General features: G+C 52.5%; 48 protein-coding genes and 2 tRNA genes (1 of these 50 running past the window's edge). 25 read left to right on the top strand and 25 right to left on the bottom strand.

What is annotated here, in order from left to right:
* The 6 genes from pstB to L0M99_RS09945 form a co-directional block, all read left to right on the top strand.
* A protein-coding gene (gene pstB / locus L0M99_RS07530) for a phosphate ABC transporter ATP-binding protein PstB (RefSeq protein ID WP_024059573.1) crosses the window boundary here: on the top strand, nt 1-147 show its 3' portion. The gene continues 633 nt to the left of window position 1, outside the view; the window shows 147 of its 780 coding nt (coding positions 634-780); its start codon lies beyond the left edge, outside the window; it ends in the stop codon at nt 145-147.
* Between the two features lie 184 nt (nt 148-331).
* Nucleotides 332-1,414: a sensor histidine kinase gene (locus tag L0M99_RS07525; protein ID WP_024059571.1), complete on the top strand. Its 1,083-nt coding sequence runs from the start codon at nt 332-334 to the stop codon at nt 1,412-1,414.
* A 2-nt stretch (nt 1,415-1,416) separates the two neighbouring features.
* Entirely contained in the window at nt 1,417-2,100 is a 684-nt protein-coding gene (locus L0M99_RS07520; protein WP_238128260.1) for a response regulator transcription factor, read from the top strand.
* Nucleotides 2,101-2,466: 366 nt separating this feature from the next.
* On the top strand, nt 2,467-4,491 hold the full coding sequence (gene gyrB, locus L0M99_RS07515; protein WP_024059569.1) for a DNA topoisomerase (ATP-hydrolyzing) subunit B: 2,025 nt from the start codon (nt 2,467-2,469) through the stop codon (nt 4,489-4,491).
* A gap of 14 nt (nt 4,492-4,505) precedes the next feature.
* A complete protein-coding gene (gyrA, locus tag L0M99_RS07510) occupies nt 4,506-7,175 on the top strand; it encodes a DNA gyrase subunit A (protein WP_238128259.1) in 2,670 nt (889 codons plus the stop codon).
* A gap of 14 nt (nt 7,176-7,189) precedes the next feature.
* Nucleotides 7,190-7,900 carry a DUF3566 domain-containing protein gene (locus tag L0M99_RS09945; RefSeq protein ID WP_024059567.1) on the top strand — a complete coding sequence of 237 codons (711 nt, stop codon included), beginning with the start codon at nt 7,190-7,192 and terminating at the stop codon, nt 7,898-7,900.
* On the opposite strand, the gene L0M99_RS07500 is transcribed toward L0M99_RS09945, so the two are convergent.
* Entirely contained in the window at nt 7,859-8,020 is a 162-nt protein-coding gene (locus tag L0M99_RS07500; protein ID WP_238128258.1) for a hypothetical protein, read from the bottom strand. The genes L0M99_RS09945 and L0M99_RS07500 overlap by 42 nt on opposite strands.
* A gap of 3 nt (nt 8,021-8,023) precedes the next feature.
* Between L0M99_RS07500 and L0M99_RS07495 the strand changes: the two genes are divergently transcribed.
* The 4 genes from L0M99_RS07495 to L0M99_RS07480 all read left to right on the top strand — a co-directional run bounded on the left by L0M99_RS07495 (nt 8,024) and on the right by L0M99_RS07480 (nt 10,638).
* Nucleotides 8,024-8,097: transfer RNA gene (locus tag L0M99_RS07495), tRNA-Ile, on the top strand.
* 166 nt (nt 8,098-8,263) lie between these two features.
* A tRNA-Ala gene (locus tag L0M99_RS07490) sits at nt 8,264-8,336 on the top strand.
* A 255-nt stretch (nt 8,337-8,591) separates the two neighbouring features.
* Entirely contained in the window at nt 8,592-9,893 is a 1,302-nt protein-coding gene (locus L0M99_RS07485; RefSeq protein ID WP_238128257.1) for an RNA-binding domain-containing protein, read from the top strand.
* A 79-nt stretch (nt 9,894-9,972) separates the two neighbouring features.
* On the top strand, nt 9,973-10,638 hold the full coding sequence (locus L0M99_RS07480; protein ID WP_238128256.1) for a phosphoribulokinase: 666 nt from the start codon (nt 9,973-9,975) through the stop codon (nt 10,636-10,638).
* A gap of 150 nt (nt 10,639-10,788) precedes the next feature.
* On the opposite strand, the gene L0M99_RS07475 is transcribed toward L0M99_RS07480, so the two are convergent.
* The 4 genes from L0M99_RS07475 to L0M99_RS07460 are packed head-to-tail and all read right to left on the bottom strand — an operon-like array spanning nt 10,789 to nt 14,774.
* On the bottom strand, nt 10,789-11,568 hold the full coding sequence (locus L0M99_RS07475; RefSeq protein WP_071129087.1) for an ABC transporter ATP-binding protein: 780 nt from the start codon (nt 11,566-11,568) through the stop codon (nt 10,789-10,791).
* Nucleotides 11,569-11,572: 4 nt separating this feature from the next.
* Nucleotides 11,573-12,562, bottom strand: a complete 990-nt coding sequence (locus L0M99_RS07470) for an ABC transporter substrate-binding protein (protein ID WP_024059983.1) — start codon at nt 12,560-12,562, stop codon at nt 11,573-11,575.
* Nucleotides 12,563-12,576: 14 nt separating this feature from the next.
* Complete coding sequence (locus L0M99_RS07465) at nt 12,577-13,599, bottom strand: FecCD family ABC transporter permease (protein WP_238128255.1); 1,023 nt, start codon at nt 13,597-13,599, stop codon at nt 12,577-12,579.
* Entirely contained in the window at nt 13,593-14,774 is a 1,182-nt protein-coding gene (locus L0M99_RS07460; RefSeq protein WP_238128254.1) for a prolyl oligopeptidase family serine peptidase, read from the bottom strand. The genes L0M99_RS07465 and L0M99_RS07460 overlap by 7 nt, the downstream gene beginning before the upstream one ends.
* A gap of 565 nt (nt 14,775-15,339) precedes the next feature.
* On the opposite strand from L0M99_RS07460, the gene L0M99_RS07455 reads away from it, so the two are divergent.
* The 3 genes from L0M99_RS07455 to L0M99_RS07445 are packed head-to-tail and all read left to right on the top strand — an operon-like array spanning nt 15,340 to nt 20,812.
* Nucleotides 15,340-17,310 carry a YcaO-like family protein gene (locus tag L0M99_RS07455; protein WP_238128253.1) on the top strand — a complete coding sequence of 657 codons (1,971 nt, stop codon included), beginning with the start codon at nt 15,340-15,342 and terminating at the stop codon, nt 17,308-17,310.
* A gap of 34 nt (nt 17,311-17,344) precedes the next feature.
* Nucleotides 17,345-19,078: an ABC transporter ATP-binding protein/permease gene (locus L0M99_RS07450; RefSeq protein WP_238128252.1), complete on the top strand. Its 1,734-nt coding sequence runs from the start codon at nt 17,345-17,347 to the stop codon at nt 19,076-19,078.
* 39 nt (nt 19,079-19,117) lie between these two features.
* Nucleotides 19,118-20,812 carry an ABC transporter ATP-binding protein gene (locus L0M99_RS07445; protein ID WP_238128251.1) on the top strand — a complete coding sequence of 565 codons (1,695 nt, stop codon included), beginning with the start codon at nt 19,118-19,120 and terminating at the stop codon, nt 20,810-20,812.
* 136 nt (nt 20,813-20,948) lie between these two features.
* On the opposite strand, the gene L0M99_RS07440 is transcribed toward L0M99_RS07445, so the two are convergent.
* The 6 genes from L0M99_RS07440 to hemB all read right to left on the bottom strand — a co-directional run bounded on the left by L0M99_RS07440 (nt 20,949) and on the right by hemB (nt 27,622).
* Complete coding sequence (locus L0M99_RS07440) at nt 20,949-21,581, bottom strand: ABC transporter ATP-binding protein (protein WP_024059976.1); 633 nt, start codon at nt 21,579-21,581, stop codon at nt 20,949-20,951.
* 8 nt (nt 21,582-21,589) lie between these two features.
* Nucleotides 21,590-22,804 (bottom strand): ABC transporter permease, encoded by a 1,215-nt coding sequence (locus L0M99_RS07435; RefSeq protein ID WP_238128250.1) that lies wholly within the window; start codon nt 22,802-22,804, stop codon nt 21,590-21,592.
* Nucleotides 22,801-24,072: an ABC transporter permease gene (locus tag L0M99_RS07430; RefSeq protein ID WP_238128249.1), complete on the bottom strand. Its 1,272-nt coding sequence runs from the start codon at nt 24,070-24,072 to the stop codon at nt 22,801-22,803. The genes L0M99_RS07435 and L0M99_RS07430 overlap by 4 nt, the downstream gene beginning before the upstream one ends.
* Before the next feature lie 303 nt (nt 24,073-24,375).
* Nucleotides 24,376-24,897, bottom strand: a complete 522-nt coding sequence (locus tag L0M99_RS07425) for a DUF4870 domain-containing protein (protein WP_024059973.1) — start codon at nt 24,895-24,897, stop codon at nt 24,376-24,378.
* 75 nt (nt 24,898-24,972) lie between these two features.
* Nucleotides 24,973-26,619 (bottom strand): ribonuclease H-like domain-containing protein, encoded by a 1,647-nt coding sequence (locus tag L0M99_RS07420; protein ID WP_024059972.1) that lies wholly within the window; start codon nt 26,617-26,619, stop codon nt 24,973-24,975.
* A gap of 7 nt (nt 26,620-26,626) precedes the next feature.
* Complete coding sequence (gene hemB, locus L0M99_RS07415; RefSeq protein ID WP_024059971.1) at nt 26,627-27,622, bottom strand: porphobilinogen synthase; 996 nt, start codon at nt 27,620-27,622, stop codon at nt 26,627-26,629.
* Between the two features lie 190 nt (nt 27,623-27,812).
* Here hemB and L0M99_RS07410 point away from each other — a divergent pair, with 190 nt between their 5' ends.
* Complete coding sequence (locus L0M99_RS07410; protein WP_238128248.1) at nt 27,813-28,952, top strand: hypothetical protein; 1,140 nt, start codon at nt 27,813-27,815, stop codon at nt 28,950-28,952.
* A 39-nt stretch (nt 28,953-28,991) separates the two neighbouring features.
* Here the strand turns inward: L0M99_RS07410 and L0M99_RS07405 are convergent, their stop codons facing one another.
* The gene (locus tag L0M99_RS07405; RefSeq protein WP_238128247.1) at nt 28,992-29,642 is read right to left on the bottom strand and encodes a response regulator transcription factor; all 651 of its coding nucleotides are present in this window, start codon (nt 29,640-29,642) and stop codon (nt 28,992-28,994) included.
* A 233-nt stretch (nt 29,643-29,875) separates the two neighbouring features.
* On the opposite strand from L0M99_RS07405, the gene L0M99_RS07400 reads away from it, so the two are divergent.
* The 3 genes from L0M99_RS07400 (at nt 29,876) to L0M99_RS07390 (ending at nt 31,785) form a co-directional block, all read left to right on the top strand.
* A complete protein-coding gene (locus L0M99_RS07400) occupies nt 29,876-30,652 on the top strand; it encodes a hypothetical protein (RefSeq protein ID WP_238128246.1) in 777 nt (258 codons plus the stop codon).
* A gap of 95 nt (nt 30,653-30,747) precedes the next feature.
* Nucleotides 30,748-31,542, top strand: coding sequence for a hypothetical protein (locus L0M99_RS07395; RefSeq protein ID WP_238128245.1), 795 nt, complete (start codon nt 30,748-30,750; stop codon nt 31,540-31,542).
* 39 nt (nt 31,543-31,581) lie between these two features.
* Nucleotides 31,582-31,785: a hypothetical protein gene (locus L0M99_RS07390; protein WP_238128244.1), complete on the top strand. Its 204-nt coding sequence runs from the start codon at nt 31,582-31,584 to the stop codon at nt 31,783-31,785.
* A 102-nt stretch (nt 31,786-31,887) separates the two neighbouring features.
* On the opposite strand, the gene glnA is transcribed toward L0M99_RS07390, so the two are convergent.
* The 5 genes from glnA to hemE all read right to left on the bottom strand — a co-directional run bounded on the left by glnA (nt 31,888) and on the right by hemE (nt 39,015).
* On the bottom strand, nt 31,888-33,309 hold the full coding sequence (glnA, locus tag L0M99_RS07385; RefSeq protein ID WP_238128243.1) for a type I glutamate--ammonia ligase: 1,422 nt from the start codon (nt 33,307-33,309) through the stop codon (nt 31,888-31,890).
* A gap of 172 nt (nt 33,310-33,481) precedes the next feature.
* On the bottom strand, nt 33,482-34,291 hold the full coding sequence (locus L0M99_RS07380; RefSeq protein ID WP_238128242.1) for a hypothetical protein: 810 nt from the start codon (nt 34,289-34,291) through the stop codon (nt 33,482-33,484).
* 163 nt (nt 34,292-34,454) lie between these two features.
* Complete coding sequence (locus tag L0M99_RS07375; RefSeq protein WP_238128241.1) at nt 34,455-35,207, bottom strand: uroporphyrinogen-III synthase; 753 nt, start codon at nt 35,205-35,207, stop codon at nt 34,455-34,457.
* A gap of 35 nt (nt 35,208-35,242) precedes the next feature.
* On the bottom strand, nt 35,243-37,798 hold the full coding sequence (gene hemC / locus L0M99_RS09940; protein ID WP_337954209.1) for a hydroxymethylbilane synthase: 2,556 nt from the start codon (nt 37,796-37,798) through the stop codon (nt 35,243-35,245).
* A gap of 71 nt (nt 37,799-37,869) precedes the next feature.
* Complete coding sequence (hemE, locus tag L0M99_RS07360; RefSeq protein WP_238128240.1) at nt 37,870-39,015, bottom strand: uroporphyrinogen decarboxylase; 1,146 nt, start codon at nt 39,013-39,015, stop codon at nt 37,870-37,872.
* Nucleotides 39,016-39,180: 165 nt separating this feature from the next.
* On the opposite strand from hemE, the gene L0M99_RS07355 reads away from it, so the two are divergent.
* The 4 genes from L0M99_RS07355 to L0M99_RS07340 all read left to right on the top strand — a co-directional run bounded on the left by L0M99_RS07355 (nt 39,181) and on the right by L0M99_RS07340 (nt 43,245).
* Nucleotides 39,181-40,497, top strand: coding sequence for a glutamyl-tRNA reductase (locus tag L0M99_RS07355; protein ID WP_238128239.1), 1,317 nt, complete (start codon nt 39,181-39,183; stop codon nt 40,495-40,497).
* A complete protein-coding gene (hemH, locus tag L0M99_RS07350) occupies nt 40,494-41,609 on the top strand; it encodes a ferrochelatase (protein ID WP_238128238.1) in 1,116 nt (371 codons plus the stop codon). Before L0M99_RS07355 ends, hemH begins: the two co-directional genes overlap by 4 nt.
* A 27-nt stretch (nt 41,610-41,636) precedes the next feature.
* Nucleotides 41,637-42,377, top strand: coding sequence for a hydrogen peroxide-dependent heme synthase (gene hemQ / locus L0M99_RS07345; RefSeq protein ID WP_024059957.1), 741 nt, complete (start codon nt 41,637-41,639; stop codon nt 42,375-42,377).
* A 250-nt stretch (nt 42,378-42,627) separates the two neighbouring features.
* Entirely contained in the window at nt 42,628-43,245 is a 618-nt protein-coding gene (locus L0M99_RS07340; RefSeq protein ID WP_399334899.1) for a Crp/Fnr family transcriptional regulator, read from the top strand.
* 225 nt (nt 43,246-43,470) lie between these two features.
* On the opposite strand, the gene L0M99_RS07335 is transcribed toward L0M99_RS07340, so the two are convergent.
* Together L0M99_RS07335 and L0M99_RS07330 are read right to left on the bottom strand one after the other, a co-directional pair.
* A complete protein-coding gene (locus L0M99_RS07335) occupies nt 43,471-44,625 on the bottom strand; it encodes a hypothetical protein (protein ID WP_238128237.1) in 1,155 nt (384 codons plus the stop codon).
* Nucleotides 44,626-44,756: 131 nt separating this feature from the next.
* Nucleotides 44,757-46,043 (bottom strand): adenylosuccinate synthase, encoded by a 1,287-nt coding sequence (locus L0M99_RS07330; protein ID WP_238128236.1) that lies wholly within the window; start codon nt 46,041-46,043, stop codon nt 44,757-44,759.
* Between the two features lie 220 nt (nt 46,044-46,263).
* Here L0M99_RS07330 and cysS point away from each other — a divergent pair, with 220 nt between their 5' ends.
* A complete protein-coding gene (gene cysS, locus L0M99_RS07325) occupies nt 46,264-47,709 on the top strand; it encodes a cysteine--tRNA ligase (protein ID WP_238128235.1) in 1,446 nt (481 codons plus the stop codon).
* Nucleotides 47,710-47,717: 8 nt separating this feature from the next.
* Nucleotides 47,718-48,719, top strand: coding sequence for a 23S rRNA (guanosine(2251)-2'-O)-methyltransferase RlmB (gene rlmB, locus L0M99_RS07320; RefSeq protein ID WP_238128234.1), 1,002 nt, complete (start codon nt 47,718-47,720; stop codon nt 48,717-48,719).
* Here the strand turns inward: rlmB and L0M99_RS07315 are convergent.
* Nucleotides 48,707-49,399 (bottom strand): hypothetical protein, encoded by a 693-nt coding sequence (locus L0M99_RS07315; protein WP_238128233.1) that lies wholly within the window; start codon nt 49,397-49,399, stop codon nt 48,707-48,709. The genes rlmB and L0M99_RS07315 overlap by 13 nt on opposite strands.
* A gap of 159 nt (nt 49,400-49,558) precedes the next feature.
* Here L0M99_RS07315 and brnQ point away from each other — a divergent pair, with 159 nt between their 5' ends.
* A complete protein-coding gene (gene brnQ, locus L0M99_RS07310; protein WP_238128232.1) occupies nt 49,559-51,001 on the top strand; it encodes a branched-chain amino acid transport system II carrier protein in 1,443 nt (480 codons plus the stop codon).
* Here the strand turns inward: brnQ and L0M99_RS07305 are convergent.
* The 5 genes from L0M99_RS07305 to L0M99_RS07285 form a co-directional block, all read right to left on the bottom strand.
* Complete coding sequence (locus tag L0M99_RS07305) at nt 50,998-51,525, bottom strand: type II secretion protein F (RefSeq protein ID WP_238128231.1); 528 nt, start codon at nt 51,523-51,525, stop codon at nt 50,998-51,000. The two genes, brnQ and L0M99_RS07305, sit on opposite strands and share 4 nt — an antisense overlap.
* 2 nt (nt 51,526-51,527) lie before the next feature.
* Complete coding sequence (locus L0M99_RS07300; RefSeq protein WP_024059948.1) at nt 51,528-52,202, bottom strand: type II secretion system F family protein; 675 nt, start codon at nt 52,200-52,202, stop codon at nt 51,528-51,530.
* Nucleotides 52,199-53,419: a TadA family conjugal transfer-associated ATPase gene (locus tag L0M99_RS07295; RefSeq protein ID WP_238128230.1), complete on the bottom strand. Its 1,221-nt coding sequence runs from the start codon at nt 53,417-53,419 to the stop codon at nt 52,199-52,201. Before L0M99_RS07295 ends, L0M99_RS07300 begins: the two co-directional genes overlap by 4 nt.
* Nucleotides 53,416-54,450, bottom strand: coding sequence for a hypothetical protein (locus tag L0M99_RS07290; protein WP_238128229.1), 1,035 nt, complete (start codon nt 54,448-54,450; stop codon nt 53,416-53,418). Before L0M99_RS07290 ends, L0M99_RS07295 begins: the two co-directional genes overlap by 4 nt.
* Before the next feature lie 258 nt (nt 54,451-54,708).
* Complete coding sequence (locus tag L0M99_RS07285; protein WP_024059946.1) at nt 54,709-55,473, bottom strand: LppM family (lipo)protein; 765 nt, start codon at nt 55,471-55,473, stop codon at nt 54,709-54,711.
* A gap of 292 nt (nt 55,474-55,765) precedes the next feature.
* Between L0M99_RS07285 and L0M99_RS07280 the strand changes: the two genes are divergently transcribed.
* Nucleotides 55,766-57,595 carry a phosphoenolpyruvate carboxykinase (GTP) gene (locus L0M99_RS07280; protein ID WP_238128228.1) on the top strand — a complete coding sequence of 610 codons (1,830 nt, stop codon included), beginning with the start codon at nt 55,766-55,768 and terminating at the stop codon, nt 57,593-57,595.
* Nucleotides 57,596-57,671 lie beyond the last annotated feature (76 nt).

Here is a 57,671-nt window from a genome sequence, read left to right as displayed (position 1 = left end):
GCCCGGATCTCGGATCAGACCGCGTTCTTTAATATCGCCGGGCCGCGCAAACCTGGAAAACTGGTCGAAATCGGACCGACCGAATCCGTTTTCCTCACCCCCCATGAAAAGGTGACCGAAAACTATATTGCGGGGCGTTTTGGTTAGGGAATAGTAGTGGGTTTTAGCGGGCGCCAGCAGACGGCTGCAAACAAGGGCGCGGGTAACGGCATAGAACAGGAAGATGTCTTTTACCTGCTGGAGGTAGAATACTTGTTACCCACGGTAAACGTTTGGTTAACGCAGTCTGCACAATTAGTCTCTCAGATATTGCCCCCTTAATATATGAATTATGGAAAGCCAAAGTGAGCAGCAGCATTGGGATGGCTCTGGCTGGAGAGTTGAAGATCTCTCTACAATCCTTGACGCCCTCCCGGAAGCCTCGGTGGTACTTAATCCCGATAATTCGTTTGCCTATAGCTCACAATTGGCGCGTCTAATTCCTCTTTTCCACAATGGGAAAATCGAATATGAGCAGCTGCTAGAGCAGATTGATAAGGCTCGTGCTACAGGACGAATCGTAGAAAAAGAATACGATCTGGTGCATCCAGATGCCGCCGTTCCCTGGTCAGTTAGAGTGCGGGTGGCTCCCATATCTTTGCGGCACACCCTGGTGTTACTAGAGGATCGCACCCGCGTCCTCCAAGCTGATGCTACCCGGCGCGAATTCGTAGTTAACGCTTCCCATGAACTAAAAACCCCGGTGGGAGCGATTTCCTTGCTGGCGGAAACGATCCACGACAATGCCGATGATGTGCAGGCAGTGGAAACTTTTTCAACTCAGCTAGTTAAAGAATCGCGTCGACTCACCAAACTGGTGTACGAAATTATTTCCTTAGCGCGCTTGCAAGATGGGCGTTTGCCCTCTAAACCGCGTTCCATGTTGGCAATCGAAGCTATTAACGATGCTCTCGACCAGGTGACTACCGCCGCGGAAGACGCAAATATTACAGTGAATACCCATTTCCCGCAGGGTGAAGATATTTTGGTCTATGCCGATTTGGAACTGCTGACTTCCGCCCTGCAAAACCTGTTGGAAAACGCGATTCGATATTCCGATTCCGGAGGTCAGGTAGATATCACCTTACGAGAAAACGACAATGTGGTTATCGAAGTTGCTGATAATGGGATCGGGATTTCTGAGGAAGACCAAAAACGAATTTTTGAACGCTTTTACCGGGTAGATCCCGCTCGTTCTCGTTCTACTGGCGGAACTGGGCTGGGGCTGTCAATCGTAAAACATGTGGTTTCGGATCTTAATGGCTCCATCCACGTGAACTCTAAACCAGGCGAGGGCGCTACTTTCACCATCACTTTGCCACGCCACTTCCCACAGACTACGCAAACTGATCAAATAGCTCTGACAAAGGAATAGAAATGACCACCATATTAGTAGTGGAGGACGAGGAAGCCTACCGCAAACCTCTAGAGTATTCCCTCAAACGGGAAGGTTATGAAGTTATTGGGGTAGAAGACGGTGATCAGGCGCTTTCAGCGGTGAAAGGCAACAGTATAGATCTAATTTTGCTAGATTTGATGCTCCCGGGAATCCCCGGTACGGAAGTTTGCCGCCAGGTACGCGAGAACTACGACACCCCCATCATTATGGTTACCGCGAAAGATGATGTGGTCGATGTGGTTATCGGTTTGGAGCTGGGCGCGGACGACTATGTAACTAAGCCCTATCGATTCCGCGAACTTTTGGCTCGAATTACTGCGGTACTGCGCCGTACCCAAGAGCTACCGGAACTAGGCAACGTTTTAGAGGTCGGCCCGGTAACCATGGATGTTGACCGCCACGAAGTGCGGGTACATGGCGAACTTAAAGAGCTACCGCTACGCGAGTTTGAACTGCTGGAATATTTCTTACGCAACCCCGAACGGGTACTTACTCGCGGACAGGTTATGGATCGGGTGTGGGGCGAAAACTGGTTCGGTGACCCCAAGACTCTAGACGTACATGTTAAACGACTGCGTTCTAAGATTGAGGACGACCCGCACTCACCGAAGATTATCGTGACGGTGCGCGGGCTCGGCTACCGGATCATGGATCCGAAATAGTACCTATTTAGTTTTGGAACTTTGCGGATTTGTTCTGCGAGTTTCACCCGCTTTTTCCAATCGTTATCCGCGTTTTTCCCAAGCGGTACCCCGGTATTTTTCTACAATGCCGGGCTAATGCCCATCCCTGTCCGTCTCCCTTGCCCGCCCTCGGAAAAAATTTGCGCCTGACGCACCGAAAGCAAAAAAGTGACTTTCCCCCGAAAAGTGGGGTGAGGCCGTAAAATGTGGGTTCTTGAGGCTTTCACGGTACAATAGAGCTAGTGAGCGCCGGATTTTCGGCGTGAATGCCCTGGGGCAGACGGTGCCCAACGGCTGGAAATATCCGGCTCGGGGCCAGCGAACTAGATCAAGGAGATCCAGCAGGTGGCTGATCTGGGTGACCAACAAGTCCAGCACGAATACGGCGCGGACGACATCACAGTTTTAGAGGGGCTAGAGGCAGTACGTAAGCGTCCCGGCATGTATATCGGTTCAACCGGGGAGCGCGGTCTGCACCACTTGGTGTACGAGGTAGTCGATAACTCGGTTGATGAAGCCTTGGCCGGCTATTGTGACCATATTGAGGTCGCCCTTCAGGCCGATGGCGGGGTGCGGGTTAGTGATAACGGCCGCGGAATCCCGGTAGATATGCATCCCACCGAAAAACGCCCCACGGTCGAAGTGGTAATGACTATTCTGCATGCGGGCGGCAAGTTCGGTTCGGGCGGTTACGCAGTCTCCGGCGGTCTGCACGGGGTTGGCGTATCAGTAGTAAACGCGCTTTCAACCCGGATGGATACCGTGGTGAAACGGCAAGGCTACGCCTGGCGGCAGTCTTTCGGTAACGGGGGGCATCCCCTCACCGAATTACAACGCGGCGAAGAAACCGAAGAAACCGGCACGCAACAAACTTTCTACCCAGACCCGGAAATCTTTGAGACCACTACTTTTAGTTTCGAGATTTTGCGGCAACGCTTCCAGCAGATGGCCTTCCTGAACAAGGGGCTACGCATCACCCTAACCGATGAACGCCCCGAGGCTACCGATGCTGGCGATCTGGTTACTGGCGATGTGCAAGGCACCGCGGATGATCCGGTTCCCGGTTTCCGCCAAGTTTCGTTTATGTACGAGAATGGTCTGCGCGACTATGTAGAGTTCATCAACCACTCCAAGAAATCTGAGGTTATCAACCCTGACATCATTGATTTTGAGTCGGTTAATGAAGACGCCTCGATCAGTCTAGAAATCGCCTTGCAATGGACCACCGCTTATTCCGAGTCCGTGCATACTTACGCGAACACTATTAACACCACCGAGGGCGGCACCCACGAGGAAGGTTTCCGCTCCGCCCTCACCAGCTTGATGAATAAATATGCCCGCGATAAAGGCATCCTCAAAGACAAAGATCAAAACCTAACCGGTGATGATATTCGCGAAGGTTTAACCGCTGTAATCTCGGTGAAACTAACCGAGCCCCAGTTCGAGGGGCAGACGAAAACCAAACTGGGAAACACCGAGGCACGTACTTTCGTCCAGCAGCAGGTTTATTCCAAACTGGGTGACTGGTTAGACGCCCATCCCATGGACGCGAAAGCGATTCTGGTTAAAGCACAGCAGGCGGCCACCGCGCGGGTAGCAGCGCGTAAAGCCCGGGAAGCAACCCGGCGCAAATCCGCCCTCGAATCCGTCTCAATGCCCGGTAAGCTGCGGGATTGTTCTTCCCGCGATGCCTCCCAATGCGAAATCTACATTGTAGAGGGCGACTCGGCAGGTGGTTCGGCCGTGCAGGGGCGCGACCCGGCTCACCAGGCCATTTTGCCGATCCGCGGCAAAATCCTCAACGTAGAAAAAGCGCGGCTAGATCGCGCCCTCTCCAGTCAAGAAATTCAGTCTTTGATTACTGCTTTCGGTACCGGCATTGGGGAAGACTTCGATATCTCCAAGCTGCGCTATAACGCCATCGTGATTATGGCAGACGCGGACGTGGACGGTCAGCATATCGCTACTTTGCTGCTGACTTTGCTGTTCCGCTATATGCGTCCCCTGATTGAAAAAGGGCACGTGTTTATCGCTTGCCCTCCGCTTTACCGCTTGAAATGGTCAAATGCTCCCCACCAGTTTGTGTTCTCCGATCGCCAACGCGACGAATATTTAGAGGACGGCAAAGCTGATGGTAAACGCCTTCCGAAAGAGGGCGGGGTGCAGCGTTATAAGGGGCTCGGAGAAATGAATCCCCAGGAACTGTGGGAAACCACTATGAACCCCGAAGACCGGATGCTTAAACAGGTGACCTTATCCGAGGCTGCCAGCGCAGATGAAGTTTTTTCGATGCTAATGGGTGAGGACGTCGAGTCGCGGCGAGCTTTCATTCAACGCAATGCCACTGACGTACGATTCTTGGATATTTAAGGGACAGGCAAAACATGAGCGATATAGACAACCAGGATCAAAACCAGCAAGCAGACTCCCCGGAAAAGAATCAGCATACCGGCGCAGCTTTCGGAGGCGGGGACAGCATTTCCTCAGACGCCCTCGAAAATAATAATTCCGGTCTTTTCCAGGCTAAAGGTCATATTAACCAGGTTGACCTAGAAACCGAGATGCAGCGCTCCTACCTGGATTATGCAATGAGCGTGATCGTAGGGCGCGCCCTGCCCGAGGTGCGGGACGGTCTCAAGCCGGTACACCGGCGGATTCTGTATGCCATGTATGACGGTGGCTACCGCCCCAACGCCGGGTTCTCCAAATGTATGCGCGTAGTCGGCGACGTGATGGGGCACTTCCACCCCCACGGTGACGCCGCGGTTTACGACGCCTTGGCACGCCTGGTGCAGCCCTGGTCAATGCGTTACCCGATGGTGGCTGGTCAAGGTAACTTTGGTTCCCCAGGGAACCTAGGGCCGGCAGCTCCGCGTTATACGGAATGTAAAATGGCGCCTTTGTCGATGGAAATGGTGCGCGACATCGATGAAGACACTGTCGATTTCATGGACAACTATGACGGACGCACCCAAGAACCCACGGTTTTGCCTTCCCGCCTGCCCTACCTGCTGCTTAACGGGTCAGAGGGAATCGCAGTGGGGATGGCTACCCGGATTCCGCCCCACAATATGCGGGAAGTCGCTGACGGGGTGCAATGGGCCTTAGCGCACCCGGAGGCTTCGCGTGAAGAACTAATGGAAGCCCTGATCGAACGGATTAAGGGGCCAGATTTCCCCACGGGCGCCACTATTTTGGGACGGAAAGGGATTGAACAGGCATACCGTACCGGTCGCGGCTCTATCGTACAGCGAGCAATCGTAAACGTAGAGGAAATCAATTCTCGGGTTTGCCTGGTAGTTACCGAACTTCCCTACCAGGTCAATCCGGACAATCTGGCTGCAAAAATCGCCGGACTGGTGAAAGATGGGCAGATCGAGGGCATCGCAGATATTCGCGATGAATCCTCGGATCGTTCCGGACAGCGCCTGGTGATTGTGCTCAAGCGGGACGCGGTTCCCAAGGTGGTTTTGAACAACCTCTATAAGCGTACCCAGTTGCAGGATTCCTTCCCCGCCAATATGTTGGCGCTGGTAGATGGGGTTCCGCGGACGCTTTCTATCGATGGGTTTATCTCTAACTGGATTAATCACCAGCTAGAAGTAATCGTGCGTCGCACCAATTTCCGCCTCAAGCGCGCGCAGGATCGCCTCCATATTTTGCAAGGCTACCTGATGGCGCTGGACGCGCTGGATGCGGTGATTGCTACTATTCGCCAATCACCAACAGTTGATGAGGCACGCACCGCCCTTATGGAACTATTGGGGGTGGACGAAGTCCAAGCGGATGCCATCTTGGCTTTGCAGCTGCGCCGCCTGGCCGCCCTCGAACGGCAAAAGATTCTGGATGAACATACCGAGTTGGAGGCACGGGTAAAGGATCTACAAGATATTTTGGCTCGTCCGGAACGGCAGCGGGGCATTATTTCCACCGAGCTGGGCGAGATTGTCGATAAATACGGCGATGAGCGGCGCACCAAGATAATGCCGTTCGCCGGGGAAATGTCGATGGAAGACCTGATTGAAGAACAAGACGTGGTGGTCACTATTACCCGTTCGGGGTATGTCAAACGCACCCGTCTGGATCAATACCGCAGCCAAAAACGTGGCGGCAAGGGCATTAAGGGAGCGCAGCTGCGTGAAGATGACGTGGTGGATCACTTCTTTACCACCACTACTCATCACTGGTTGGCGTTCTTTACTAATAAGGGCCGGGTTTATCGGGCGAAAGCTTACGAACTTCCCGAGGGAGGACGCGACTCCAAGGGGCAGCACGTAGCTAACCTTTTAGCGTTCCAGCCGGAAGAAAAAATCGCCCAGGTTCTGACGTTCAGCTCCTATGACGAGGCCGAGTATTTGGCGCTGGCTACCCGTTCAGGGCTAGTGAAAAAGACCCGGTTTACCGAATATGATTCCAATCGTACCGGGGGTTTGATTGCGATTAACCTGCGGGAAATGGAAGATGGTGCCCCTGACGAGGTGGTTTCTGCCGAACTGGTTAACGGTGACGATGAGCTATTGCTGGTTTCGCACCGCGGACAATCCCTGCGGTTCCTAGCTAGTGATGAAGCTTTGCGTCCTACTGGGCGCGCCACCTCCGGGGTGCGGGGAATGAAGTTCCGCGAAGGGGATCACCTGTTGGCGATGACAGTTATTCGCCCCGATAGTGACCTTTTGGTGGTGACCGAGGGTGGATACGCGAAACGCACTTCGGTAGAGGAATACCGGGTACAAGGTCGCGGCGGCCTCGGGATCAAGGTAGCGAACCTGGTGGCTGAGCGGGGCGGCCTAGTGGGCGCCTTGATTGTTAATGACGATGATGAAGTCATGGTGATTATGCATTCTGGTAAGGTGCAGCGCTCTCGCGTGGATGAGGTTCCTCGCACGGGACGTAACACCCAGGGAGTAATTTTCACTCGTCCGGCCCCGGGGGATGCGGTTTTGGCTGTGGCGTTAAATAATGAGAAATCAGAAGATGATGAATCGTCAGAGGCTACGGATGAGGATCTCGATCAAGAAGTGGCCGCGTTAGAAACCGAAACAACTGAGCTTTAGTGAGAGGCTGACCAATGACAACTGATGGCAAAGATCAAGATAAGGCTCGCTCAGAGCAAAGCGTTGATGATGTTTCGCGGGAGAGCGAAGCCTCTACTATTAGCGAAGATAATAGCGCCGACCAGTCTTCGCAGAATGAAATACCGCAAGCTGCTGACCCGCAAACTAATAGTGGGGACAGCCAGGTGAAAAAGGCCGGAAAATCGCCTCAGGCAGCGGGCAAAAAGACCGCTGGTAAGTCTGCTTCTAAGGGAGGTAGCAGCTCTGCGATTCCACAGGTTCCGGAAGTGTCTTCTTCTGCAGACAAGGCGGGACAGACCGAGGCCGCGGCTGCGTCCTCGGCAAAGAAGATTGGCGAATATCAGCCGCGTCAAATCTCGTTGGTGGTATCCCGGATTGATCCCTGGTCGGTGATGAAGGTGTCCTTCCTGTTATCGGTGGCGCTCGGGATCGCCATGGTGCTGGCAGGATTGTTGGTCTGGCTGCTGCTAAATTCGATGAGCGTGTTTAGTTCGGTGGAAAACTTTATTAACGATATTGATCCCACTGGTTCGATTGCGTCGATTATTGATTATTTGCGCTTGCCGCGGGTAATGGCGATGAGCACTATTATCGCAGTCTCGAACGTGATCTTAATGACCGCGTTTTCAACGGTGGGGGCGCTTATCTATAACTTGGTGACATCATTGGTTGGTGGGATCAGGCTGGCGCTGACCGACGAGTAGCAGCACCGTATTCTTCGCTGGCTGTGGGATCTCGAGGGTGGCGTGACGGAACGCACCTAGGACGGGTTTGAAAGCCGGGTTAGGAATGTTGTAATCTGCAATGGTGTTCGCGATGGACACGATGGGCCTATAGCTCAGTTGGTTAGAGCGCAGTCCTGATAAGACTGAGGTCGCTGGTTCGAGCCCAGCTAGGCCCACTGCAAGGGAAGTTTGTTCCAGCAATCGGCCAGGTAGGTAGATTTGAAAAAGACTTTCAAACTGTTGTTTATCGGGGTGTTTTTCGCCTGGCTGGCGAATGCGGCAAATGACCTTCGCAATGATCCGGGAGTATGGAAGTACCTGTAGGGGGTTTCCTGCTCTAAAGGGGCTATAGCGCAGCTGGTAGCGCATCTGCTTTGCAAGCAGAGGGTCGCGGGTTCGAGTCCCGCTAGCTCCACTAAAATGTTGAAGCCCCAGGTTTATCCTGGGGCTTCAACATTTTATGAGCTTAGGGACGAGAACCCGCGAGGGCTGGCGCGGGGAGGTAGCGAACGCGGGTTGAGCGTTCGCCCGCGCCAGTGGTTTTCGGGTTAATACCCAAAATATGGATTCGTACCCTCTTCTTGTTTTTCTAATCACTACACGAATACAAATCAACAAGAATGACTAGTATAACTATAATGGTGATTAAGAAAACTACAGGAGGTGCCTTATGGCATTTAGTGAGAGCGAAACTATCGAACTCAAGTCTTCGGTTGTTGCGGACCTTTGTAAAGAGGTGGTTGCCTTTGCTAACACCAAAGGCGGCACTCTTTACATTGGTGTTGAGGACAATGGTACGGTGATTGGTGTAGATAGTACCGACCGTGTTGCCTTGCAAATTAATAACATGGTTCGGGATTCCATCAAACCTGATATTACGATGTTTGTCCACTATGAGACACAGGTGATAGATGATAAACGAATTATTGCCGTGACCGTTCAGGAGGGTACAGACCGTCCTTATTATCTGGGCAGCAAGGGATTAAAGCCCAGTGGCGTGTATGTCCGCAATGGTACATCTACAGATCCTGCCTCTGATACCGCCATCCGAAAAATGATTAAAGAAACCGATGGTGACAGTTTTGAAACCATGCGCTCTTTGGAACAGAATTTGTCATTCCAGGCAGCTGAAGCACAGTTTGCCAAGAGGAAGGTTCCCTATGATGCTGCTAAGATGCAGACTTTGGGAATGGTTTCCTCGGACGGCGTTTACTCCAATGTAGCGTTGCTTCTGTCCGAACAATGTCCGAATACCATCAAGGCTGCAACCTTTGCCGGTGTTGATCAGAGCACATTCCAAGATAGACGTGAGTTTACTGGTTCGCTGTTTCAGCAGATGGAGGATTTGTATGCCTATCTCGATCTGCACAATCAAACCAAGGCCACATTTGAGGGACTATACCGAACTGATACCAGAGATTATCCAGAGGACGCTCTGAGAGAAACATTGATGAATTCTCTGGTGCATAGAGATTACTCTTTTAGTGCCAGCACCCTTGTCAGTATCTATGATGATCGAATCGAATTTGTATCCGTGGGCGGTTTGCCTGCCGGAATCACTTTGGATGACATTATGCTCGGACTTTCCGTTTGCAGAAATCCGAAATTAGCAGCTATCTTCTATCGCTTAAAGCTGATTGAAGCTTACGGAACCGGTATGCCCAAAATCATGAAAGCATACGCAGGCACGGGGTTAGAGCCTAAAATTGAAGTAACAAACAATGCTTTCAAAATTACACTTCCCAATAGAAATGCCGTTAAGACAATGGCTACCATGTCTAACGAACGCAAATCCAATGAAGAAAAAATTCTGGATCTGATTGACAAAAACGGCTATGTAGTACGTAGCGATGTGGATCAACTGTTGGATGTCAGCCAAACAACGGCCAGCCGTATTCTAAAACGCATGATTACAGACGGCTTGATCTATCAGGACGGAAGAGGCAGAAAAACAAAGTACAGAAAAGGTTAACCGTTTGCAACGAATGGCTCATAACTTTTTCTATGTCAGTAAAATCAATGGAGTAAAATTCCTTTTAGGAGGGTTTTGAGTGAAGTTTTATGAATTTGGATGCCTGGAATATCTTGCGCGAGATCTATGCCACCAGTTGCGTCCCGGTCGCAGTATTGTCGGTATCGCTGGCGCTCCTGGTGCTGGAAAATCCACGTTAGCGCAGAAACTTGCTGATTATTTGACGGATGTTCTAAACATTCATAGTGCATATCTGCCTATGGATGGTTTTCATTTTTCAAATGAGGTATTGCGGCAAAAGCAGCTACTAGATCGTAAAGGCGCTCCGGAAACCTTTGATGTAAATGGATACCTTAATGTATTGCAACGGTTACGGGAAATAGTAGACTACCCTCTTTTCGTCCCTACCTATTCCCGCAGGCTACACGAGCCGATTGCTGCTGCTATCGAAATAAAACCAGACACTCAGGTTATTGTTACTGAAGGGAACTATTTGGCCTTCCAAAATGGCGATTGGGCAAATGTTAAGAAAATGCTAGATATCCTATGGTATTTGGATACTGATGTTTCATTACTTAAAGATAGGCTCATTGAAAGGCAAATGGCTGCAGGATACTCCCGAAAGCGCGCGGTCAAATGGTTCAACGAAGTTGATTCACCCAATATCGATATCGTTGAAACAACCAAGCCCGAGTCCGATGCCCTCATCAGAATACTTTTCGATATTTCGGTAGAAAACAGCTAGTTTACTTCCAGCCGCTTCCTCGCGGGCAGCGCGTTTTAATCCCAGCCTATCGCCCTTAAACCAACAATGAAGTCTTGCCCTTTGTAACTCTAACAGGCGTGTTTTCCTGGTTACAGTACACCGTTAGAGCCTGCGATATTAGCTCACCTGTCAGGTAGTGGATGGCAATGGTTTGAAAATAAATTGTTTGACGTTTCCGTCTTGGACTTCTTTGGCGCTTACGCCATAAACATCGTGGATGAGTTCAGGAGTGAGAATATCGTCCGGGACACCTTGAGTGTGTACCCGACCATTTTTAAGAATAATTGCCTGGTCGCAGTAGCGGGTTACCAGGTTAAGATCATGCAAGATTATGACAGCGGTGTCGCTAACATTCTTGATGATACTAAGAATTTGATGTTGGTATTTGATATCTAGATGATTTGTGGGTTCATCTAGCAGGATACATTTACATTGTTGGGCGAGGGCGCGGGCAATAAGAACCCGTTGACGCTCCCCACCGGAAAGCGTATCCACATAGCGCTCTTGCGCATAGCTCATACCAACAGCGGCAAGAGCCTCTTGACAGATTTTACGATCAGCTGCGCTATATCCTTGAATATCCTTACGATGTGGGGATCGTCCCAGAAGAACAATATCGAGTACGCGGGTTCTTTCCATGTCGTGCTCGAATTGGGAAACCACTGCGATACGTCGGGCAACTTGACCGGGGCGCATTTGGTCTAAAGGCTGCCCACTGAGGAGGATTCTCCCCTCCGATAGTTTTTGTGCAGCGAACATAGCCCTCATGAGGGTAGTTTTCCCGGAACCATTAGGGCCGGCGATACCTAAAATTTTACCTTGAGGTACCTCGAAGGAGACCCTGTCAAGAACTTTGGTGTCACCGAAATGGACGCTAGCTTTGTCTATCGTGAGGGGAGAATCATTCATCCGTTTACTTTCCTAGTTTCTTGAGCTGATCAGCCAGTTCAAATGTTCCATAAATCGCGGTGGGGGAAGCATAGGCTACTGCGGATTCCGCGTAGATAATGTTGCCATTTTTAACCGCTTTCATGTCCTTGAAGCCAGGAATCTTTTCAAGTCGTTGCATTGAACTTTCTTTGGTGGCACCCCCCATTCCGGTGAGCAAGATGATTACATCGGGGTCTGATTTAACAAATGCTTCTGGCGCAATGGGACCTTGGTGCGGATGATAGTTCGGGTCGATAGCACTAACAAGGTTGAGGGTCTTATTTATTTCCCCCATGACCCCTTTGTTTCCGTAACTAAATAGGTCGGCATCTTCTCCGTAGTAGTAGGCGTAGGAAACTTTGCGGTCTTTACCGATTTTCTCATTACTAATCTGCTCTAGCTTCTCTTTAAGTTCCTTGACGGTGGCATCCGCTTTTTCGGAGGTGCCCATGATCTTGCCTAGCTGAGTAATCTCCGCCAAAGTAGTATCGAACGATTCATCGGATTTTTGATCCGGATAGAAGTAGTTGCACTCGGTAGCATCTACAACGGCAGGGATTCCCTTTTCTGCTACAGCTTTCGGAGCGGTAGTTTCGGAACTGAATCCGCCACCATAAGCAAGATCAGGTTTCAGCTTCATGAGTGCTTCCATAGAAATGGATTCCGTTGACAGCACTTTGATTCCGTCTGCTTTTTTACCTATCCAGGAGGGCGGTTCTTCACCCCATTCATTGGCGCGACCAACAATGGATTTTTCTGCTCCGGCAGCAAATAGGTACGCCAAACCGGTAACTCCCATCGAAACAACTTTCTTAGGATGGGTAGTAAACTTCGTTTCCACCCCACAGTTCTTTACGGTAAGGGGTTCGTCAGCAGCAGCGTTAGAAGAATCCTTTGTCCCGGAGCAGCCAGTGAGGGCGGCGACCGCAAGGCATGCGCCCAACGCGCCAGCCACAATTCGTTTCTTGATCATTCTTTTCTTCCTTTCTATTTGGAATATTTCTTGATGAGAGCCATTAGCATAGGGGCTCCTACCAGGGCTGTTAGTATTCCGATAGGTAGTTCCGCTGGTCTGATAGCCACGCGGGTACAGGTGTCGGCAATGACGACAAGCAGTCCGCCTCCCAGGGCAGAGATAGGTAACGCAGCTCGAGTGGTCGAACCTACCAGTTGTTTCGCAGCATGAGGAACGACTAGGCCCACGAATCCGATGGCACCGGTAAGGGAGACAAGCACCGCTATAGTGAGCGCCACTATGAGAAATAGGAGGTTTCGATAGAGGCGGGGACTAGTACCCAGTGAGATTGCGGCATCGTCTCCCAGGTTAAGGATGTCAACCCGTCTTCCCCAGATGGTGAAGCAAATTAATGCAATAGTTACCACGCTGCCTGCGATAATGACGTCATGCCAGGTGGCGTTAGATATTGATCCGAGCATCCAAAACATTACCGATTTGGTTCCAGCCGCGTTTTTAGCCATCAGAGTTATCAAGCTGGTTACTGCCGAGAAAAAGTAAGTTACCGCCATACCTGCAAAAATGATGCGTGTCGGAGTGATTTTTCCTCCGGCAGAAGCTAGCAGGGTAACGAGTAGGATGGAGGTTATTGCTCCCAGGAAGGCACCGAAAGTGATTCCCAATGCAGATAAGATATTGCTGGTTGTTCCGAAAACTATGACTGCTGCTGCGCCGGTGGAAGCCCCGGAGGAAATACCTAGAATATAGGGATCGCCCAACGGGTTGCGCAGTAACGACTGAGTTATCAGGCCGCATATACCCAAGCCGGCACCTACGATTGCTCCCAGAACAGCGCGGGGGAATCTGACCTCCCCAATAATCTGAGTATCAACATCAAGTGCAGCAGTTCTTCTCAGCGTGGCATTGATGCCCTCAAGTGCGGTCGATAGTGAAATATCAGTAGCTCCCACAATGACAGCCACTATCAACGAGCAAGCTAGCGTTATCGCTAAAACGATTGCCAGAATTAGGCGTTGCTTTCTATTCGTTAACATGGTGAACCTGTTGCTTCCGGTTTTGTTTCAGATGCTTTTTGGCTGAGATAGCTCCACAGTCTGCGTTCGTGGGCTATCCTCTCGCTGGGATCAAATGCCCCTTCATGTCCGCCTTTGCTGGAATAACGCCAGTACGTTACTTCCCCTCCCAAATTTTTCACCCGTTCGACTAGGGAATCTGCATGAGAAATAGTGGTGACTGCATCGTGACAGTAGCCAATAATGAGCCAAGATGTGGTGCATAAACTTCGGGGTGTGGCTTCACAGGCTAGGGGATCTTCTTCTTTCATAAAGTTATCCCAATCAGAGGTTTGAGGATCCCCGTACTCGTCTAACCATTGACGACCTAAGGTTGTTTCCGGCAGGCCTTTAGTGCTGCTGATCGGGACGCGGCATATTACTTGGGATACGAGTTCTGGGTGGGAGATAGTGGTAATCGCTGCCAGCAATGCTCCATGAGACATACCGTGTACAAATGTAGTCTCGGGGGTACAAATATCTTGACGATGCAATTCACGAATAGAGGAGGCTATATCCTCCCTGACTTTGCGTCTTCCTGCTTTAACCCCGGCTTGATGCCAAGCTTTCCCGAATTCAGCGCCTCCTCGGGAGTGAATAACGGCAACGCTGTAACCAAGGGTTAACCATTTTGAATAAATGTCTGGACTATAGAAACTGTGATTGTTCCTCCCGAATCCCCCGTAAATGAATACGATTGTCGGCTGTTTTTCCGCTAACGTTCCGAAGCAGTCTATAGGGATTCGGGTTCCGTCCTCACTATGAGCCCAAATTTGTCTGCAGGTAAATGTGTTGGCGTTTTCGGAGGTGTCATTCTTGACGAAAGTTAGTTCTCCAGTTTTCCGATCAAGGCGGTAAAGGCGGGGAGCATTAATAAAGGAGGAGCCTTGTAAATAGAGCTCCTGGTCGAGTACTTTTATCGGTTTAATGTGTTGTCCTAGAGGGAATGATTTTCCAGATTTGTGGGTGATGACATCAAAAGTTTTGGTGTCATAAACCAGAGTTTCGCAAGCATCTTGGTAACCGCCATATACCGGGTTAGATCCAGAGGTTTTCCACTGTGGATAGAAGACACTGCCTTCGGGTAACCGGATCTCACCACGCACTTTGATAATGTTTTCGCACTTAGGCGGGGATAGTTGCGATATCTGGTTCACCTAACCTCCTTCATTTGTTCCGTAGTTTTATTTCCCTCTTGTGTAAAAGACGAAACCATGTAAACTGTGTTTAGGTTAGCATAACCTAAGTAACAAGTTAAAGACTAGCCTCTGAAGTTGCTATCGCTTGAAAGGAGGGGAAATGAACACACTCGAAATCGTAGAGATTGAGGAAGTGAACACCGACAAAATCACTGTTCCTCACTGCCATCACGGTGCCACGCAGCAGAGCTTTGCATGGAGGTAAGTAGATAGGCATTGGGTAAAAGATAGTGCTAAGACGCACTTTACCCAATATTTCATATAGGTAAGAGGATCAGGGGTTATGTGGAAGATTTGTGCGCAAGTAAGGCCTTTGGATACGAATAGATGCGTTCTTACATGTGCAGATGGTCGTGATCTGGTGCTCTCAACGGATGTCAATAGTATCGTGCGCGTCTTAGATGCGGCGCAGGATGTCCAGTCCACTCACCCTTTGGGCACTCCGTTGAAAAAAGCATTAGAAAAACACAGCTGTTTTATCAACACGCAGGACCTAGTCTCCCCGACCCCTGATCCTCAATCTATGGCCGATGCAGAGGTAATTGTCTGCGGCGATCCCACAATTGCGCGTTTAATAACTTCAGAGCTCCAAAAGATTGATGTCACGGCGCGCTTGTCTTCCCAGTCAGTTCGCGAATGTGCATACCAAGTCTTCAATCGCGGCGCCCTGGTGGTGTGTCGCGGAGATGATCCTGCTCCCGTATTTGCGGAAACTATTGAAGACAATCTCGGACTAAATATTTCAGTGATCACGGTGGATCACACCCCCGACCAACTATTGGTTGGCCCAGCAGTACTTAAAGGGCAAGGTGCAACTTATAGCGACAGTCTTGCTCGTCTCGGTGGAAATGCAGTCAATAGTGAAGTATTTCAAGCAAAAATGGGTAGCCCCGTATGGGGAAGTTTCTTACCGCGCTTAGGTGCAGCCACAAATATGGGGCACAAAGCAGCGGAATTAATTAAAGCTATTACTCGCAATGAAATCGATAACCAGAAATCAACCCCCCTTGACACTATTTGGGCAATTTCCATGGACGGGGAGCTCGAAGTTCACGCGGTGCTTCCCACGAATTTTATGATGGGCCCTCAGCCTAAATCCCCGATTCACCCTCCCACCTTTGTGGTTGATAAATGCTATGGAATCGTAAAAGAGCTCACTCGGGTACATCACAGTGCCTATATGCCGCCTACGTTGCATACTACCCAGGCGCGAACGTGTGATTTACGCAGAACATCAACTTATATCAACACTGTATTTTGCCAAGGGTCAACGTTAATCTCCAATGAGGTTGGAGAAGAAGAAAAAGAAGCGCAGATCCACGACACTGAACTAGCGGCTATTGGTGAATCGGTCGAGCGTTATTGCTCTAACCTAATCGATCTCAAACCGGTATTACATGGTTCTTATCGGGAATTAACGAGAAAAGGATACCCGCTTCTTCATCCGGAAGAACTGGTGCTATTCTCTGCAAACCAATACCAGCACCCCGGATTTCCTTTTGTACCTTTGACGCCTGAACTGCCCGTAGGGTGGGTGGAAGGTACCTATTATGAGGATGAAGAGCCAGTTTTCGTTCCTGCCTCCTTGGTGTATGTCAACTGGTATACCAACCAGTATCGGCAAGAACCGAAAGTTAACTTTCCTGCGTTTGCTGGAGTAGCTGCAGGAACCAGCAGTGACCAGGCGATATTGTCGGGTATCAGTGAAATTATTGAGCGGCATGCCACCATGGTGTGGTGGTTGAATGCCCAGCCGCTTCCGCACCTGGAATTACCGCAGAAATATTTAGATCTTTTTAGCGGGACGAAAGAGCCACTCCGCCCCGCTTTGATCAATCTAGACAACACTTTCAATATTCCGGTTCTAGCCGGGGTAGTTCACAATGATGTCTCTAAACTGGTACACGTTGGTTTTTCTTGTCGTTCGAGCGTTGAACAAGGCGCTTTAAAAGCTTGGAGTGAAGCGCTCACCTTACAAGAGGGAGCTCACGACCTCGCAAACCCCGAAGGGGCACATTGGACAGCAATCCGTAAAGGTCTACTTCCTGGACGTTCATATAAGAAATGGCGCCGTGACCGCCGCTATCTGGATGACTTCCGTGAGGATCTCAAAGATGTAGATGACCTACTAATTCAGCAAGAGGTCTTTCTAGATCCTCGCGCGGTAGACAGAGTGAAACCACTGTTGGATATACCAGCAACCCGCAGTATTTCATCTGTGTCACAGCTGAAAGATAGCCAACTAGCTAGTTATATAGAGCGTATCCACGCCCGGGGTATGCGGGTAATTACCGTTGATATCACCTCTCGCGATGTCGCTTCTTGCGGACTGCATGTGATCCGCACATTAATTCCCGGCACGATAGGCAATACTCCTGCCGCATTTCCCTACCTGGGGCGCAATATGGTGGCAGAGGAAGCAGTACGGTTAGGATGGGTGGATTCGCCAAGACCTGAAGGTAGCATGAACCCCTTCCCAATGCCGCACGCGTAGAACCGATACCGTTGTTGAGAAAGGAAAGGCGATTGTGTTCGCAAAGCAGCGTTTAGTTATGCGCGCCGCCGGAGTCTCCGTGTGGCTGCTGGCCCCCGCCATGATGTTGGGTGTCCTGGTGTCTTGCTTATATATTGCAACCGCGGTGTGCAACGCCATGCTTTTCAATGAGCTATTGAGCTCTCGCCGGGTCTCCACGGTGGTGGGACTAATCATAGCTATTGCCGGTTTGCTCTTAATCCGTCCGTTACTTGAGGTCAGTGGACAGCTTCTACAAAATCGAGCGGGACTAGTGGTGAAAAGCCGCTTACGGCAGGCGCTTCTAGAGCAACTAGATGCGCGCGGACCTATGCGGGGAGGACTGGGGCGTTCTGGACAAATACAGTCGGTTCTCACTGATGGGGTTGAGGCGATCGAACCCTATTTCGTCAAGTATTTCACCCAACTGGCGGTCACTGCTCTAACCGCGATTGGTTTAACAATTGCTATTGCCAGCATTTCTCCCCTGATTGCGGGAGTTCTTTTAGTCTGTGGAGTCGCGATTATTGCTATTCCCCGATTATGGGATAGAGCTCTTGCTGATCGCGGACAATCGCATTGGGTAGCGTACGAAAATCTCAATGCCGATTTCGTGGATTCTATGATGGGAATGTCCACTTTGAAATCTTTTGGGGCGGCTAAAGATCATGGCACCCAATTAGAAAAACAGTCCAGCCAGCTGCTCAAAACTACTATGGGGCAGCTACGGCTTTCATTGGGAGAAACTGGCCTATCAGGAATGATGAAAGTGCTCGGTCCCGCCCTCGGGCTAGTGATCGCAATTTCTTTGATTTCTTCCGAGGCGATGCCAATCAGCTCGCTATTTGTGGTTACGCTGCTAGCTATCGAACTTTTCCGCCCATTTACCGCCCTATCGGCATGTTGGCATGAAGCATTCTTTGGTATTTCCGCGCTGCCGGCTATGAGCGAGTTATTTGAACAGGAGCAAACTTCTGCCGCTACCCGCAAATCTCCGCAAAACATGCCTCACAGTAACGAAGTATCTTTCGTGGATATCTCCTACACTTATCCGGGAGCTGCCGAGCAGGCTCTTGAGCAAGTCACTTTCGGAGCACCTGCAGGTAAAACAACCGCTCTGGTGGGGCTGTCAGGTTCCGGGAAATCCACCGCGCTCGGGTTATTAATGGGTTTCGATCACCCTGATAGTGGAAGTATCACAGTGGGAGGGGTTTCAGCGGACAGTTTGGATATTGCCCGTACCGTCACGCTGGTTCCGCAAGACCCGATTATTTTTCCGGGAACTATAAGGTCAATTTTGGCCGAAGCTAATCCCAAAGCGGATGAAGTGGAGATGATGACGGCTCTAAAGCTAGCCTGTGCCACAAACCTGCATCCCGATAACAATCCTGATTCTGGTGACAATATTCTTGATTTAGAAATTGAAGAACATGCTCAGAATCTTTCGGGAGGACAAAAACAACGACTGGCAATCGCTCGGGCTCTGGTTCGCAAATGCCCGCTCCTCGTACTCGATGAATCTACTTCTGGTCTGGACACCCAAACAGAAACAACGGTTCTGGCGAATATTCGCAAGACGTACCCGAATCTCACTTTATTGCTGGTTACTCACCGTATTGACGCTGCTGAGCAAACAGATCATGTAGTGGTAATGGGACATGGGAAAGTGCTTTGTAGCGGGAATCCCTGTACGTTAAGCCAGGAAGATAATGCCTGGTCAAGATTGATTAGTGCACAGATGGGAGCCTAGTCGACTATGACCTTAGTTTTCAGTAATTTCCTTGCACTGATGAAGCGGCTACGCGAATGTGTTCCCCTTTTCGTAGCCGCCACTATTGTGACTGCGCTTGCCCAAATTAGTGTTGTTGGGGTTGCGGTCAGTTCAGTATGGATATCTACGCAATTCATATTAAACCGTACGAATAATCTGAACCTGCTGTTCGTTATGATGTTTACCCTGGTGGTCGTGCATGCCGTGAGTACCCTCTTTGAGGTTTGGTGGTCACATGAAGTTGCTTACCGGATTCTACATACCTTGCGGGTGCACATTTATAACGCTATCGAGCGAATCGCACCCTTAGGGTTGCAAGGGAAACGTACCGGTGATGTGGCATCGGCTGCCATGAATGATGCGGAACAGCTGGAATGGTTTTATGCGCATACGGCCTCTACTGCCATCTGTGCCATTCTCACTCCAACTTTATTCACCGGTGTGCTGGTGAGTTTTATTGGTCCGATTGGACTGATAATGCTGCTACCAACTGCAGCTATGATTGCATTCCCTTTCGCCCTTATGTCCATACAACGCCGGCAAGGTAAAAAATTACGTTATCAACTAGCCCAGTTGCGTATTGCAGTTCTGGATTCTATTCAAGGGCAAAGGGAACTGCGGTCATTGGGGATGGTGGATAAACAAAATGCGCAGATCTTGGATTTAACACGAAAAGTGCAGGTAACTAAGAATTCGCAAACGATAAGAAAAGCCTGGGAATCAGCTTTTTCTACGATTGCAACCACAGTCGGATCCACGATTTTGCTAGTCATTCTAACTGGGTGGGTGCTGACCGGACATTTAGATTCAGCTTTGTTACCAGTTGCGGTGGTGCTAGCGGGTCTAGTGCCAACCCCCGCGACAACGTTAGTGGGCATGCTGGGGAGAGTAGGAGAAATTGGGGCGTGCGCACACCGGATTAATACCATTCTTAACGCTAAGGATCCCATCCCCTCCATCCCCGAAACCAATCATGCCGAATACGAGGCAGAAACAAACCATTTAGTTAGTGATGATACGGTTTTTTCCTATCAGGCAGGTAAGCCAGTTATTAACCAAGTTAACTTAACCGCAACTCCTAAACGCTCAATCGCCATTGTCGGAAAATCAGGGGCGGGGAAAACTACCCTAGCCAATCTGGCTATGCGTTATCTTGATCCTCAGGAAGGCGAACTGCGTTTCGATGGGAGAAATCTTCGCTCCTATCAACCAAACCAATATCGCGAAAGACTGGCTCTTGTTCCCCAGGACTGCCATATTTTTGCCGGAACTGTGCGAGACAATCTTGTTTTAGCTAATCGGCAGGCCTGTGATGATGATATTTGGGCAGCTCTTGCCGAAGCTGATATCAGTGAGCTGATTACTTCTTTAGGAGGATTAGACGCGAAAGTCGGGGATCGGGGAACCACGCTCTCGGGTGGGGAACGTCAACGTATCGGGATTGCTCGTGCTTTTCTTCGGCGTCCCGACATGCTTATCCTCGATGAGCCGCTCGCTAATATTGACCCGTTCCTCGAAGCCTCCATTGCCAAAAATATTCGTAACGCGAGGGCTGACCGTACTACTATCGTCATTGCCCATCGGTTGGCTTCTATTCGTATCGCGGACCATATCGTAGTTCTTGATGGTGGGCGCGTGGTCGCGGAAGGGACTCATCAGGAGCTTAAAGATCAGCCAATTTATAGAACGCTTTTAGGGCAACAGATAGCTTAGTTACCGCATAAATCAGTAAATAGGCGAGCTAGTAGTTCGCATTTATCAAGGTCTGCCTATAGTCGCAGCAAGGTTAACGTGAGCATCTCCTGGTATCGCTCGGCACGAAAATACCCGGCTGAGGGCTGAGGACAGGTTACGCCACCACTAGCTTGCGGCGATTTAGGCGCAAGGTAACGTCGGCGCTGCGGGCGAGTTGGCGCGAATGGGTCACCACGATCACGCACTTATCCTGTTCATGAGCGGCTCTCTGCAGAATCTCGATTACTTCGCGGGCGGTATCCTCATCCAGATTCCCGGTAGGTTCATCCGCCAAAATAATCGGAGCCCCCGACACTAGCGCCCTCCCGATCGCTACCCGCTGCTGTTGACCTCCCGAAAGCGCCATTACGCTGCGCCGCGCCTCCTTTTCAGACAGCCCCAGCTGGGTCAAAGTGTCAATCCCGGCTTTCCCATTCACCAATCGCAGATTCTCTAGCGGAGTCAAATAGTCAATCAGGTTATAGTTTTGAAAAACCAGAGAAATCTGCTTCTTTCGGTGCTGGGCATAGCCAGTTTCCGCAATATCGGTACCATCGAAACGTACCGCCCCGTCGGTAGGCTTATCTAACCCTGCCAGCAGGTTTAACAGGGTGGATTTTCCGGCACCTGAGGCGCCTACAATCGCATAAAACTTTCCGATCTCGAACTCGGTGCACACGTCCGACAGGATCTGGGTGCTAGTTCCCGGATAAACATAATCAAGATGATCTAACTGCAAAATGCTCATAATGTTTCCTAACTTGTTTTTGCGAGAATAGCTCGCGGGGTTTGACGGAGCAGGGGAGCGGTCGCTAATAGTAGCGCCGCGAAAGTAATCACATATCCGAGGGCGAGGGCTGCCAGGATACTCCCGGCGCTCCCGCTCGCAGATAGGGCGGACAGGGAGGGACTAGCAGATTTGGCAAATACCAGGGAAGACACCTTATCCGACAGCAGGAATCCCAAGGCGGTCCCGATAGCGCTACCCACTAGCGCTAAGAAAGCGCTCTCCAAGGCAAGTTGCCCCAAGATATTCGCTTTGGTTTTACCTACTGCTAGGAGCACCCCGATTTCGCGGGTGCGTCCTCGGATCCAAAAGACCATAATCAGGGCGAGGGCGGCTAGACCGGCGCCTCCCACACCTACAGCCAGTGCGGTAAGGAGCTCATTTACCCCAGACAGGGTAGCGAGCACCCCCGCGAACTGGGCGGCATTAGATTCGTAACTCAGCTGCGAATCCATCTGTTTTGCCGCACGTAACGCGGCAGGGAGTGCGCTTGCCTCCCCGGTAAAGTACCTTGCGCAAGTCAGTTCTTTCCCGGCCAGGCGCTGACTGTTAGCCAGATCAATAAAAATCTGGTTCTCGGAAGCCCCGGCAGGAAGTCCCCCGGGATTCTCAGTTTTTCCGCTGAAAATCCCCACTACCGGCATATTTACGGTAGTTCCATGGGCGCGAAGGCGTAGCTGACTGCCAATATGCAAGTTATTGCGCTGGGCAAACTCGTGGTGAATCAGCGCGCCGCTCCCACTTGCCGCCAAGTGTTTGCCATCCTCTAACCGATACAACCTACCCATGAAAGACGGATGCAACTGGCTATTAGTAGTCCCGATAATCCCGGCATCCCCGGCAAACTGAGCGTCAAGTTGCACCCCGGAAGTGGTAGTGACCAGCTTCGCGCCCTCGGGTTTAGCCAAAGTTTCTTTTTCGAAAGCCGAGCGCTTTACCTGCGGCAAGTGGCCTAACTTTTCTGCCTGCGTCAAAGAGATAGTGCCGTCTTCGCTGCGGGCAGTGAATCCCGCGTTTACTCCGGAATTAATCGCCCCAGAAATCCCGGCCACCTGCGCGCGCACGCCTGACTGAGAAATCAGGGCGGTAAAGACTACCGCCATAATCAGCGTGAGCAGCAGGGCGCGGCGGGGGCGGCGACTAAGCGAACACCAGGCGCGACGCCAAATACTAAGCTCTCTCATTTGATATCCACCAAGAGGGCGCGCGGGGGGCGGCGTAGCATCGGGAACGATGCTACCAGCACACAAAGCACGCCTACCAGCAAAGTTAGCAACACGGCAGTAATCACCGAGGGGGTGGACAGGGATACCGCTAGAGCATCCAGGGTTTTAGTTGCCGCCGAAGATTCCATATCGGCACCCGCCTGCCCGGCCTGTGCCAGTTCTTGCATTAGCGAATCATTCACCGAGGCCAATGCGGAATTGCCTAGCCATTGCGAGATTGACCCAGAAATAAAGAACGCCAATACGAAAGCCGGGATGGCGGTAATCACCAGTTCGCACAGGTATTGGGCAAAAATACTTCCCTTTGAAGTGCCTACCGACAGTAGTACCCCGGTTTCTTTCTTACGTTCATTCATCCACAGGAAAAGCACCAGCGTTAAAATCAACAGCGCAAACCCGAAAGCGACCATTTTAGTGGTGCTCATCAGGGAATTTATTCCGCTAAGCGCTCCGGTAATTCCCGCTAAATACTGGGTGGCGGGCGATAGTTGGTAGTTGCGCCAATCGATCTTCAGAGAGCCAGCCTTCTTTTCTGCCTCCTCTAAATCACTATCGGAAGCAACGAAAAAGTTAGCGTCCTGGTAAATCTCATTATCTTTGCTCATCTGGTAAAGCGCGCGGGTGGTATCCAAATCCGTGTAAACAGTATTGGCAAAGAGTTCACTGCGCTGAGCTGCCTGTCGATTATTGGAGCCGCGAACCAGCCCCACTATTTCCATTTCGGTTTGCGTGGTTGATTTCCGCAAATTGTCCACGTCATAGGGGTTGCCTTTTAGTTTTAGCTTGCCCCCGATTTTCAGGCCGTTAGCTTTCGCCAAATCTTCATGGATAATTGCTTTATGGTGATCACCAGGCCGCAAATGCCGCCCTTTCACCAAGGTTAATGCCCCGGAACGAAAGTTGTTGTCGATATCGGTGCGGTTGACTCCCCACACGTTCACTGCGTTTCCGAACTGGGCTTCCTTCTTGGCGTCGTAATCATTGGTTCCCAGTTTCTGGGTCTGAGCCCCAACTAAATCAGCAGTGACGTTTTGCCGAGCCACATAGCTTTTAACCTCAGGCAGTCGCGCAATCTGGGTAATATCGGCAGGTTTAACAGTTCCGGCTCCCCGCGGGGTTCCCTGATTGAATTGGGGATTATTTTCGAGGACGAAACCGGCTCCCGCTTTGGCTTCTACCTTCGCGCCCTCACGCGCGCTCGCCCTCTCGATAGCATCTGCCGACATTAAAACAGTGGCCACCAAAGTGAGCACCGCGAATATAACAATAGTTCTAACTGGTTTTCTGACAACGTAGCGCCAGGCTCTTCCCGCGAAGGACAAGTCCAGATCCTTTCAAAACAACCCAAGACCAACTTAGGTAACCCAAATAAACAACAGCTAGCTTTGCTACCCGGGCTGGAAGAAACCTGGATCAGGAACAGGAAAAATCTGAAAACGAGAATAATTGGGCAGGGAAAATCCGCTTACCAGGAATATCGTTCTTTAAGTATCCTCGGTCACAAACAATTATTAGGGTTTCCCGGACAGTTATTCGAGAAGATTAATCCCAAACGGGTAGTGGTAAAACTTTTTATCGGCGGCTTTAAGTGCGCCTTTAATCGAGCACACTAGGGTCATTATGAAAACCACTGCAAATGCGATGAGGGACAAAGGTATCAAGATTACGGTGAAGCAAAGTATCCAGGCCACCACAGAAGTAATGGTCATCGCCAAGTTAAAGTTAAAAGCACCGGCGGCAGCGTTACGCACGAAGGCACTTTTGTCTTTGTAGATAAACCAGACAATGAGCGGCCCCACAAAAGTCAGCCAACCAGCAGAAACTATCATGGCGATCACGGCTGCTAAGTGCGCCAGGATCGCCATAGTGCGCTCATCGGAGCTAACTTGACCGCTATCAGAATTAACACCGGGAGCGGTAGGCATTGCGGGGGGATAAGGCTGGTATTCGTCCCCGGAAGCATATTGAGGGAAAGAGGGGTTGGAAGATTCGGGTTGCCTGGGAGACTGTTGGTCGCCGAAATTGCTCGATTGGGGCTGGTTATCACTCATAATCCCATTCTCCCATGGGTATAGAGGCTGCGAAAGTAGAGCTAGCAATAATTTTTCTTCAGCGAAAAGTGCAGGTTACAGTGCAGCAGGTAGATTAGGGACGGGTTTTGGCGCGCTATCAGGGTCGGCGCTACCGGTTACGGCGCTATGGCGCGGGCGCTGGCGTTGAGCGATTAACCAGTGATGTAAAAGGGCGGTTGAACAGCAGTCATATTCGTTATAGAGGGCGAGGAGACGTAACTGCTCTGCGTCCTCAGCCGCAAGCTTAGCTCCAGGTTCGAGGACGCCTTTTCGCGCCAGCGTATCGTACACAATCACCGAATCCGCGCCATTGTCCAAGTCCTCTGAACGCATCCAAGACCCCATATAGAACGGTTCCATTTCTTTCAGGGAATATCCGCCTTGACCGGTGCGAATAGCTGATTGCACCACTTGCTGCAGGTCGCGCATCGGGCCGTTAGCTGCCAGTAAATCGCGCACTTCCCCCGCTAAGAGGCCGTGGCGAGACGATAAACGTTGCAGGTAGAGGCGTTCTTGCGGGGAATAATGATAAATGCGCATCCCAGGAAACCGCCGGAAACGCTGTTGCAAGAAATCCAGTAAATCAATTAGCAGCTGGCGTTCCTCGGCGCGGTTATGCGCCCAAAAACTCTGATATTTTCCGCCGATACGCTTTGATAGTTCCCCTACTTCCTCCGCTACGTTTGTGCTGCCTGCGGCCGGTAGTGCATCTTGGCCGCGAATCGGCAGCGCCGGGGTTAAAGATTTTTGCTCCCCCCAATAGTCTGCGTCAAAACAAACCAAACCACCCAGGTAAATCAGCCCGGTATGGTCTTTGAGTGTCCATCCCCAAAGGGAGTCATTCTCGAAATCTAAATACACATCCCCCGCCTGGGGCGCGGAAAGATCCATAAGCGCCGGAGCCAGGGGATTAGTTTCTAGCAGCAGCTCTGCGGGGTTTTGACTGACCTGTAAGCGGGCTTGTCGGATTAGTTCTGGGCTGTAACCATCTGGAGGGTTTTTAGCAAACTCGCTGGCAGTAAAGATATTTTCGGATCGCAGCTCCCGGCGCAGTCCCGGGCCTATCCCGCTGATTAACAGGGGGTCATCGAAACGCGCTAGCGCCCACGCACAGTACGAACAACTTCCGCACACGGTGTCGAGGGCGCACCAAGCGTCCTCGGGGGTAGCAGACAGTAAATCCTGGTCGCCCGCTAAAATGTGCGCCTGCTCCGCAATAGGTTCCCACAGTTCCTCTAGTTCGAGTAACGGAAAATCTACGGTTTTACCGTCCGCCAGCAAGATTTGGGCGAAGGGCGCGAGCTCCGCCTCCAACTTGGGGAAAGCAGCGTTTAACAACTGCTGATTTGCGCCAGCTAAATGGGCGAAACCCGCCAGGAGATGTACTGAATCTAGGCGGGCATGGGCAGAAAAACGCGGCAACTGCAACACCCAAGATTCGTCCTCGTAAAGGAGAAAAGGAAGCATTCCCGTAAGGTCTGCACTGGTAGCTAAAAGATTTGTTTGAAAAATCTTACCCGCGGTTCGGTAGCGGGCAGCCAGTTTTTCTTCCTCGGCTCCAGTCAAGTCCCCGATATAACGGTGGAAAACATCGGCAGATTTCAGCTCAGTATTACCGGTCAGGTAGCACCAGAGCCGCCACTGGCAGTTAGCGGCATGAGCCACTTCGGAAACTGCTAGTAGGCGGGAAGAATCAGGCATTGAGCAGTTACTTTACTCGCTGCGCGTACTCTAGCGCCCAATAGGTGAGCACCGTATCGGCTCCGGCGCGCACAATCGCGTGCAAAGACTCGTCAATAGCACGCTCGCGGTCAATCCACCCGTTAGCGGCCGCTGCCTCTAACATCGCGTATTCCCCGCTGACCTGGTAGGCCGCGACTGGAACCGGTGACATTTCCGCCACATCAGCCAACACATCCAGATAGTAGCCAGCCGGTTTAACCATCACCATATCGGCGCCCTCGGCTAAATCTAGTTGGGTTTCAAATACGCCCTCCCGGCGGTTACGGGGATCTTGTTGGTAAGAGCGGCGATCGCCCTCTAAGGAGCAGGCAACCGCATCTCGGAAAGGACCAAAGAAAGCGGAGGCGTATTTCGCCGAGTAAGCCAAAATCGTGGTGTCGGTGAATCCGGCCTCGTCTAGCGCCTGGCGAATCACCGCGATTTGCCCATCCATCATCCCGGAGGGAGCAACCATATGGGCTCCGCCGCGCGCCTGGCTGAGTGCCATTTTCGCATATAGCGGCAAGGTGGCATCATTATCGACCTGCCCATCTGCGGTGAGAACCCCGCAATGCCCGTGGCTGGTGAACTCATCCAGGCAGGTATCTGCCCCCACTACCAGGTCATTTCCTACTTCTTCACGCACGGCGCGGATACCGCGATTCAAAATCCCGTTCGGATCCCAGGCGGGACTGCCTTGTTCATCCTTATCAGCGATATTGGGAATCCCGAACAGCATGATTCCGCCGACTCCGGCTTTAACGCATTCGGCGGCCAGTTCGCGAATCGACTCCACTGTATGCTGGAAAACCCCTGGTAGAGAGGGAATCTCGACCGCTTCCTCAATTCCGTCTCGCACGAATGCGGGCAGCATCAGTTGGGCGGGACTGACCCGGGTTTCCGCGATTAGGTTGCGCATCGCGGGGAAAGCCCGCAGGCGGCGAGGACGAATAGTCGGTTTCAGCATAAAGTCATCTGTCATTTTTTCTCCTAGATATCTGCCCCGATTCTAACGCACCCGTATGGCGCTTTCAGAAAGTCTGCTTGCGCCAGGAGATAGTGCCTAACGAAAACCGCTTTGGTATGCGGTTATTTAGGGGCGAAGTGGCGGCGTCATCAGGAATAATCCCTAATGCCCACAGCGGTTTGGAGATTCTCAGTATGATTTTCCTGTGGATGCGGTATTTAAGGTTCTGGGCTCGTATTTATATTTTGATCGGCAAACTTTAGGGAAGAAGTTTGCCCGTAAGGTTTTGTTACTGCGAGCCATCATTATTTCGGTCGCGGTTTTTGACTGCCTATTTTTATTGTATGACGGGATATTAACCCAAGAATTTGATATCGGCTATCTGCTGGCTATCGAGGCTCTAGTCATGGCCATGTTAGCGATACGTTTCCCGGTTTTCTGGATAGGTTACGCGCTCACTTCGGTCGCATTGATTGGGGGAGATGAGATTTACTGGGCGCCGATTTTTCCCGCCTCCAATATCGCCCTCTTAGATACTTTTTCTTTCTCCCCCAAACGCTTAGGCCCCGCAGTATTGATTCCTACCGTAATCAATGTGTTTTTCTTTTTCGTGTGGGCATACCCCGTAGATTTCGAGGCGGTAAGCGCTTTTTCGGATGTGGCCTGTTTTTCGGTTGCCGGGATTTTAGTAAAAACCTGGATGGATCGTTCTTTTCAGGTAGGACGTGACGAACAGGCAGCCCGGGAGGCGGAGCGGCGGAACCTTAATGTTCGCCTCCACGATAATGTTTTGCGGCACTGCACTCATATTGCGCTGGCTGCGGAACAAAGCCAGCGGGACTTGTTACCTTTAGAGCAGTTTAGGGACACTGCCGCGCATGAAGCCGCGGAAATATCGCAGGCTATCCGCGCCCTCATCAATTCGGAGAAAAACTTGCCGGAAAAGAGTGAGGTGGTGACCCAAAGTTTAGGGGAGGTACTTTCCAGCGCAGTCACGCGGCTGAAGGAGCAGGGATTCCAGGTTGCTTATCAGTGTGAAAAAACCGGAGAAACTGAGTGTTCCCGACAGCAGCAGAGCACAGTAGCGCAGGTGGTGGCGGAACTTTTTGAAAATATTTTCCGTTACGGCGATCCCCAGCATCCAGTAACTGTCGATGCGCGGATTTCTGAAAATAGCTTCCGCCTGGAAACTAAGAATCAGATCCGGGGCAGGACAGTGGATTCTTCGAAGATGGGGTTAGGGCTGGCCAGTAAACGGATGCTAGAGATCGGCGGCCTGCTCACCTATGGTAAACGCGCTGACCAGTGGCAGAACCTACTACAGCTTGAGGTGAGTGGCGACTAGGTAGACTTCAGCTATTGTCGCGTCCTCGTTACCCCAACCTTAGGGAAGGTTATTTGGGTAGCTGACTGCTCCGTCTTGCACCAGGACAGCCACTGCCGCGGTTCGCGAGGAAGTGTGGGTTTTTTCCAGCAGCGCGGTTACAGTTTCTTTCACCGTGGACAGGGAGTAACTCATTTTCTCTGCGATCTCCCGGTTAGACATTCCCTGCAAAATTAGCTCTGAAACTGCTTGTTCGCGCTGGCTAAGAGCAATTTGCGAGGGCGCAGGCATACTTTGGAACAATCCTTGGACTACGGCGTGGGAGACCACCACGGAGTCTTGCATGATTACCGCGAGGAAACTGGGCAAGTCTTTTAAAACGTCGGCTTTATTTAAGAATCCCCGCGCGCCGGCGAGCAGGGCGGTGTGGGCCACATCTGCCACTTCCAGGCTAGAAATAATTACCACTTTTTGCTGCGGGTTTTGCTGGGTGATCTGCCTGCAGATTATGTCCCCGGTGGTCTCTCCTAAAAGGTAATCCAATAACACCAGGTCTACGGGGTCGCGGTGACAGGATTCGCGGGCTTGTTCCGGATTAGAGGTTGCCCAGGAGACTGCACAATTGGGGGTATTATTCAAAATCGCTGCCAATGCTTGCAGCGCAAAGGGATCGTCATCAACCAGCCCGATAGTGATTTCTGGTTCGCTCATGGTCACCCCCTCGTTGTTTTTTAGAATATACGTTTTGGCGAGGTTTTGGCTGCAAACCAGCCGGCAGCAGGTACTCAGCTCAAAAATGCGGCCACCGGGCAACCACCTGGCTATTAATCCTGGCCACCTGGCACTAATATCCAGCCACTTGACCATTGAATTACCGCGATCACCTTTGGAAACATGAAAGTGTCACATCAAAGATTGGCTGAATTCAAGAAAGGAAATCTGAAATGAACAAGTTTTTTCGACGTTCAGTTTTAGTGCTTCTAGGGATTGCTTTTCCTTTGGGGATGAGTTCTTTATCGTATGCCTCCCCGGCGAATTCCCCGGAGGGGTCTGAAAGTGAAACTGGAAGCAGCGTTGAGGTCTCGGATCCTAATGGTTCCAGTGATCAATTGTTCGATCCCTCAGCTGATTTGCCTAAGTCAGCAAATAAAGATTTGAGCACTAATGCGGAAGAGTCTAAGCAAGGAAACGTTAATAAGGCAGTCTCCTCTTATGTACTGGAACCTGTCACTACAGAGCCAGGGGTGCATGGAAAATCAGAAATTAATAAAGTGTCAGTCAAGTTTAGGGCGCCTGAAAAGATCTATAATCTTTCCCTTTATGACGAGTTTATAGATGAAGAAGCCGCGTGGAATCTGATGCTGCGGGATTATCAGCCGGAGATTACCTGGCTGCAAAAAGATGCGAAACTGCCTCCTTTGTCCAAATCTACGGTTAATGAATGGGTTGACGCTTCTAATGCATCGTTAGTAAGTGCAGATCCCAGTCTGAAGATGAGTGAACTAAATTGGTATCTCTTTGGGTTTAAAGCCCGTAGCTGTAACCAGGAAATTGTTACAAATCTAGAAAAGGCAGTATCAGGATTAAATCAAGGCATCCCCCGTGAGGAGATTTCGGCGCTTGCTGAGGCAAATGGTTTGCTAAGTTTGGAGGGCGATAATAATCTTTTTGATGCCGCATACGGAATGCACGCTCCAGAACTTGAAACGGGCTCCTTTTAACATCAAGGCGACGAACGCCTATACGACTGCGCGGAATTTGTCTCGCAAGTAATTAGCGCGATAGGCGGAGGCATCGCGAAAGAAAGGATTGGACAATGAAATTCACCAAGAAGATAGGGGCGGTTGTCTTAGCTTGCGTTTTGACGTGCATAACTTCAGTTGGGGTGGGGTATCTGTGGGGGAGCCACGCCCAGGAACATGCCGCCGTCAAAGATGTAGCAGATCTGCCCATGTATAGCTGGTGTTCCCTTTCTACCTTGCGAGATGCAACCGATGCCGGTTACGGGGTGGAGGGAAGCGAAAACCAGTGTTATCAACCAGTAGTTGGCACCATGGAGTTTCAAAAAAAACACTATAAAGTCTTGCTGTATCCGGAATATCTCAACAAAGATAAGGCTTTCGAGGCTTTTAATACCATGTATAAACCCTGGATTGATAACATCCAGAAAAAGCTACGTTTACCTGCCTTCAAACCGGAAAATTTCTCCGCCTGGAGGAATTCCGGCAATAAAGAAATAAGATACCTGAACTCGCTCGATGACTTATCGGGGATGCGGTTTTCAAAAGAACTCAACATTATTCGAGAATTCCTCGAGGGCTATCAGGCAGCGGAAACCAATGCGCAAATGCGTAAAAGTCTAAACGAGTTCGATAAACTCGCGGCTTCATTTTTTAAAGAGGGCGCTCCTGATCGACTTGCCATCGCGGAGGAAGAAGCATCTGATGAAGATGGAGAGGTCAAGATGATTAGAAGAAATAGATACGAAGAAAAAGCAGGTGAGCTTTGTACTGCATTAGTACGAGCCCGAGAAAGCTATCGGCCAGAAATTTCTCGGCAGTACGATAATAAATCTCTAGAAAAACTGCTTATGGCCGACGGCGTTTGTTAAAGTAAATAAAGCTGCAGTCAGCATGAAAGGAAAAACGGGATGCTGAGAATTTTTGCCTGGATATTTACCATTTTGTGTGCAGTGTTGCTGGCTGTGGGGACACTGATTATTTATGTGATCGATACTGACAGCAGTTTTCCCTTTGGTGCCGGATTCATGGTGCTGGCCGCCCCGGTTTTCGGGGTGATCGCCGCTGTATTGTGGGCAGTGGAAATCACTAAAACTAATCGCGACCAAAAGTAATAGTTCTGATAGTAATAATCCGCCCCCGCGGCCTCGGAAATCCTTTAGATAAAGCCATTATTTTCCGAGGCCGCGGGGGCGGGATTTATTTAGCAAACAGACCTAAATATCGTAGTAAAGCTGGAATTCATAAGGATGCACTACCTGCCGCAGCGGGGCGACCTCATTTTGTTCCTTGTAGTTAATCCAAGTCTTAATCAAATCCGGGGTAAATACTTCACCTTCAGTCAAGAAGTCCTGGTCAGCGCGCAGTGCCTCTAAAGCAGCATCCAGGGAACAAGGCAGTTTCGGAATGTCATGATATTCGGCAGGCGGCAGCTCATAGAGATCTTTATCGATGGGAGCAGGCGGCTCTAGCCGGTTTTGAATGCCGTCGATCCCCGCCATCAGGCAAGCCGCGAAAGACAAATAGGGATTCGCGCTGGGGTCAGGAACCCGGTATTCCACCCGTTTAGCTTTCGGGGAAGTACCGGTCACCGGAATCCGGATACAGGCAGAACGGTTACGCGCCGAATACACCAAGTTAATCGGAGCCTCAAAACCGGGAACCAGACGCCGGTAAGAGTTAACCGAAGGGTTAGTGAAGGCTAGCAACGCGGGCGCGTGCTGCAACAAGCCGCCAATAAAGTAACGAGCCAGGTCAGAGAGGGAACCATAACCGGTTTCGTCATAGAACAGGGGCTCGCCCTCTTTCCACAGCGAAAAATGAGTATGCATTCCCGAGCCGTTATCGCCCGCCATCGGTTTGGGCATAAAGGTGGCGGTAACTCCCGCTTCTTGCGCAGCGTTCTTAATCAGGTACTTGAACTTCATCATGTCGTCACCCGCCGCCATCAGCGAGTTAAAACGATAATTGATCTCGTGTTGCCCCCCGGAGCCAACCTCGTGGTGAGCGCGCTCCATTTTGAGCCCGGAGTCGCTGAGCAGCTTCACCATGTAATCACGCAGGTCACAGAACTTATCAGCGGGGGCCACCGGGAAGTAGCCGCCCTTGAGCGGGGTCTTATAGGCGAGGTTTCCGCCCTCTTCCTCCCGACCGGTATTCCAATACCCTTCAACAGAATCCAGTTTTACGAAAGTGTCGTAAGGCTGGGTTTGGTAACGCACCGAATCGAATAGATAAAACTCGGCTTCGGCACCAATAAAGCAGGTATCGGCGATTCCCGTAGAACGCAGGTAGGCTTCCGCTTTCGAAGCAACCTGGCGAGGATCGCGGGGGAAAGGCGCATCAGTGAAAGGATCCACGATGGAACAGTTCACCACCAAAGTGGGGCAAGCGCGGAAGGGATCCACATAGGCATCCGACACATCGGCAATGAGCTTCATATCTGATTTGTCTATCGAAGTGAAACCACGGATAGAAGAACCATCGAACATCAACCCATTCTCCAGGGCATCCGCAAACTGGTCAGCAGGAATCGTGAAATGCTGACTGGTGCCAATCAGGTCGCAAAAACGGATATCAATCAGCTCAATATCCTGGTCGGCGACAAATTTGAGGGCTTCTTCGTGGGAGTTAAACAATCGTTCCTCCTAGGCTTAGCCATGTGGCTTGCGGATAAGAAAACTAAAAAAAGCATACCGCGCCCGGGCACCCCAGTGAGATTCTCGCCCAAAACCGTGGGCAGTTTCGCAAATATTTCCCGAGGGCGCGGCGTGGGCACTCGAACCTGCCGAGCCGGGTCAGCAGCTATTCCTAGTTGCCAATGTCGTTAAGTTTGATGTTCTTTACATCAATATCAAACTTGATATCTTCACCTGAAAAATCCACGTTCTTGAGAACGAAAGCTTTATTCAGATCCATCGGGATTTCTTCTTTTTTCATGCCCATATCAGCAGGGCTGAGCTTTTGCCCCATGAACTCATCGCTACCGTTAATCATGAACTTGTCTGGGACTAGGAAGAGTTTTCCAGATTGTCCGTCTTTACCAGGTTCAAAATGCATACCCATTTCAACCTGAATCTTTAGACCTTGTTCTTCCGCCTCGGCAGTAATTTTGTTACCGTTGCGCCGCATATTCATTTTGGAGGCAGTGGCATCTTCCTTTATGGCTTTATCAAATTCTTCACCCGGTAGGGTGAAAGTCATATTGCCCTTTTCAATGATGGGATTATCTCCACCTTTCAGCCCATGGAAAACCGCTCGCACATCCTTAATCTTTAAATTCTGTTTTGACCCCTCGGTAGCAAAATTTCCCACCGAGGCAGTGACTTTTGCTTCGCGATAATAGTCTTTAAAGTAACTAAGGAGCATAGGGCTAGAGTTAATTTCAGCCTGCACATTGGAAAATCCTTCTTTGACGAATTCGTTTTTCAAGGATCTCTCTTGCGCACTTGCCACTAAAGTGTTGGCGATAAATAGCCCGATCAAGGCAACAACCAGTACCGCCACAATCACGATGGTGACGATCAAACCGGTCTTGGGCTTCTTGGTGGGGGTAGCCGGCGGCATTGCGTCCGGCGACATTTGCGGGTTCACCGGTGAAAACTGGGGGCTCTCTGGCATCGGGGACCCTTGAGGGGCGGGACTGGCATTATCAGGTTGGGGTGTATAAGTCATGCTTCATGTTAACAGCTACATTCCAGCTAGCCGGCGAGGAATGCAAGATTTTCAGTAAAAGTTACTCAACGTTAACTTTCACTTTCCCATCTGCGGCGCCAACCCGCGGTTAGGGTGCCAGGCAAGAACGTAGCGCCTGCGCCAGTCCGCTCGCGTCCGCAGTCTTGGCCACCGCGCATACTTTCAGCCCTAAATCTGCTGCCACCTGGGCGCTTGGTTTCCCGATACAAACTAGGTGGGGGAGGGCGCGAGCTGAGGGCGTGGGGCAGGAACTAAATATCCCGAAGTCAGCGAGGGCGCGCAGATTAGAACCAGCGGTAACCGCAACCGCATCGGCGTGGAAATATACTTCCGGACACTCGCCAACCGGGGTCATGGTGTAGAGGGCGCAGCTATCAACCCGGTAGTCTAGCTCACTTAAAGCTGCAGGTAGATCTGGTTTGCTGAGTGCAGATCCCGGTAAGAACACCCGGGAAGGGCGGGAGGGACTGGGGGTTAAGTTCGCGAAACAGTGCGCCAAATCGGTGGCGTTACCGCCCGCCTGCAAAGTAACATTCCAGCCAGCTTTACTTGCGGCCAGTGCGCTGGCTTTGCCTACCGCCGCTACCTGGGGAAAGGTAGTAAGAGGCGGCTCGGCAGCTAATAGCTTTTGTAAATACTTCACGGTGCGGGCAGAAGTAATCACCACCCAGCTATATTCCCCACGCCGCAAACTGTTTAGGTAGCTAGAGACTTGCGGGTCGCTAACCGGGCGCGAACGGGTAACCGGAGCGCCAACTATCTGGCACTCAGGCAATTCCGCCTGTAGTTTTTTTGCTAGCGGGCGCGTTGGATCTGCCGTAAGTGCCACCGTAAATGCCATCGTCGCCCTCCGAAAATAGTTTCCTGTTGCGGATATTAGCCGCGCGCCTTAGCAGCGCCCAGGTCAGCAAGCTCGGCGCCCCCAGATTCTAGGAGGGCGCGCGCCACGCTCTCACCCAGCTGACGCACCTGGTCAAGCATCTCGGCGAAGGTTTTTTCCGGATCGGCCTGCAAGGAGTCATTGACGCGTACCTCGCGAGTACCATCGAGGGAAATAATCGCGGCAGTAAGGGTGAGTATCCCCCGCTCCATCTGGGCAAAGGCCCCTACCGGCGCAGCACACCCGGCGTTTAGTTCCGCTAATACTGCCCGCTCCGCCGTAGAGGTAAGCGCAGTTGCCAGGTCGTTAAGCTCTTCCAATGCGGCCGCTAAATCGGGGTGGGCTTTAAGCGTTGCCTCTGAAGCCTCTACCGCGAGTGCTCCTTGCGCTGGGGCTGGCAGCACCTGTTCAGGATCAAACCGCTCATTGGCGTAAGCGCCCAGCCCAATCCGATCCAAACCGGCCGCCGCCAAAATCACTGCATCCAAGTCGTGCGCGCCTGTCGCGATTTTTTCCCGGGTCTCCCGGCCATCAGTAAAATCGGCCTGCGGAGCGGCAATGCCTTTCACCCTGCCCAGGCGGGTAGGAACATTGCCACGAATATCTACGATTTTGAGGTCGGGACGCAAAGCCAGAATTTGGGCGGCGCGACGCGGAGAACCGGTTCCCACTTCGGCGCCTGGCGGTAGAGTCTCCAAAGTTAAACCAGGAGCCGCACACAGGGCGTCCCGGGCATCCGCGCGGCTCGGAATCGCGGCAACCTTTAGACCCGGAGCCTCCTGGGTAGGTAAATCTTTGAAAGAATGCACTGCTAAATGACAGTTTCCCTCCAAGAGGGCTAGGCGTAGTTGCGCGGCAAACACGCCCACTCCTCCCAATTTTTGTAAAGAGGCGCGGGAAATATCGCCGGCGGTGCGTACCTGTCGTAGCTGCACATTTAGTCCGCGTTCGCGCAAAGCATTAGCTACGGTTTCCGATTGGGTTACCGCCAGGCGGGAAGCGCGAGTACCCAAAACTAAAGCGTCCGCCTTAGCTTCGCTAATCCAACCGGTACCGCGCAATTTAATCGTTTGCGCCTGACGAACAACTGCCGCAATCCCCGAACCGGCCACCCAAGACCCCGCCAAATCCAGACCGGGATAGGCATGCAAGTCTTCTAGCAGCTTGGTGGTCATTTCCCGATGTTTAGGAGTGAAAGGCGGCAAAGAGCCATCCCAGTGAATAATCATCGAACCGAGCAGTTGTTCCGGGGAAATCTGTACCCCCAGCAGCCGGGAAGCATCCTTTAACGCGCCCTCGACCGATACCGGAATCTCCGGTCCATTTGCCCAACCATAAGATACTCTCAGCAGGTGGCGACCTTTACCGGCAGCTTCCTGTGCCCACGGCCATTTGGAAGTGTAATGAGTGATAGCTTTCGCTCCCACGCAGCCATTTTCAATATCTTTATTGCTGGGGCGTTGCACCAACATTCCGGAACCGCGCGGATGAGCATCTAACGCCGGGCAGTCCACAAACAGAGTCACGTGTGCGATCGGGCCGCCCTGCGGGAGCTCACCGACTTGAATCCCTGGTACTTCACGCAGCAGCGGCGCGGCTAAATATCCTGGTAAAGCCACTACTACCTGCGGGACAGTGACCGTTACGGCTTCGCCAATGTTAATCGGGCTCGCCCCTGGGGTCGGCCCTGATTTGGTGTTAGAAACGGTGACCTTCCAGCCTGCTGAGCCGGGTTGATTCGAGCCGGCAACGGCGTCGGCGTCAGCGTTTGAGTCATTTGCCGCCGGTTCCAGTTCGAGGCCGCGCACATGAGACAAAATCAGCCCCCCGCCCTCTTCGATGCGCTGCGCTAAGGTTTCTACCAGGCGGAACATTCCCCCTTCCGGGGCGAGTACGGCGGGTTTGCCGGGTCTTAGTCCGCGCAAAGCGGCAACCGCTTTCACCAGCGAGCCGTGTTCTTTTAGGGCGGGACGCAGTCCGCGCAACACGGTATCGGCGTTTAGGCGGTCGGTGCTTGCCGAGTGAATCCCGCCGGCAACAGGCGCCACTACTTTTTCTAAAACCGCTTTTCCTAGGCGGGCAGTTACCAGACCGGTGACGGTGGTTTCATCCGCCCCTACCTGTGGCCCCATAGTTAAGTCCTCACGGGCACGCTGCATTTCTGCTTCGCTGAGCGCCCCCACAATGCCTGGGTCATCTAGGCTGGCAGGAATCCCTAACATTCCGTGGGGAATCGGAAGCGCGCCCTCCCGGTGACCTGGGCGTTCGTGGTGAAAAATCCAGGATTTGCCGCTCGGGGCAACCAGCGGCAATCCTAGCTCGTCGCATAAATCTTTAACTTCGCTAGCTCCCGCCGCGAAAGCTTCAGCGCCAATATCGAAAGTGAAGTCCCCAAAACGTCCCGAACAAATTAGGCCGCCAGGGCGTCCTCTTTCCTCAATCACCGCCACCCGCGCACCCTGTTTTTGCAGAGTATAGGCGCTGGTCAATCCGGCCAGTCCTCCTCCGATAATCAAAACATCGTAATCGGCTAATCCAGCTAGGTCGTGCATTGCATCTCCTTGCCACAAGCGGTTTTTGAGGCGGTGTGCCCCGGATAATCCTTCAGCATAGTCGTTCGCGCTTAACGTGATTCATGTACCTGGTCGACGATTTCTTGTAAAACCGCGGGGTCAGCATTCGGCGGTACCCCATGTCCCAGATTGACGATATGCGCGGCGGCTTGCTTGCCCTCCGCTAACACCTGAGCTACGTGGCGGCGGCGTACCTCAGCAGGGGCGAACAAAATGGCAGGGTCAATATTTCCTTGCACCGCAAAGCGGTCACCAGGGCCATGTTCGATTAACTGTACGGCCTCGCCAAGAGGCAGCCGCCAATCCACCCCAATACATTCCGCACCGGCATCGCGCATCAAATCCAGCAGGGAAGCCGCGCCCACCCCGAAATGAATCACCGGAACTCCCTTAGCATGAGCAGAATCAATCACTACCCGAGAATGCTCAAGGCAATAGGTTTGGTAATCGGCGCGCGAAAGGTCGCCCACCCACGAATCGAAAACCTGCGCCGTGCGCGCCCCGCCGGCAATCTGTGCGGCCAGGAACGCCGCCGACATATCCGCACACCAGCTGGCGAGCCGGTTCCAGGCATCCGGGTAAGAATGCATAAAAGCCCGCGCCTCCAGGTGATTCTTTGAGCGGGTATCCCCAATTAGGTAGGAGGCCAAAGTAAAAGGCGCAGCAGCAAACGCAATTAGGGGAGTATCGCCCAGCTCAGCGCAGACCATTTCAGCGGCCTCGGTAATACAATCCGGATCAAAGCCTTTAAAGCTGGTGAGGCGATCTACGTCCTCAGGACATAAAACCGGGTCCGCGAAAACCGGGCCCTTACCGGGGACAATCTCTACCTTTAAACCCGCCAGATATAGGGGGGTGACAATATCGGAGAAGAAAATCGCGGCATCTACCCCGTAGCGGCGCACCGGTTGCAGCGTTATTTCTGCTGCCAGTTCAGGGGTAGTGCAGGCAGTGAGCATATCGTTACCGGCGCGCAGGCGGCGATACTCGGGCAGGGAACGCCCGGCTTGGCGCATAAACCAAACTGGAGTTTTCTCGGGACGCAGGCCGCGCACGGCTTGGAGGAAAGAGTTTTGCTCAGACATATTTCCATCATCTATGGCATTTTCGGCTGGCGCAAGCAAGTGCAGTAACCAACCGGCTGCAGACTGGCTCCCCGCGGCTAAGAAACCGGCAAAACTATTTTTCTGACACATTTTCCGCATCTGTCTGTTGCAAAAAACCGTGATTCTTGCTGACGCTCTGGCAGATTATTTTTCTTTAGTAAGGTTCTGGACTGGGAAAATAGAAATAATTAGGGTGCGGGGAGGCGCGATCTGCCGGGTACTTTTCAAAAAATAAAAAAATGTTCTAATGAGGCCGTGGGTCTTTCTTCCTATTCGGTACATCATCTCCGCCACGGCCTTAACGCTGTGGCGGCAGCTTCCAGTACCACTGATGGCCTGCCTGAGGATCTCTTACAGCGCTTGCCTGAGGTAATAGGAGTGTTACCGCTTTCCACTTGCAATCGGGTAGAGATCGTTATTGAAACAGCGCCGGCAATCTCCAGCGAGCAACTAGCAGCGGTAGATCGCTATATCCAATCCCGCCTGGGAACTATCTGCGAAATTCGTCGTAACCGCCAGGTTTTGGAACATTTATTTACCGTCGCCTGCGGACTGGACTCCATGGTGGTAGGAGAGCGCGAAATCTCTGGACAGCTGCGCCGCGCCCTGCGAGTAGCCACCCAGGAGCGGATATCCTCCGCCACCATTACCCGCGCCTGTCAAGGCGCGCTAACTACCTCCCGCCGAATCGCGCAGCTGACCGGGATCGCTTCCCAGGGTCGTTCGGTGGTTGCCTGCGGCCTGGAAATAGTGGCGGAACGAATAGATCCGCTGGCAGGTACCCCCACGCTTTTGATCGGAACCGGCTCCTATGCGGGAGCAGCAGTGGCAGCACTGCGCGCCAAAGGGGTGCAAGACATCTCGGTGTACTCCACTTCTGGGCGTGCCGAACGTTTTGCTTACGGCCATGACTTGCAACCGGTGGCCAAAGATCGGCTAGTTGCGGCGCTAGAAGCAGCCACATTGATTGTTACCTGCCGGGGCATGGGTTCTCCGGTGCTCACCAAAGAGGAAGTGCAGCGGGCTTTAGCGCTATCTAGCGGTGAAAAAACCATTCTCGATTTAGCGCTGCAAACCGATATTGAGGACGGGGTTGCCGATTTAGAGCGGGTACGGGTAATCAACCTAAAAGAAATCAGTGCCCAGGTACCGGAAGCCGGGAAAGCCCAGGTTAAGCGAGCAGAAGAGATTGTGGCCGAGGGCGTAGAGGAAGCCGAAGCGTTGCTGGCGGATCGCCAAATGGATTCGGTGGTGGTGGCGCTGCGTGATAGCTTCCGCCAGGTGCTGGCCGATGAAGTGGCGCGCCTGCCCAAGGGGGATGCTATTGCCCGGGAAGAAGTCGAATACGCGCTGCGACACCTGGCGGCTCGGCTAGCCCATATTCCCACTATTAACGCTCATCGCGCCGGACGCGAAGGGATGGGGCAGGAATACGTAAACGCCCTCCAGCAGGTGTGGGGATTGGATCTGGAGGTTCCGCCAGCTCCCCAAGATAAGGCGCAGGTTTGCCCGGTAACCGGCTTGAGCGTTGATGATTTGAAACAGGAAAGCTCCAGCGAGGAGGGACAGTGAGTCAGATTTCTGCTCAATACGATGCGGTGATGCTGGTCAGCTATGGAGGGCCGCGACAAATGGAGGACGTGTTGCCGTTTATGCGTAACGCTACCTCCGGGCGGGGAGTTCCTGACGAGAGGTTAAAACAGGTTTCCACCCACTATGGACGTTTCCACGGAATCAGCCCCATAAATGCGCGTAACCTGGAAATCCGGCGCGCCCTTGAACTGGAACTGAGCCGGCGCGGGGAAGAGATTGAAGTCGTAATCGGGAACCGTAACTGGCATCCCTTTATCCACGACACCCTCTGTGACCTGGCAATGCGCGGACTTACCCGGGTTCTTTGTATTTTCACCTCCGCCTATGTTTGTTATTCGGGGTGCCGGCAATACCGGGAAGACTTAGCTGCCGCCAAAGCCCAGCTACAAGCCCAAGATTTATCGCTGGAACTGGATAAAGTGCGCGCCTACTACACCACAGAAGGCTTCGTAGGAGCCTATACGAAACTCCTATTGGAGGCAGTAGTAAAGCGGGAGCAAAATAGCGGACACCTACCCTACGTAGCTTTCGTGACCCACTCAATCCCTACCGCCATGCAGGAATGCTCCGGCCCGGCCGATAACTCCCGCCCCGACTACGTGCGCCAACACCAACAGGTATGTTCCGAGGTCGCGGCCAGGGTTAGTAAAGAGCTAGGACGCGAGTTGAACTGGGATTTGTCATATTGTTCCCGCTCTGGGCCGCCCCAAATGCCCTGGCTAGAGCCCGATATTAATGACCGCTTAGCGCAGTTGAAAGCAGAAGGGATAACTGATGTAGTCTGCGTACCTATCGGGTTTATCTGTGACCATATGGAAGTGGTATACGACCTGGATACCGAAGCAAAAGAAACCGCAGAACAGCTGGGACTTAACTATTTGCGGGTGCCTACGGTAGGTACCGATCCCGGCTTTATTGAGGCACTCGCGGATTTGGTAACCGAGCGCGCGGGGGAAAAAGCAGGGGGCGCGGTTCTCTATGCCCAAGACGCTTTAGAACCCCGATGGCCAGCCTGGGCACCCCTCGGAGATTCTAGAGGCAGCAAAAATGCTCTTGACCTGCCTGTCGAGTTTGAAACCAGAAAAGAATAAACAGTTAAAAGCTAAAAGGAGAAAATAATGGCTCACCCGATGCCCAATGATGTATCCCCCGATCCTCGCGATCATAAAGTGGATCCTGAGGAAGTAAATGCGCGCAATAACTTTTCTATGCACGCGGTTTTCGAGCTAGCCTTGCCGCTACCTGCCCAGGAAGCAGAGCGAGCAGCTATGGCGCGAGAGCTCGAGGAAACCATCGCCGAATTGGGAGTAACCGTACGTGGCTGGTATGACGTTGCCGGTTACCGTGCAGACGCTGACCTGATGTTCTGGTTCTTGGACGAATCCAATGACAAGCTCCAAGATGCCTACCACGCGGTATTGAACTCCCGCCTAGGCGCCCACCTGGTGCCGGTGTGGTCCATTATGAGTGCTCATATGACTGCCGAGTTTAATAAGCCCCACCTGCCGGCCTGCTTCGGCGGTTGGGCGCCGCGTGCCTATGCCGCGGTATACCCCTTCGTGCGTTCCCTCGAGTGGTATTACCTGCCCAAGGCTAAGCGTAGCGCCATGCTCGCCGAGCATGGCCGCAATGGTGCTGGTTACCTGGATGTAGCGGTGTCTACTTTGGCGACCTTTGCGCTTAATGATTATGAATGGTCAGTGACCCTAGAATCCGATGATATTAACCGGGTTATGGGCGTGCTGCGTCAGCAACGGGACTGTGAAGCTCGCCTCCATGTCCGCCAGGATACGCCCTTCTATACCGGCAAGCGGATGGAACTAGCCGAATGGATACAGCGGCAAACTACTGAAAAATAGTCAGCATAGCGTTGCTTAAAAGCTGAGTGCTACCGGAAAGAAGTCCCAGTTCCGCGCCAACTTATAGTTAGCGGGGTAAATTAGTGACCACACCCAAACTCTCCGGTGGCATAAGTCACAACAAACGAGTAATGTGGAATCGGTATCTATGGTTCGCCACCTGTCTAGATTTTTGTAAGGAGTGATTAGCTTGGATTCGTCCTTTTTAGCTAGAGTCCCCCTATTTGAGGGACTTGATCAGGAAGCGCAGATGCGCCTGTTCTCAATGATGGGACAAACCACCTTGCGCCGCGGGGAAAACCTATTTGAAGAGGGCGATGATGGCGACCGCTTGTATATCGTGGCCGAGGGGAAAATAAAACTATCACATCAGTCCTCAGATGGTCGCGAGAACCTGCTAGCGGTACTAGGTCCCGGGGAAATCCTGGGGGAGCTCACCCTATTTGATCCGGGTCAGCGTTCTACTACCGCTACCGCGGTTTCACCCGCCCGTTTGGTTTTCTTAAACCATAGTGACCTGATGGTTTTCCTAGAGGATAACCCCTCCTTGGCGAAACATATGCTCAAAGCGCTGGCAAAGCGCCTGCGCCGCACCAACGAGGCTTTAGCTGACCTGGTGTTCTCGGATGTGCCCGGCCGGGTAGCCAAGGCTCTCTTGGATTTGGCGGATCGTTTCGGGATCCGTACCGAGGACGGAATCCATGTACCGCATGATCTGACTCAAGAAGAGTTAGCTCAGTTGGTGGGAGCCTCGCGGGAGACCGTGAACAAGTCCTTGGCCGAGTTCGTGAACCGCAACTGGATTCGCCTGGAGGGACGCGCAGTCACCTTGATCGACATTGATCGTTTGGCGCGGCGTGCCCGCTAGAGTTCGGCATTAAGCAAAGTTTTGGGGCGGCAGCCATAGCGGTTGCCGCCCCAATACTTATGTAAAAACCCTAACCCCCCTGGACAAAGCGCTAATAATAGCGTCCCTATACCCACTGGTATTAACCCTAAAAAAGCAGATTTAGACGCACTAACCTTATTTGCGGTATGGGATTACCCAACTAGCGCGGTTTAGCTTTGGCTCTGGTTGTAGCCCGTTAAGAACCTAGCTTTCCTTCGGCTCGCTCTGTTCCGCTGCCTTGACCTTGCGTTCGATCAGATAATCCTTACGTCCCGCGCGGCGCGCGCTATGCGCCAGGAAGGCCATTGCTAGCAGGGTCAAACCAGCCAGTAGTAACATTCCTGACCCACCTGACCAAGCCAAGTGATGGGCAATATTGGAAGGCAGTGCCTGATAGAAGTGGTCTTGTTGACCGGCATTATCCAGGGCGGTAAGTAGCGGCTGCAAACTGTTGGCAGTTTGTTCCGGAACTACCAGGAAGAACGCTCCCCCAACTGTCAAGGCCAATCCGGTAATAAAAGCACCTAGAGAAGAGAAGCGGGCTACTAGAGCCAGCAGGAAGACCATGATTACCGCCACCACAATTTCAACCCATTGACCGGCGTTCAAACTGGAGGCGGGCAGCAATACATCGCCGCCCCGGGTACGCAACCGGGTGGCGACATCCAAAATTAGGTACCAGGTAATCGGAACCATCACTAAAAACAGCAATAGCGACCAGATATGCGCTGCTGCGCGCGAAGGCACTGTCGGTTTGACCGTGGCTCCATCGAAAATAGTATCTTCAAAGCTTTGTTGCCGCTCCGCGGTAGTTAGCACTTCCTCCGGTTCGGTTTCCTCTACCGAATCCCAGTGCGGTGATTCTTCCTCGACCGGCTGCTTCGCCTCCTCGGAGTTGTTTAGCAAAGAATAGCGCCGGTCAGCGGTGCTTTCTACTTCGCTAGCGGGGGCGGGTGCCACCCCAGAGTCATCTTCATCTACCTCGCGGCTGCGCTCCATGAGTGACTTGCGCTCTAGAGCCGGGGAGGCGGCGTCAGTAGCGTCCTCTTCACTTACGGCAGGTGCGCTCCATTCCGTTGACTCATCCTCGTCCGTAGAGTCCGCATTCGTGTTGTCCGCAGTCCCCACAATCGCGCTATCGGTGTGCTCTAGCTGCTCAGCCGGTAGGTTTTCTTTTTCTGCTGAATCTGCCTCTGAGCTGATACCTTCCCCTGCTATCAGGGAATCATTTTCAGAGGGGGAAGTAGCGTGATGCTCGCCGGGGATCAAAGTATCTTCGGGAGCCTGCTCTTCTTCGCCTTCTTCTCCCACGAACCAGGTTCGGGTAGTGAAGTCGTTATCCGGCTCGTTCTTGCTCATCTGACCTCCAACGAAATCGCGTTGTCTATACAACAGCAACCATAGATTATGAGAGCAGATATTGCGGGAGAGCGCGCCGCGCAAGTAAAAATACTTGCGTCAGATACGGAGTTAAGTTAGCGGGACAAACCCTAGTCCAGCAGCTGATGGCGCACAATCGTGGCCGCGCGGTCTGCTCCTACCCCTACTACGCTAATGCGGCAGCCCGAAAGCTCCTCTAGATGCTCAATGTACTCTTGTGCTTTGATTGGCAAATCCGCAAAAGTCTGGCAGCCGGTGATATCTTCTTTCCAGCCAGGCAGCATTTCGTAAATCGGCTGAGCATGGTGGAAAGCAGTCTGATCTGCGGGGAGCTCTTCGAAACGCTGACCATCAACGTCATAAGCTACACAGACCGGAATCTCATCGTATTTGGAAAGCACATCCAGCTTGGTAATCACCAAGTCGGTGAGGCCGTTGACCCGAGCAGCATAGCGAGCAACTACCGAATCGAACCAGCCGGTACGGCGCGGGCGCCCGGTAGTTACCCCGAACTCCCCGCCTGCCTGACGCAAGTCCTCGCCCTCTTTGCCAAAAAGTTCGGTGGGGAAAGGGCCTTCCCCAACGCGAGTGGTATAAGCCTTGGCGATCCCGATTACCCGGTCAATGCGGGTCGGTCCGATTCCTGATCCCGAGCAGGCTCCACCGGCAGTGCAGGACGAGGAGGTTACGAAGGGGTAGGTGCCGTGGTCGATGTCCAGCATGGTGGCTTGACCGCCCTCTAAGAGGATGGTTTCTCCGCGATCCAAGGCCAGGTTAAGCTCGGTGGTGCAGTCGAAAACCATAGGCCGTACTTTGTCCGCATAAGAAAGTAGCTGTTCAGAAATAGTTTCTGGATCGATAGGCTCTTCGGAGAACTGTTTTTCGATCACAAAGTTCTTACCCGACAAAGCGGAGCGAACTTTTTGCCGCAGGATTGATTCGTCAAATAGATCCTGGATGCGTAGGCCAATGCGGTTCATTTTATCGGCGTAGGTAGGTCCAATCCCACGACCAGTAGTACCAATTTTACGTTCGCCCAAAGACCGCTCTGCCAGTCCATCCATCACCTTGTTATAGGGCGGAATAATATGAGCGTTAAGCGAAACCTTTAGTCGGGAACAGTCGACCCCGGCCTCCTCAAGCATCTTGATTTCGGCGAACATGACTTCCAGGTCAACTACTACTCCGTTACCGATTACCGGGGTGACCGTGGGGGAGAGGATACCCGCAGGGATCAAATGTAAACCAAACTTTTGATCCCCCACTACAATGGTGTGACCAGCATTATTGCCGCCATTGAACTTAACTACCCAATCAACGCTCTGGCCAACTAGGTCGGTGACTTTACCCTTTCCTTCGTCTCCCCATTGGGCTCCGACAACAATCAGTGCGGGCATGAACTATTCCTCTCAAATAAGGATTTTTGCAAGGCTGCTGGCGAGATTTACCCGGCAGCGTTTGCACACTTACTATCCGAGTTTATCCGTCTTGCCCTGAAGTTGGTAGCCATGGGGCATTACGTGAAACCTGTCCGGTTACGAAATGACCAGTCTGCATTCGAAGGAAACTGCACAGACAAAGTTCGGGTAGGAGGGTGCTTGCCGATAGCATGGGAACATGAGCCTTCGCATTTATGATTCTGCCCGTCACCAGATCGTGGACTTTGAGCCGGTCAAAGCCGGACACGTAGGAATTTACCTGTGTGGAGCCACCGTCCAGGGTTCTCCCCATATAGGGCACGTGCGTTCGGCAATCGCCTTTGACGTGCTGATTCGTTGGCTGCGCCGCAGCGGTTACCAGGTAACCTATGTGCGAAACGTGACCGATATTGACGACAAAATCTTGAATAAATCCGCGGAGGCCGGATGGCCCTGGTGGGCATGGGCATACCGCTTCGAGCAAGAATTCGCGGCTGCTTATCGCGCCCTGGGGGTGCTGCCCCCGACCTATGAACCGCGCGCCACCGGGCAGATCCCTGAACAAATCGCCCTCACTCAGCGTCTCATCGATGCGGGTCACGCCTATAGTGATGGGAATGGGAACGTCTATTTTGATGTTAAATCCCTCAAAGATTACGGCTCGCTGACCCGGCAAAAGCTCTCCGATATGCGAACTACCGAGGACGAGAGCCAAATCGATAACCAAACCGAGGCGGGAAAACGAGATCCGCGGGACTTCGCCCTCTGGAAAGCAGCAAAATCCTCCGAGCCGGAAACTGCGAAATGGGATTCCCCTTGGGGTAAAGGCCGTCCCGGCTGGCATTTAGAATGCTCGGCAATGTCCCGGCGCTATCTGGGCGAAGCTTTCGATATTCACGGGGGCGGGATTGACCTGCGCTTCCCCCATCACGAAAATGAGCAGGCACAATCCCATGGTGCCGGTTGGCCATTCGCCAAATACTGGATGCATAACGCCTGGGTAACCATTAAAGGTGAAAAAATGTCGAAATCGCTGGGGAACTCCCTGGTGGTTTCGGAAATCTTAAAAACCACGCCCGCGGCGGTGCTGAGGCTCGCCTTAGGGACTACCCACTACCGTTCCACCGTGGAATACTCCCCGGAAACCTTGGAACAGGCGGGGGAAACTTGGAATAAGTTTACTTCTTCCCTGGCGCGTTTTGCTCAGGCCGCCCCCGAGGTTGCGGAGGCCAGTGCCGAAGATTTGGCTGCAGCCGCCCTCCCGGAGGCTTTTTGCGAAGCTATGGACGATGATTTAAATATCGCGGCTGCTCAAGCGGTGATACACGAAAAGATTAAGCAAGCTAATACCGCGTTTGAAGGCGGGAAACCTGCTGAGGGTGCGCAGATAGCCATCCAGATTCGCGCCATGCTAGAGATATTGGGGCTAGATCCGCTCTCGGAGCAATGGCGGGAAGCAGACAGTAGTAGCGATTCTGCCGCTACTGTTGCTTTAGAAAAGCTCGTCACTGACCAGTTGGAACAGCGAGTTCAGGCGCGCAAAGAAAAGGATTGGGCGCGCGCGGACGGGATTCGTGACCGCTTAGGCGCGGCGGGGATAATTATCGAGGACGGAGCTGGCGGCTCCACTTGGCATTTAGGTTAGGGGTTGGCATGGCAGTTCGCGGAGATCACCACGGCAGAATGAAGCGCAGTGATAAGAAAGGCGCTCCTAAAGGCAGCGGCGGCAATAAACGTGGTTTGCGGGCGAAAGGCCCTACGCCGAAAGCTGAGAACCGTCCTTACCACGCGGCTTATCGCGCTCGGATCCAAAAAGAGCGGCGGGAAGAAACGCAAGCAGCCCAACGTAAGGCACGTGCCAAACGTTCCCTAATCCAGGTGCGAGGTGGGCATCAACTGATTGCCGGACGTAACCCGGTGTTGGAAGCCTTGGAATCTGATATCCCCGTGACCAGAGTGTTCGTGGCGGGTAACCTGGCGGCCAATAAGAAACTTTCCTTGCTGCTCGCCAAAGCTAGCGCGCAGGGGGCACCCATCGTGGAAGTCCCCCGCTCGGACTTGGACCTCGCTACCGAGGGCGCAGTTCACCAGGGCGTTGCTCTGGAAGTCCCCGAGTTCGAATACACCGATTTAGCTGCGCTCTTTGACAATGCTGAAAAAAATCACGCTAAGCCACTGATTGTGCTGCTAGATGGGGTTACTGACCCGCATAACCTGGGAGCGATCGTGCGCAGCGCTGCCGCCTTTGGAGCCAGCGGGGTAGTGATTCCCGGCAGGCGCAGCGCCTCAATGAACGTGACTGCCTGGAAAGCCTCTGCCGGAGCCGCCGCACGTCTGCCGATTGCCCGGGTGTCTAACCTGGTAAATGCGATTCGGCAGTGCAAAGAGCAAGGCTGTTTCGTGCTGGGATTAGATGGCGGCGGTACTTCCTCGGTGAGCGAATCCGGTCTGGCAGATGGTCCTTTGGCATTAGTTACCGGAGCCGAGGGCGACGGGATATCCCGCTTGGTGAAGGAAAACTGCGATCTGCTCACCCGAATCGAGATCTCTTCTGCTGTGGAATCCTTAAATGCCGCGGTGGCTACGGGGATTGCTCTATTCGAAGTGGCTGCCGTGCGGCGGGAAAAAACGCACGCGCTTCCTCAAGAGTTATAACCCAGCAGACGCAGGGTAGCAACCACGGTACAGACAATCGCAAATAGGCTCGCTAAAGCGCAAAAGACCCGAGGCCAGAGGGGACTAACCTTCTTGCGCCACAGATAAAACAGCAAGACCAAAGCGAAGATTCCCAGGAAGAACCCGAGAGGAACCAGCAGGGCAGTGGAAGTACAGGCGATCCCAAAGGCAATCGGCAAGAAATAGGAAAAGAAGTTATGACGGATACGTTCCGAACTAATTAGTGACTCAATTTTACTGTCCAGAAAGTCCGACTTTACGGGTGCCGCGGACACAGTTTCCCCCCAGCCGACCAACTGACCGTATTCGCGCAGTAGGCGGGCATCCTCGAAACGAACGCGGGAGGCCGCCTTACCCCAGGGAACCTCGGAATTTTCCGCAGCCGCTGCCGCCTGAATCACTTGCGCGCCATTACCAGCTTTAATCACCGTCATATCCGCATCAGCGATAGCTACCACCTGTTGTGGATCCCCGAGATAGGCATAAAGCTGCTCTAGGGTATAGGGCGCGGGTAGGGAAGCGTTTTCCTCCATCTCTGTTACCGCCAGCCGAACCGCCCCAATAATTTGATTCCGACGCAGAACCGGGGTCAATGAAAGCAGGGAAGCCAGAGTTTGAAAATACTGATCAAGCGGGGAAAGCTGTGCCTCAGTCTGCAAGCATCTCACCTCACCTGCTTCAGAAAAATACGCCAATTGTAAACATGTTGTTGAAAATATGTTAACCCAGTATCCCAGAATGGAAGATTCTTTTTGAATAGCAGCTGGTCTTTGCGAAACTGTAACCGGTAAAAAGAATAAGAGTGGGGATTTCACACAATGAATAGCAAGACACGTATTCTCAATGTGCTAGTTACCGGACTGGCACTTTTCGCCATGTTTTTCGGAGCTGGCAACCTGATTTTTCCAGTAATGATTGGGGTGGAATCGGGAGTTGAACAGGTTCCCGCCACCATCGGCTTTATGATTACCGGAGTGCTACTGCCCATGGCCGGAATGATTGCCGCCGCTACCTCTTCTTCCGGAGTGCTCGGGATTATTGAACGCATCTCTCACTACCCAGGTCTGGTGTTTTGCTGGCTGATCTTTTTGTCGACCGGAATGCTATACGCGATTCCGCGTACTGCCGCCGCCTCCTTTTCGATGTCCTTCCAAGCCACTACAGGGGACTCGCACCTGGCGCTATTTATTTACACATTGGTATTCTTCGGCATCGCCGGTTACCTGTGTTTGAATCCGCGTAACGTGCTTGACCGGATTGGCGGTCTGCTAACCCCCGCACTATTGATCCTGCTGGCGGTAATGATTATTGCGGCGGTAGCAACTATGGATCCTTCGGAGGCGGCTCCGATTGAAAAATATGCATCAACCCCCACTTTGAAGGGTATTTTTGACGGTTACGGCACCTTGGATGCCATCGCTTCCTTCGTATTCGGGGTAGTGATTATTCGCGCGCTGCGGCAAAAAGGATTCCAACCCGGCAGGCAGCTATTTGGGGTTACCGCCCTTTCGGGAGTGATCGCCGCTTTCTTCCTCGGCCTGGTCTATTTCGGACTGTCGATGGTGGGCTCGCGCGTGGGACGACTCAACCCCAACGTTAAAGACGGCGGGGAAGGCCTGGCGTTCGCAGCGCAGCATTTATTTGGATCTACCGGCAGGGTAATCTTGGGTGCAATTGCTATTTTGGCTTGCCTAACTACTGCCATTGGTCTAGTCGAGGCTTCCACCCAGTTCTTCCGGGGATTGTTCCCGCAGATTTCTCGTCCGGTGTGGGTGGTTCTGCATGTGGTGATTTCTTTAGCAATCGCTAACCTGGGGCTAGAGGCACTGGTAAACGTGATTATCCCGGTAATGATGTTCTGCTACCCCATCACCATCATGCTGGTAGTAACCTGTATCCTGGATATTTTCATTCCCGGACATATGTTCTGGGCCTACCGGCTTTCAGTGTGGGTAGCCGCGTTCTTTGGTCTTTTCGATGGCCTGAAGGCTGCTGGGGTATTGGAGGAGTGGATCGACACCACCATTCCGTTGGCTTCGCTAGGGTTGGGGTGGTTGATTCCGTCTCTGGTGATGCTGTTGGTCGGTCTGATTATCGATTTTGCGCAAGGCCGGATGAAACAGCAATACGACTATGATGCGGTGGCCAGGCAGCGGAACCAATCCTTGGTAAGTGCCGGCTTGGCGTTCAATGAGGACGAGCTAGATGAAGTCGCTAAACCGCAGGAAAACCCGACCGAAAAATCTGATTCGGACAGCTAGAGGTTTTCTATTCCCGCCAAGATTACCGGCACTATCCCCAGGAGGATAAATGCCGGTAACTGGCAGATACCTAGGGGAATAACCAGCCGAACCGAGAGTTTTTGGGCGGCTTGGCGGGCACGCTGGTCTTTACTGGCGCGTACCCGCAGTCCGGCACCTTTCAGTAACGCCTCGGGGGATACCCCATCCTTCCAGGCAGGTTCGAGGGCGGCAGATAGATACGGTGCCCACTCGGGGCAGGTATCCCCGCGTTGCAACAGAGACCAAGCTAAGTTCCATTCAACTCCGAAAATCAGCGCGCGAGAAACCGCGGCTAGGCGAGGCTCTCCACTGGCAGTCGCCAAGGCAGTTAAGACGCGCGGAATCGCGGCGCCGCCGGCCAGTCCGGCGCTCGCCAAGTCCAGCATCACTGCCGGATCAATCGCGCCACGCCTGGTATCTTCATCGCTAGATTTGTGTGGAGGAAGTGCAGGTAAAAACCAGGGCAAGGTCCCCAAGAAAACCCAGATTGCCAGGATAAACATTTTTATGCCTTTTCCGCTTGCGCCACTAAGCGAAACATCCAAAACATCCCGGTTAACAGGGCAATAACCCCGACCAAGGCACTGATAGTTCCCAAGCCTCCGGCGAATATTGCATTTAGCGGATTGGCTCCTAGCAGAGATCCCAACGCGATTCCTCCTAAAGGTAAAAGCCCCAAAATAGTGGCGGAAGCCTTCGGGGCAGTAAGTGCTAGTTTCCGGGCACGAGCGGCATTGGCAGCTTCGGTAAGCGAATCTGCGCAGCCAGCCAACACTTCAGCTAAGGGGGCGCCTACTGCCTCGGAAAAACGGACTGCCGCCAGGAGGCCAGTTAAAGAAGCCTGCTCCCAAGAAGTTAGATTTGGTTCTATTGCCGCTTGAATATCTGTGGCGCTGGCAGTTTTGGGACGGGAGAAACCGTGGCGTGGCAAACTTTTTACCCAGGCTGAATCGGGATCGGCACCGGCGTTTAGGCGGCTCGCTACCTCGATAACTGCCGCTGCTAGTTGGGGTTTTGGTTGGAAGTGACGCTGCAGAATCCCGACAAAGTAGGTAATGGAACTAGCTATTTTAGGCCGAGGCAGGCGGCGGGTTCTGGGCGGATGAGCATCCGGTAAATGCCAAGGCAGGCCGGCAAGGGTTAGAAAAAGTCCCACTAAGGTGGCGATTTTCCAGGTCACGGTGCCTCCGCAAGATAATCAAAATCCATATCTACCAGCTGTGATAGTTTTTGATACCCCGCCCCTCTAAGCAACTGTCCGGCAGGAGTAACTTTGAGTGCCAGTTGCGCCGCTAGGTGGGAATGATCCCAAACCGGAACCCCGACCTCGGATACATAGCGCCGAGTGCTTCCTCGCTCCGTTAAGCGGCGAATCTGTAAAAAGGCATCTACCCCCGCTATCACCTGTGCTCCCACGGTAGATTCCGGCATTAAGGCCAACGCTCCTAGTGCCACCAGACGGGCAGGAACCTCAGTTACCGCATTGGCATGTACCGTTGCCCAAGTGCCTTCGTGCCCGGTGTTCATCGCAGACAGTACTTCCCGTACCTCCGGACCGCGGCATTCCCCCAGTACAATCCGATCCGGACGCATCCGCATAGCCGCACGCACCAGCTTTGACATGGGAACCGCGCCTACCCCTTGCACATTGGCGGTGCGTTCTTGCAGGTGAATTAAGTGAGGATGGGAAGGAAAAAGCTCGGAGACTTCCTCGATACATACAATCCGCTGGTTGGGGGGCACCAATTCTAACAGGGCAGACAGCAGCGTGGTTTTCCCCGAACCGGTGGCTCCGGAAATAAAACAGGAAGCGCGCCGGGAAACTAGGGCGGTCACCACCGGCGCTAAGGGCGCAGACACGGTTCCCGATTTCACCAATTGGGTAAAGTTTAAGCCTTTGGCTCGCGGGCAGCGCAAAGAAATAACCGGAGAGGGTACCGCTAGGGGAGGTAATACCGCATGGAGCCTAATGCCATTTGGTAGCGTGCCGTCGGTGATCGGCGCGGCATCATCTAAACGCTTTCCGGCAGCTCCTGCTAACCGGACTGCTAAGGAACGGAGATTACTGTTGGAACCAAAGTCCAGTCTGGTTTTGCAAAGACCGCCGCCACTATCGACCCACACTTGCTGAGGTCCATTGATTAAAACATCGGTTACTTGCGGGTCTTGCAGCAGGGATGCCAGCTGGGGGCCAAACCCGGATAATTCTGCATTTATTGTTGCCAAGTTATCAAGCAGGTGAGCGGTTCCTGCTGCTGGCGCGCTTGCCTGGCGGATCACTTCTGCCGGAGCTGCACCCGAGGCTACTAGCAGGCGGTTGTCCCGGTCAGTTTGGGAAGCTACGGGATGCCGAGGTGCCGGCTTTAAGACCGGTAGCCATTTTTTGAAAGCCTTCATGCTACCGCCATCAGATTTCGCAGTAGCTGTGCCAACCTTACTTGCAAGTTTTTTGGCCATAAACTGCCCAGTCCTTGCGCTTGCAGCGGTTTTAGTTCCCGGCAATGCGGCACGAAATATCTTTGATTGTCGCTGCTAGGGGGAACAATTCTGTTAGGGACGCGATTGGTCACTAGCGGGATTCTGCGCTGGTGGATTTGTTGCAGAACCTGTCGATTAATTGCCGATTGCCAGTAATCTTTCACTAGCAGGGTTTGCCCGGGTAAATTGTTTAGGTCTTGCACGGAACCAAGTTGTCCCCAATCGATAACTACCAGTGAAAATGCGCGAACTAACAAAGAAAAAAGAGGTGATAGCTGGCGGAGATCACCGCGGTGGAGCTGGAGAAAACGGGTATTTTGCACCCTGGGTAAAACCTCACGTAAGCGGGAAACTAACAGGTCTGCTTCCAGGTCACGAGAGGAAAAGTTGCTAATAGCGGGAAAACCGAGTTTGCGCAACCCTGATGAATATTGGGGCGAAATCGAGTCTGAGAAAGGACAACTGGCATCTACAAAAATCGAGTTCTTAACGCTGTTTGCTAACCCGAACGCAATGGTGGAGGTGCCACTTTTTGGATGTAACCCGAAGATATTGAGGATGCGTCCTCGGGAAGGATAGCAGTATTGATCAACCTGCGAGAGAAAAGCTTCTACCTGGGATGGGAGGCGAAAAACTCCGGGGCGTTGCAAGGGGCTTCCAGGAGGGGTGAAGCTTCTTTGGGGCAGGGGCGGTGGGCTGGCTGAAAAATCTGCGCGAACTATGGGAAGCGGGGAGGAAAGCCAACTTAAATTGACGCTAGCAGGACTGATAACTGTACTTAAGCTGGCAGCAGGAGGCGGCAGTTGGGTGGTGAAATGGATATTAGACACTCCGAGTACCTGGGATAGGAATTGCAACTGTCCCAGGTTAAATCCCCACAATAGGCAGGTCGGGTCGGTATCACCAGGTACTTGCCTGGCAGGCATTGGTGTTGGTAGATCTGTTTGCACGACTGGCTCCTGCGGGTTTGTTTGCGAAGTACACCTAGATTTAGTGAATGGGGAGCAGGGGAGACAACAAAAGAAATGGCATTCCTAGGAAACCAGAGTCCTGTCGATCCCTGGGGATAAACCGCGAAGTAAAGACAAAGGTGCGGACAGTAACGGATTCTCAAAAAATTGGAGTCCGGGTGGCTGCATCAGGCAGGAATCACCGGGTTTATCGGTGTTGCGGATAAAGGGAGATGCTGAAGGGGGTCAAATAAGTGCCTATTTACCGCGGCGTTTACGTGAATGTTTGGAACGATGTCCAGAGGCGGATCCTCCCAGATCTAAATAGCTCAAAGTGCGCAGGAGTAACTTGCGGCAGGCGCCAGCGAATCTCTTTCCCGCTTGCGCTAGCTTGCCCCAAATAGGGGCGACGCGTGGATGTTTGCGGAAAATCACTAGCGCCACTATTAGTGCTAGCAGAATAACCAAAAATCCGATTCCCCATTTTTGGTTCATCGTTATCCCCGGGTGATCTTGTCCTCGTACCTCGAAACCTTTGACGAGAGCTTGCGGGGTCGTCCAAGTGACGGTGTTGCCTTCTGCTGTCGCCCCGGAATAGGTATCGGTTTTTAACACTGGGCCGGGGAAGGTAATTGTCAGGCGGAACTGGTCGGTTTGGGCATCTAAGAAATCTAAGCTTTGCACCGGGGCAAGTTTCGCCACGTAGCTGTCACCGATATGTTTAATGGTCACAAACGGCTTCTTGGCCTGGGAAATATGTTGTGCCTTCACCGTGATCGTACAGTCTGAAACCTGATCAGTGGATTTATCTTTAATCTCGACTTGTGAAGTTTTGAGGTAGTCCTCGATTCCCGGAATCTGATCCTTACATTTAATATCTTGAGTAGTTCGCGGCTGCGTTAAATGAGTACTAAACGAATAGGTATCATTGCCGTAAATCTGCATTTGGGTGCTAGCTTCACAACCCGCCAGCAATATCGCACAGGGAAGTAGAATTAGAGCTAAAAGTCGTTTGCCCTTCACCCTCGCTACCTCCTTGAGTGGCGGCTATAAACCCGGTTATCGCGTTACCGTTATTTTTAATCATACTGTAAAGAATTACTTATGCCGATGGTAAAAGGTTCACTTCCCTAGCTGAAAACCAATCGGGAAGGTGTCCTATGGCCTAAAGTTTCCCTTAATATGAGCCAGGTCATAGTAATTTATGGAAATTTTTAGACGCTCTCGGTAGAGAAAGTGGCAGCGATGACGGAGAATAGAAAAGCAATAGCAACTGTGTGTTGCCGTGTCGAGTGCCGCAGGAGGCAAGAGATAAATGACAGTGACTGAGAAAGATGTGCTAGCTGCCGCCCCGAAGAACGCGCCTAAAGAGGTCGTTGATTGGGTAATTAAAGTTGCAGAACTGGCGAAACCGAAAGCGATTGAGTTTTGCGATGGTTCCGAAGAGGAATGGACTCGCCTAACCGATCTCATGGTAGAAACCGGGATGTTCACCCGTTTGAATCCGGAGAAACGTCCTAACTCCTTCCTGGCTCGCTCGCTACCCTCCGATGTGGCGCGCGTAGAATCGCGTACTTTCATCTGCTGTGAAAAGGAAGAGGATGCTGGCCCCACTAACAACTGGGCAGATCCCAAGCAGATGCGCGAGACCCTGAATGAAAAGTTCGACGGCGCGATGGCTGGCCGCACCATGTACGTGATTCCCTTCTCCATGGGACCGCTGGGTGGCCCGATTTCTCAGCTGGGTATCGAACTCAGTGACTCCCCCTACGTGGTCTGCAACATGCGGATTATGACCCGTATGGGTGCTAAGGCGATGGATCTCATCAACGAGGGACGTCCCTGGGTTCCGGCGGTTCACTCCGTAGGTAAGCCGCTGGCTGAGGACGAGACTGACGAAGCCTGGCCTTGCAATGACGAAAAGTACATCACCCACTTCCCCGAAACCAATGAAATTTGGTCCTTCGGTTCCGGTTACGGCGGGAACGCCCTGCTGGGCAAGAAGTGCTACGCTCTGCGTATCGCCTCCACGATGGCTCGCCGTGACGGCTGGATGGCAGAGCACATGCTGATTCTGCGTCTGACCGACGAAAAGAGTGGCGAACAGTACCACGTGACCGCTGCCTTCCCGTCCGCCTGCGGCAAGACCAACCTGGCCATGCTGCAGCCGACCATCCCCGGCTACAAAGTCGAAACCGTTGGTGACGACATTGCCTGGATGCGTCCTGGTGAGGACGGTACGCTGCGCGCGATCAACCCCGAGGCTGGCTTCTTCGGTGTTGCTCCGGGAACCTCTTACAAGACCAACCCGATGGCTATGGAGACCATGAAAGAAAACTCCATCTTCACCAACGTAGCCTTGACTGACGATGGCGATGTCTGGTGGGAAGGCATTGACGGAGACACCCCGGATCACCTGATCGATTGGCATGGTAATGACTGGACTCCGGAATCTGGCGAAAAGGCCGCTCATCCGAACTCCCGTTTTACCACTCCGGCTGCGCAGTGCCCGATCGTATGCCCCGATTGGGAAGCTCCCGAAGGCGTTCCGGTCACCGCTATCCTCTTCGGTGGACGTCGTGCTTCTAACGTACCGTTGGTAGCCGAGCAGTACTCCCCGGCACACGGCGTATTCATTGGTGCGTCCGTAGCCTCCGAGCAGACCGCTGCTGCTGAAGGTGCTGTGGGATCCCTACGTCACGATCCCTTCGCTATGCTGCCCTTCTGTGGCTACAACATGGCTGACTACTGGGGTCACTGGCTAGAAATGCAAGAAAAGGTCGGCGACAAGTTCCCGCGGATTTACCAGGTTAACTGGTTCCGTAAGGACGAGGACGGCAGCTTCTTGTGGCCGGGCTATGGCGACAACGCTCGCGTTCTGGACTGGATCGTACGCCGCGCCTCCGGCAAGGTTGACGCGATTGAGGGACCGACTGGTTACTACCCCAAGTTCGAGGACTTCAACCTGGAAGGCACCGGATTGGGTCAGGAAGACTGGGACAAGATGTTCGCCATCGATCCCGATGCCTGGCTAGCCGAGACCGAGGACACCGAGAAGTACTTCTCGCAGTTCGGTGACAAGCTGCCCAAGGCCATCTCCGAAGAGCTCGCTAAACTGCGTGAGCGTCTGCAGGCACTGAAGTAACCACCTAACGGAGAGTTACCTCTTTTCTTTTTAGAAAAATAAGAGGGGGGGGGGGGGGGGGGGGGGGGTGGGGGGG

The organism is Varibaculum cambriense, assembly GCF_022133705.1.
Lineage (GTDB): Bacteria > Actinomycetota > Actinomycetes > Actinomycetales > Actinomycetaceae > Varibaculum > Varibaculum cambriense_A.
Note: the sequence above shows the minus strand (reverse complement) of the source record. Positions and strands in the feature narration are given on the sequence as shown.

Bases quoted from the DNA above. Each gene is read 5' to 3' on its own strand.
- L0M99_RS07525 (WP_024059571.1), top strand. From the start codon at position 332: ATGGAAAGCCAAAGTGAGCAGCAGCATTGGGATGGCTCTGGCTGGAGA.
- L0M99_RS07520 (WP_238128260.1), top strand. From the start codon at position 1,417: ATGACCACCATATTAGTAGTGGAGGACGAGGAAGCCTACCGCAAACCT.
- gyrA (WP_238128259.1), top strand. From the start codon at position 4,506: ATGAGCGATATAGACAACCAGGATCAAAACCAGCAAGCAGACTCCCCG.
- L0M99_RS09945 (WP_024059567.1), top strand. From the start codon at position 7,190: ATGACAACTGATGGCAAAGATCAAGATAAGGCTCGCTCAGAGCAAAGC.
- L0M99_RS07485 (WP_238128257.1), top strand. From the start codon at position 8,592: ATGGCATTTAGTGAGAGCGAAACTATCGAACTCAAGTCTTCGGTTGTT.
- L0M99_RS07475 (WP_071129087.1), bottom strand. From the start codon at position 11,568: ATGAATGATTCTCCCCTCACGATAGACAAAGCTAGCGTCCATTTCGGT.
- L0M99_RS07470 (WP_024059983.1), bottom strand. From the start codon at position 12,562: ATGATCAAGAAACGAATTGTGGCTGGCGCGTTGGGCGCATGCCTTGCG.
- L0M99_RS07465 (WP_238128255.1), bottom strand. From the start codon at position 13,599: ATGTTAACGAATAGAAAGCAACGCCTAATTCTGGCAATCGTTTTAGCG.
- L0M99_RS07455 (WP_238128253.1), top strand. From the start codon at position 15,340: ATGGCCGATGCAGAGGTAATTGTCTGCGGCGATCCCACAATTGCGCGT.
- L0M99_RS07445 (WP_238128251.1), top strand. From the start codon at position 19,118: ATGAAGCGGCTACGCGAATGTGTTCCCCTTTTCGTAGCCGCCACTATT.
- L0M99_RS07440 (WP_024059976.1), bottom strand. From the start codon at position 21,581: ATGAGCATTTTGCAGTTAGATCATCTTGATTATGTTTATCCGGGAACT.
- L0M99_RS07435 (WP_238128250.1), bottom strand. From the start codon at position 22,804: ATGAGAGAGCTTAGTATTTGGCGTCGCGCCTGGTGTTCGCTTAGTCGC.
- L0M99_RS07430 (WP_238128249.1), bottom strand. From the start codon at position 24,072: ATGTCGGCAGATGCTATCGAGAGGGCGAGCGCGCGTGAGGGCGCGAAG.
- L0M99_RS07425 (WP_024059973.1), bottom strand. From the start codon at position 24,897: ATGAGTGATAACCAGCCCCAATCGAGCAATTTCGGCGACCAACAGTCT.
- L0M99_RS07420 (WP_024059972.1), bottom strand. From the start codon at position 26,619: ATGCCTGATTCTTCCCGCCTACTAGCAGTTTCCGAAGTGGCTCATGCC.
- hemB (WP_024059971.1), bottom strand. From the start codon at position 27,622: ATGACAGATGACTTTATGCTGAAACCGACTATTCGTCCTCGCCGCCTG.
- L0M99_RS07405 (WP_238128247.1), bottom strand. From the start codon at position 29,642: ATGAGCGAACCAGAAATCACTATCGGGCTGGTTGATGACGATCCCTTT.
- L0M99_RS07400 (WP_238128246.1), top strand. From the start codon at position 29,876: ATGAACAAGTTTTTTCGACGTTCAGTTTTAGTGCTTCTAGGGATTGCT.
- L0M99_RS07395 (WP_238128245.1), top strand. From the start codon at position 30,748: ATGAAATTCACCAAGAAGATAGGGGCGGTTGTCTTAGCTTGCGTTTTG.
- L0M99_RS07390 (WP_238128244.1), top strand. From the start codon at position 31,582: ATGCTGAGAATTTTTGCCTGGATATTTACCATTTTGTGTGCAGTGTTG.
- L0M99_RS07380 (WP_238128242.1), bottom strand. From the start codon at position 34,291: ATGCCAGAGAGCCCCCAGTTTTCACCGGTGAACCCGCAAATGTCGCCG.
- L0M99_RS07375 (WP_238128241.1), bottom strand. From the start codon at position 35,207: ATGGCATTTACGGTGGCACTTACGGCAGATCCAACGCGCCCGCTAGCA.
- hemC (WP_337954209.1), bottom strand. From the start codon at position 37,798: ATGCACGACCTAGCTGGATTAGCCGATTACGATGTTTTGATTATCGGA.
- hemE (WP_238128240.1), bottom strand. From the start codon at position 39,015: ATGTGTCAGAAAAATAGTTTTGCCGGTTTCTTAGCCGCGGGGAGCCAG.
- hemQ (WP_024059957.1), top strand. From the start codon at position 41,637: ATGGCTCACCCGATGCCCAATGATGTATCCCCCGATCCTCGCGATCAT.
- L0M99_RS07340 (WP_399334899.1), top strand. From the start codon at position 42,628: ATGCGCCTGTTCTCAATGATGGGACAAACCACCTTGCGCCGCGGGGAA.
- L0M99_RS07335 (WP_238128237.1), bottom strand. From the start codon at position 44,625: ATGAGCAAGAACGAGCCGGATAACGACTTCACTACCCGAACCTGGTTC.
- L0M99_RS07330 (WP_238128236.1), bottom strand. From the start codon at position 46,043: ATGCCCGCACTGATTGTTGTCGGAGCCCAATGGGGAGACGAAGGAAAG.
- cysS (WP_238128235.1), top strand. From the start codon at position 46,264: ATGAGCCTTCGCATTTATGATTCTGCCCGTCACCAGATCGTGGACTTT.
- rlmB (WP_238128234.1), top strand. From the start codon at position 47,718: ATGGCAGTTCGCGGAGATCACCACGGCAGAATGAAGCGCAGTGATAAG.
- brnQ (WP_238128232.1), top strand. From the start codon at position 49,559: ATGAATAGCAAGACACGTATTCTCAATGTGCTAGTTACCGGACTGGCA.
- L0M99_RS07305 (WP_238128231.1), bottom strand. From the start codon at position 51,525: ATGTTTATCCTGGCAATCTGGGTTTTCTTGGGGACCTTGCCCTGGTTT.
- L0M99_RS07295 (WP_238128230.1), bottom strand. From the start codon at position 53,419: ATGAAGGCTTTCAAAAAATGGCTACCGGTCTTAAAGCCGGCACCTCGG.
- L0M99_RS07280 (WP_238128228.1), top strand. From the start codon at position 55,766: ATGACAGTGACTGAGAAAGATGTGCTAGCTGCCGCCCCGAAGAACGCG.